Here is a 44785-nt window from a genome sequence, read left to right as displayed (position 1 = left end):
CTCTATCCGCCTTCCGTTTACTTCGTGTCCCCTTAGGGTTGGGACATCTTCTGAGAGGGTCAGGTTTTTTTCGGATCGAATCTATGCTAGCCAGCAGTGCAAGCAGCTTCAAGATGGATCCCTCCAAACTTAATCAGGAGGGATCAAATCTGGCTGCTGTGATGGCTCGCTTGGAAAAGGATGAAAGCATCCGGGAAGAAATCCTGGATTTGATGGAACTCTTCGTGCCGGGTTTGAGTAGTATCAAGGCTGAGACTGCAAGATTGGATGGTAGTAGGGTACTGACTTTCATTGAAGAGCATTCCTCTCGTCCTTTCCCATCTCATTTGATTTCGGATGGGACCATTCACCTTTTAAGCTTGCTGGTGGCTATATTAGATCGGAAGAATCCGGGCATGACTCTGATAGAGGAACCCGAACGGGAGATTCACCCCCAGGTAGCTGGTGAAATGGTCGATGTTTTTCGGGAGGAAGCCAACAATAATGGACCGATCTGGCTGACCACCCACAACGAAATGGTGGTCCGCAAGTGCAAGCCCGGTGAGTTGTGGCTGGTGGATAAAAAAGAGGGGCGTACCCAGATCAAACAAGCGCCAGCTCGTGCTAGTGATTCACTCTCCATGGTGGATGGTTGGCTCTGCAATGTGTTCGGTGGTGGCCTCCCATGGTAAAAGTGGGATTCGTTGTGGAAGGAGCTTCGGAAAAGGTTTTTCTGGAATCTTCAAACTTCCGTAATTGGGCTTCCCAAAATGGCATTTTCGTTTGTGATCCGATCATCAATGCAGAGGGGAACGGCAACCTCTGTCAAAAAAATCTTTCTTCGTTCGTTGAGGATTGCCGAACCAAGGCAGAGCCAGAATTCGTGCTCATTCTGGCCGATTTGGAATGTGATCCATGTGTTGCAGCCACAAAAATGCGTGTTGGAAATGATGGTGATGCTGTTTGCCTCGCAAAAAAAGCCTTAGAATCCTGGTTTCTGGCTGATGCTAAAGCGATGGAAAAATGGTTGGGAAAATCATTTTCAATGGAATCACCTGAGGAGATGTCCGATCTTCCATGGAATCACCTAAAAAAAATCGCTGATCGTCTGAATACAGCTGGTCCGGGCAAGAGAAAGCTGACTTTTGCCAAAAGAATGATCAACTATTACGATTTTTCCATCGAACGCGCAGCCCGGCACCCCGCCTGCCCCAGCGCCACCTATTTTTTGGATACACTCAAGAGGCTGGCGCAATCTTCCGGAGAGATGGTTGGAGGATGATCGGGGCGTTTGAGGAGTATTCAAGATGGTAGGCGCTCCCGGAAAATTGTCTGGCCAGTCGGGGATCCTCACCTATCCAAAAACCTAGCCGTGGATGCCACCCACCCCCGGCAGGGGAATCATGGGTTTCCCTGCCGGGGGTGGATGTCGTGTCAAAAGATCATTCAGCCTTCATCGGATTTCGACTCTGATCCTCTTGCCATCAAAATGTTTCAAACGCATCATCTCCAGAACCGCTACCGAGATCCAGGTTGGCTCCGCCTTGGGATGACTGGCCTCCGGGGGCAGGCAGGGCAGCAGGCGCTTTTCTGGCAGGGATCTGCTTGGGTCTCTGTGCTGCGGAAGTTCCTTGGTTTTGGGAGGGGCTGGAACCTTCATTCCCAAGCTTGAAAAATCCGACGGCATCATGAAGCTTGTCCGCCTGCCCTGAAAGCTCTTCAGCTGTCGCCGCCATCTCTTCCGAGGCGCCGGCATTTTGCTGGATGACCCGGTCGAGCTGTTGCAGGGCTTGATTGATCTGGCCGGTACCGCTGTTTTGTTCTTGGCTGGCGGCAGCGATTTCCTGAACCAGTTCGGCGGTTTTTTGGATGTCCGGCACCAGGGCGACCAGATTGTTTCCGGCTTTTTCAGCCACCTGGACGCTGGAGGAAGCGAGCTGGGTGATCTCACCAGCAGCGCTTTGCGCCCGTTCGGCCAGTTTACGCACCTCGGCAGCCACCACAGCAAACCCTTTGCCGTGCTCACCAGCCCGGGCCGCTTCGATGGCGGCGTTCAGGGCCAACAGATTGGTCTGGCGGGCGATCTCCTCAATGATGGAAATTTTGGTGGCGATCTCCTTCATGGAGGTCACCGCCTCGGTGACCGAACTACCAGTCTCTTCGGCATCTATGGATGCTTTGGAGGAGATCGTTTGGGTCTGCTGGGCATTGCTGGTGTTTTGTTCAATGCCTGAGGACATCTCTTCCATGGCTGAGGAGGTCTCTTCCACCGAAGCAGCCTGTTCCGTTGCACCGTTGGAAAGCGTGTTGGCCGATTGGGACAACTCCGTGCTACCAGCCGCGACATTGTCCGAAGCCGTGCGAATTTCCAGAATGACACGGCGCAAGGAGAGAATCATTTGCTGCAGGCTGTTTAAAATTTGTCCCAGTTCGTCTTGTCGGTCTGTGGTGCACTGAACGGTCAGGTTGCCTTCCGCCATTTCCTTGATGTTGCCAATGCAGCCGTGCAGGGGCGCAATGATGTGCCGGGTGATGATGACGCCCAGCAGCAACGCAATCATAAGGATTCCACCCGTCAGGCTCATGGCCAGTGTTGAATCCGCGTCCACCTGTTTCTGGATTTGGGTTTGTGTCCGAACCATCATTCGTTCACTGTTTTGAATGATTTCCTCGATCATCGGTTCAATGGCATGCACTGTTTGGCGCATGGTTTCCGTCAACCGGGCGATGTTTTTGTCTTCACCCACCAAGGCGTGAAAGGCATCCTGGTAGCTGGTGAGGGAGGTGCGAATGCTCTTGCGGGTGGACTCTTCCAGTTTGGATGCAGCCACCTTTTTCAAAATTTTATCGATGGTGGCATCCAGCTTTTTCACATATTTGTCAGCACCACGTAAGAGATAGTCCTTTTCGTGTTTCCGAATCTCCAAAAAATCCCGCCAGATGGCCGGCACATAATATTTATACAGCTCCTTTTCCAGCTGTCCGGCTGTTTTGCTCAAGGCGGAAATCGTTGATTTGGAGGCCCCACGGTCGGTGGCATTTTCCTTTAGAAAAGTGGCGAAGGCGGTTTGGTAGGTGGTCAGGTTGGACTTGATTTGGTTTTTGTGGGCGGCACTCATGGCATTGCCATCCACGGTCGCCACGAACGTGCTGATCAGTTGGCGATGCTTTTCCACATACTTGCTTTTGCCACGCAGCCTGAAATCCTTCTCAGCCCGGCGCAATTGCAGTAGAAAAATATTCAGCTGGGTGACATCAAAATCGTTCAGCAATTGTCCCAGATTGTGGGCTTCTTTTCGAAAGGCCCCCTGGTATCCCAATTTTGGTCCCAGTCCCTTGATCTGCCAACTCTGGGCCATTTCCTTGAAAGCTTTCCCATAGTCAGCCATGGCGCCTTGAATCGCCTTGCTGTCTTTGATCAGGGCGTTGCCGTCATCACCCCCCATGGATTCACCGATCCGAATGATTTTATCGGCCTCGGATCGTACTTCCCCCACCAGTTTATCCACCTTGTCGATATATTTGGTTTTTTTGCGTAGGAGAAAATCTTTTTCGGCCCGACGGGATTGCAGCATCAGGTGGCCGATGGTCAGGGCGTGGCTTTTTGCAGGCTCTGCCTGGTCGAGAATGTTTTGGAAGTTGGATTGTGTCTGCCACAGGGTCGTTTGGTAGCGGGTTGCAACAGCCAGGAGCAGCAGGCAGATGATGCCAAAACTGAGAGCCAGTTTTGGGCCAATGTTCCAATGTTTCACGTTCATTTTTTCCCCTCAAATAATCGTCGAGTTAATTCAACGCTCTAAAAGGATTTGCCTGTTGCGTCCATAATAAAGTTCGTCTAACCACCCTGTTAGCAGGCAAATCGTTACAGAATTGGTGATACTTTTGTGAGCACCCATAAGAAGTGAATGATTCTTGTTTAGACGCTCGCGGGTCCAGTTTTTTCAAAGTGTCAATATTTTAATAGCACTTTGCCAGAAACTGCCATGAAAAACCAGTTGATTATACTCCTGACAATTTTGTGAAATGCTGAAACGTTTGCGGCAATATTGTGATTGGAATTTATTCTTGCTTCGGGCGGGTTGGTTGGCTTCGTGTTTACTTGTGGCCCATGATTGTCACCATGGACAATGGCTGTTGAAGTTTTTCAGCCTGGTGTGTGAAAAGGGGATGGATAGGATTATGTTGGCTGACGGTTTGGATAAAAAGTCAAATGAGGTTTGCAGGCTTTTCAGTCTTGTCGTCAACGTGGCCAGGGAGCGTTGTTTTTTGATGTAACGATGAGGATTGCTGGTAGAACGCCTCAGGACTCTCTCCTGCCAAACCGTGCAGTTAGCCCCCCTTGGGCTTGGCGCATCTCTCCATAATAGTGGTCGTTTATTCTCTCGACGATTTTTTTGGCCACAGCTTCATCGTAAACATGGGAGGTGGTGTTGCGATCTTTGAGCATGTTGAGCCAGACGGTCTCATCTTTAAGCCAGTAGGCAGCAAAAGCCTTTTTCAAGGCCTCTCTGGGGGTGTGGGTCTCGATGCCTTCCTGTGCCAGGATTCGTTTGAGACTTTTCCAGAAAATCTCCCAGGCAAATTCAAAACGCTGAATGACCGCATCCACCCTGAGGGGGTTTTCCTCGGGTTCCGCCAGTGCCTCACCCAGTCGATTCAAGGCCCGCTCAAGATTTGCAAGGGAGGTCTTGACCTTGATGTCAGGGGCGTTCATACAAAACCACTCCCTCGTTTTGAACGTTTTCCAGAAGTTTTGGCTGGGCTCCCTCCAGTCTTACCAAGTCGATTTCAAGCAGGGTGGGGGCTTGGTCGGTTAGATGCCAGATGTCGCTCCATTGGCTTTCTGAAGCATTCGGGCAGGCCACCGCCAGATCGATGTCAGCTCGCTCATCATGATCCCCCCTGGCCCGGGAGCCAAATAGAATCACCCGCTCCACATGGGGGAGGGCGGCAAGTTGCTGGATGATTGCCTCAAGGGCTTGGGGAATGGCCATGATGGGGATGATAGCCTGTTTTGAATGAAAAGCAGGGGCTTTTTTGTGGCTGGAGGCAGTAGGGGGGGGAGGGTCAGGGCTTGCCGAAATAAAACAAAAACTCCACGTTGCCCGCCGGGCCTTTGATGGGAGAGGGGGTCAGGCCCTGTTCCTGAAGGTTCATCTCGGTGGCGCATTGGTGGATTTTTTCAATAGCCTGCTGGTGCAGGAGAGGATCTTCCACGAGTCCCCCCTGGCTGACCTGTTCTTTTTTTACTTCGAATTGGGGCTTGATGAGGGCGATACCCCGGCCATGGGGTTTCAGGAGCTTGGCCACCACCGGCAGCACCCGGGTCAGGGAAATAAAACTGAGATCCATGGTGACCAGATCCACCGGCTGCTGGATCTTTTCCAGAGTGAGGTGGCGAATGTTGGTGCGGTCGAGCAGCTGCACCCGTGGATCCTGAACCAGCTTCCAGGCCAGCTGTCCATACCCCACATCCACCGCAGTGACCTGAGCGGCCCCCCGATCCAGCAATACTTCGACAAACCCCCCCGTGGAAGCCCCGGCATCCAGACAGCGCCAACCGGTGGGGTCGATTTTGAAGGTATCAAGGGCTTGGAGAAGCTTGAAGGCACCCCGTGAGACCCAGGGGCACTTCTGCTCTTTTAAACGAATGGGGGTCTCCAGGGAGATGGGGTGACCGGGTTTATCGATACGCCCTTCAGCCACCAGCACCTGACCGGTCATGATCAGGCTTCGGGCCTCTTTGATATCGGCCACCAGCCCCCGATCCAAAAGAGCTTGATCGAGACGTTGGCGCTTGGGAGGGGGCAAGGGAAGATCTGGGGATGAAGGTTATTGGGGGGGGGCAACTTTGGCCAGGAGTTCCCGAATACGGCGGGCGATCTCCTCGCTGCTGATGCCTACCTCAGCCCGCAGCTCCCCCTGGCTGCCATGGGGGATGAAACGATCCGGCAAGCCCCAGGTGCGCACGGTTTGGCCTTTGTCCAGAAGGCCGTCCTGGGCGTAAAATTCCAGCACACCGGCACCAAAACCGCCCCGTATGGTATTTTCCTCCAGGGTGATCACCACCGGGCATTTGGCAGCTTCCCGCAGCAGGCGTTCATCCAGGGGTTTGATGAAACGGCCATCGTAGACTGCAACGGAGAGGCCTTCATCCTGTAATTTTTCAGCGGCTTGTAGCGCCTGATGGACCGGATGACCAACGGCGACCAGGGCGACTTGTTGGCCTTTTTTCAGGCAGCGCCCTTGGGCTGTGGGGATGATGTCGGCAGGTTCTTCTTGGAGTCCCAGAGCGCTCCCCCGGGGATAGCGGATGGCGACCGGTTTGCCCATGGCAACGGCTGTCGCCAGCATCCGTCGCAGCTCATTTTCGTCCGCTGGGGCCATGAGGGTGATGTTGGGGATGGCCCTCAGGAACGAGAGATCGAAGGTGCCCGCATGGGTAGGACCGTCAGCCCCCACCAGGCCTGCCCGATCCAGGGCAAACACCACCGGGAGATTTTGCAGAGCCACATCGTGAATGATCTGGTCGTAGGCCCGTTGCACGAAGGTGGAGTAGATCGCCACCACCGGTACGAATCCTTCACAAGCCAAGCCTGCGGCAAAGGTGACCGCATGTTGCTCAGCGATGCCGACATCATAAAACCGATGGGGAAAACGTTCCTGAAAGGCGTCGAGTCCGGTCCCTTCGGGCATGGCGGCGGTAATGGCGATAATCTTGGGGTTTTCCTGGGCCAGGGCCACCAGAGAGGAGGAGAAGACTTTGGTGTAGCTGGGAAGAGCGCCGTTGGCGCTCTGGATGCGTCCGGTTTGACGATCAAAGGGGGAGACCCCGTGATAGGTGCAGGGGTTGGCCTCGGCGGGGAGAAATCCCTTCCCCTTTTTGGTGACCACATGGAGCAGCACCGGCCCTTTGAGATTGCGAATGTTCTTCAGGGTGGGCAGCAGCTGGCCAAAGTCGTGACCATCCACCGGTCCCAGATAGTTGAATCCCAGCTCTTCGAAAAGAGTGCCCGGGGTCAACATGCCCTTCATGTGCTCTTCGGCCTTGCGGGCGGCATCAAGCAGGGGGGGGGAGATTTTTTCCAGCACGCGCCCCGTTCCCCCCTTGAGGCGGGTATAAACCCGACCGCTCAAGATGCGGGAAAGATAGCTGGAGAGGGCGCCCACGTTGGGGGAGATGGACATTTCGTTGTCGTTCAAAACGACAATCAGATTGCAATCGTAGCGTCCAGCGTTGTTCAGCGCCTCAAAAGCCATGCCAGCGGAGAGCGCTCCATCACCGATGACGGCAATTCCCCGGTGGGGGAGTCCTTTGTGGCGGTGGCCCAACGCCGCGCCCAACGCCGCCGAAATGGAGGTGGAGGAGTGGCCCATGCCAAAGGGATCGAAGGGACTCTCCTTGCGGCTGGTGAAGCCGGACAACCCGTGGCGCTTGCGCAGGGTGTGCATGCGCTCTCGACGACCGGTTAATATTTTATGGGGGTAGGATTGATGACCCACATCCCAAAAAAGGCGATCTTCCGGGGTGTTGAAGACATGGTGAAGGGCAATGGTCAGCTCCACCACCCCCAGGCTCGCCCCCAGATGGCCGCCGGTCTGGGCGACGGTGTCGATGGTAAACTCCCGCACCTCCCGGGCCAATTGGATCAAGTCCTCCTCGGGGAGTGCCCGGAGGTCCTTCGGTTCGTTGATGGTGTCCAGCAGAGAGGCCATGGCGGAATATCTAATGGGTTCGGGAAACGATGAAACGGGCCAGCTCGCGCAAAGGATCGGCGGCGGCAGAAAATGGCTGTAATTGGCTGAGGGCTTCATCCACCAAAAACTGTGCCTCCTCCCGGGCCTGGGGGAGACCTAGAAGGTGGGGATAGGTCGCCTTGGAGCGGGCTCGGTCGGATCCGGCGCTTTTGCCCATGACGGCGCTGTCACCCACTTCATCCAGGATGTCGTCCATCACCTGAAAGGCCAGCCCTATCGCTTCGCCGTATCGCTTCAGGCGTTTAACCTGCTCCCGGTCGCCACCCCCCAGTTTTCCCCCGGCCAAGCAGGCCGCGCGAATGAGGGCGCCGGTTTTGTGGATGTGGACGTTTTGTAGCTCCACCAGGGTGACTTCCCGGTTTTCGGCCTCAATATCCAGCATTTGTCCCCCCACCATACCAAAAATACCGGCATCCCGGGCCAGTTGGGCGATCATGGTGAGTTGATCGCCGGGGTCGATATCCTTCATGGGGGAGGCAGCCAGCTCAAAGGCCAGGGTCAAAAGGGCATCACCGGCCAGAATCGCCGTCGCTTCGTCAAACGCCTTGTGACAGGTAGGCCTGCCTCGGCGCAGGTCGTCGTCGTCCATGGCGGGCAGATCGTCGTGGATCAGGGAGTAGGTGTGGATGCACTCCAGGGCACAGGCAAAGGGGAGAAGATTGGCGACAGGCCCCTCCACCGCCTCGCAGGCGGCCAATACCAGGATGGGGCGCAAGCGCTTGCCACCGGCCATCAGGCTGTGGCGAATGGCGGCGTTGAGGCGGGCAGGCGGTTTGTTCACACTGGGCACATGACTATCCAGGGCTTTTTCCACCAAAGAGCGCCGTTCGCTGAGATATTGGCTGAGATTCACGATATCAGGTGCCGTTACTGGCTTGACCAGGGGGGGTGGTCACGAGGGTTTCGATGCGTTTTTCCGCCTCTTCGAGTTTTTGTTGGCAGGCCTGGGCCAATCCAACCCCTTCTTCAAAGGCAGCCAAACCCTCTTCCAGGGGCAGATCTCCCCGTTCCAGGCGCTCCACCACCTCTTCCAGCCGGTGGATGGCCTGTTCAAAATCCAATGATGGCTTGGGCGCGCGTGACGGCATGGAGCTTTCCGGAGTTTTGTGTTTTTACAGACAAATTAAGGCGGGATAGGGGGGATTGATCAACCCAAAAAAGCCATCCCTTCCTGCCGTGTCGGTTTGAATGAAGAACCCCCCATCATATCCCGAGTGGGGGTAAAAAGAAACCACCCGGTTGCAAACCCCTCTCAAAAGAGCGTTTTGGCTCCCTTGGAAAAAGGCCTGGCAAGGGGGGCAAGCCCGTGATGAATTCTCCCCGGGGGGTGGCCACACCGGTAAAAAAAATCCTGGTGGGAGGAAATCCTTGGGGGTTGATGGTGTTGAACTATTCCCGAATACCCGGCAGGAGCAGGGGATCCACCCGGGCTTTGCGCACCAGTACGGCAAAGTGGAGGTGGGGGCCTGTTGCGCGCCCGGTCATGCCCACAGTGCCGATGGTGGAGCCTTTGGCCACCCACATGCCTTCGCTCACCGCGATGGAGTCCATATGGGAATAGAGGGAAATGACGCCGTCGCCATGGTCAACGATGACGGTATTGCCGGTAAAAAAATAGTCGTTCCCCACCAAAGCCACCTTGCCTGATGCAGTGGAGCGCACCGGGGTGCCTTTGGGGGCGGCGATATCAATGCCGGAGTGGGGTTTGCGGGGTTTGCCATTCAAAATGCGGCGGCTGCCGAACACCCCGGAGAGGCGTCCCTCCACGGGCTTGACGAAACCATCACCATAACCTGGCATGCCTCCCCGGCGTTTATAGGTGGCCCGGATCGCGGCGGTCTCTTTGCCCGCCCGGGTGAGATCGGGCTTGTTAAGGTCCACCTTTTTGCCTGGCAGGCCATCGATGCGTTCTTCCTTATACTGACGGCTGGGAAGCTGGATGGTCTGTTCCAGGGTGGTGCGTCTTCCCTGGGGTGGATCCACCGTGACCCGCAAGGTGAGAGGGCCGGGCTTGGCTTCCATGTCGACGGCGACCAATCCCACGCCTTCGTCGGTGATGGGAAAAAGTATGCCGCCAAGTGTCGCCTGAATCACGGAGTTGGCGGGAAAATTTTTAACGCGGAGCAGGGCGGCCGAACCGGGTTCCAGGGGTCCTGAGAGATGCATCTCCACCCCCTTGGCAGAGGCAGAAGTGGGCAGCCAGAGTGAAAACAGCCCCAGCAGCAGGGAGAGTGTTGAGATAAAAGATGCGCGGGAAAAGTGTCTCATGGGGCCTCTGTTACGTGGGTCACCCGGGCTTGGACGGATCCTTCGGCGAGGGTGATGGCAAGGGTGTCTCCAGGGGTGGTGGCAGCGGCTCGGTCAATCACCCGCCCCTCCTCATCCCGGACAATGGCGTATCCCCGCCCCAGAATGGCGTTGGGGGAGGCATTCTGAAGTCGGGTGGTCAAATGATCAAGCTGGGTACGTTTGTGGTTGAGCAGGTGGCCCAGGCTGGTATTCAACCTTTCCTGGTGAAGTTGGGTGCGGGCTGTCAGAGGTTGAAATGTCGGGCTGCGTCCCCAGAGGTGGAGCCGATGACGCATCCCTTCGAGGCGCTCCCCTTTATACTGGAGATGGCTGCGCATTTTGCGGACCAGGCGTTCGTGGTGTTCATCCAGGCGCATTCGGGTGTTTTCGATGGTGCGTCGGGGGTGGATCAGGCGTTTTTTCAGGCCTTGGAGTCCACTCTGTCGCTGGTGGAGTTGTTGGCCTGCGGCCTGGATGAGACGCTGTTTCAGGGTGGCGAGCCGCTCCAGGAGCACACTCCGTTCGGGCATAATCAGTTCAGCCGCTGCCGAGGGGGTGGAGGCTCGGGCGTCGGCTGCCAGGTCCGCCAGGGTGAGATCCACTTCGTGGCCCACAGCGCTCACCACCGGAATGGTGGAAGCGGCGATGGCCCGGGCGACGATTTCAGCATTGAAGCAGGCCAGATCTTGTGCAGAGCCCCCGCCACGGCCACAGATAATCACCTCAGCCCGTGCATCCCGATTCAGGCTTTCCAGGGCGTGGACAATTTCTGCCGGTGCCTCGCTTCCCTGCACCCGGGCATGGGCCAGAATCAACTGGAAGCCGGGAAAACGGCGGGTGAGAACCCGGGTGATGTCGTGGATGGCAGCGCCAGTGGAAGAGGTCACCACCCCGATGGTTTGAGGCAACATGGGGAGCGGGCGCTTGCGTTGTGCCTCAAAAAGCCCCTCCGCCTGCAATCGGTCGTGGAGTTCCATGAGCCGATCCCGTTCTCTGCCAGCCCCATCAATCTTCAGCCCTTCCACCACCAGTTGATACTCCCCCCTGGGGGGATAGCAGGTGATGCGACCGGTGATGAGTACGGCGTCCCCTTCCCGGGGAGGGACGGGCAGTCGCCGAAGGGTGGTACGCCAGATCACCCCCCGCAAGCGGGAGTTGCCGTCGATCAGACTGAAATAGCAGTGGCCTGAGGAGGGGGTTCTGGGTGAAGAGATTTCCCCCCGGACGCGGACGTAGGGGAAGCTCTCTTCCAGAAGAGTCTGAATGCGGTCGTTCAATTCGGCGACACTCAGCCACTCTTGCCAGGGGAGGGTGGTTTCTTGAGACATGCCAGCATGATCCCAATTTATGGCCGCCGCTGCAAGATCAGCCAAGGTAACATCGTGTCTCTATGCGTAAAAAACATAAAAACAAAAAAAATGAAGAAAATGAAAATAATGTTGGAAATCGTAAAAAATCTGATAATATCATAGGTAAATTCTATCATCATGAGACGAGTGGATGGACAAAAATACCGATCAAGAGACTTTCCTCACCACCCGGGAGGCTTCCAAAATTCTGGGGGTCGCTCTGCCTACCGTGCAGGGATGGGTCGAAAAAGGGATTTTGCGTGCCTGGAAAACCGCCGGGGGGCACCGCCGCATTGCCCGGAGTTCATTGGATAAAATGCTCCACGAGCGGCAAGTGGCCCTCGCCAAGGGGCCGGACTCCCAGGCCCACCCCGCCCCACCCACCCTGTTGGTGGTGGAAGATGACCCCGCCATGGTGGCCCTCTACCGCTCCCAGATACAGACCTGGTCTTTCGAGGTGGACCTGGTCACAGCCTCCAACGGTTTTGATGCCTTGATTCAGATCGGTCGCAAACAGCCGGGCATCATCATCAGTGATCTGGTCATGCCGGGAATGGACGGTTTTCGCATGATCTGGATTCTGAACGAAAAGCCTGAACTGGCCGATACCCGCATCGTGGTGGTTTCCGCTTTGGATAAACGAGAAATCCAACGGCAAGGCGGGTTGCCGGATAAGGTGACAGTATTTCGAAAACCGGCTCCCATGGATCAACTCAAGGCCATCGTTGGCGAGCGGAGTGTGGTTATGTAGTTTCAGAAATCGGTTCAATGTTCGGCCTGGTCTGGGAACCGGGAATTTGGGGGATGCGGAGAATCCACGGTAAAATTGTGGGGATGGGTTGCGGGCGGATTATTCCATGAGAAAACCGGCATTCCTGATCAGATATCCGGGGCTTCCAGCTTTTTTGCTGGTGCTCATTATTTTTCTCGCCATCAACAGCACCCTCATTGTCGCCGATCACCGGATCGAGGTGGGGAAAACTTTTCATCAACACATACAGCGGGAAATGCAACTCCTGGGTCTCATGATCCGGGATGCCGTGGTGCGTCGGGATTTGGTGGTGATAGAAGAGGCGGTTGTTGGCTGGGCTGAAGAACGTTCGGATATTATTGAGGCCAAAGTCACCTTCCCCAACGGTTTTGTCATCAGTCACTATTCCCGCCCCGCATTCGATTCTGAGCTTTTTGTGCATCAAGCCACCGTTGCATTGGAGGATAATCCCCTTTTTCGGCTGGATGTGAAGCACGATATGAGCCGGATCAACCAGGCGACTGCCAAAATGGGTTGGAAGTTGGGGGGGATTTCGGTGGTGCTGACGGCTCTTTTGGGAGGGGCGCTCTGGTGGGTGTTGCGCAAGACCGCCGTAGAGCCCCTGGAGCGGGTGGTGCGGGAAAAAGAGGCGGCCCAAAAAGCCCTTGTCGACAGCGAGGAGCGATTTCGTACCCTCTATGAGGGGATTCCCATCAGCTATCAATCCCTGGATGCCGATGGCCGGATCATTGAGGTGAATGAGGCTTGGCTGCGAACCTTGGGCTATGAGCGTCATGAGGTTTATAATCGCTGGTTTGGGGATTTTTTGCCGGAGAGTGATAAAGTTCTGTTCAATCAGTGCTTTCCCAGCTTCAAAGAGAAAGGATCCGTCAACGCCGCTGAATTTCAGATAGAGCGCAAGGATGGTCAACTGCGCACAGTCTCGTTCGAAGGTGCGGTCAGTCGGGATGCACAACAGCATTTTAAACAGACCCACTGTGTCTTTTTTGATATCACCGATGAATTGGAAACCCAGAAGGAGTTGAGATTGCGGGGGGCGGTGCTCAATGCCACCGCCAGCACCGTGATTATCACCGATGTAAACGGAGTCATCCAATGGGTCAATCCCGCCTTTACCCGATGTTCCGGCTATCTCCCCGAAGAGGTGCTGGGTAAAACCCCCGCATTATTGAATTCCGGCAAGCATGAAACCGCTTTTTTTACCCATCTTTGGAGAACGATTCTTTCCGGGGAGGTGTGGCGGGGGGAGTTGGTCAATAAACGTAAATGTGGCACCCTTTATCACGAAGAGACCATCATCACCCCGGTGCGGGACCACACCGGAATAATCACCCATTTTGCCGCCGTCAAGCAGGAGATTACCAAGCGTATCATTCGGGAGGAGGCGCTTAAGGAGAGTCGGGAGCACTATCGGCGGTTGGTGGAAACCTCCAAATTCATCCCCTGGGAATTCAGCTTCAAAGAGGGGCGGTTTATCTATATGGGGCCCCAGGTAACCGCCTTCCTGGGCTATCCCCCGGAATCGTGGCAGGGGTTGGATGATTGGGAAAATCGACTTCACCCGGAGGATCGGGAGGAGGCCAGCTCCTATTGTCAGATGGCGACAGCCCAGGGTGAGGATCACGATCTTGAATATCGGGTGATCACGGCGGATGGGCGTACCGTTTGGGTTCGGGATGTGGTGACCATTGTCCGGGGAGAGGAGGGGGTCACCGGCTTGCGGGGCTTTTTTGTCGATATCTGTCGCCGCAAGGAGTTGGAGGCGCAACTGCGGGAAGCCAAAGAGGCCGCTGAAAAGGCCAGCCAGGCCAAGAGCGCTTTTCTGGCAGCCATGAGTCACGATATCCGCACTCCCATGAATGCGATTCTCGGGATGGGGGAGATGCTCGCCCACAGCGGGTTGAACAAGGAGCAGGGCCACTATCTGGAGGTGTTGCACCACGCAGGGGAGGGGCTTCTCGCCCTGATCAACGATATTCTCGATCTTTCCAAGATCGAAGCGGGCCAGATGCAGATGGAAGAGGTGGGGTTTGATCTGGCTGAGTTGATATTGGGAACGGAAAAAATTCTCCTCACTCAAGCCAGAGACAAGGGTCTGGCCCTCGATTTTCACATTGAGCCGGGGGTTCATGATTGGGTCCGGGGGGATCCCCTGAGGCTGCGTCAGGTGCTGCTCAATCTATTGGGCAATGCCATCAAGTTTACCGATCAGGGCCGGATAGAGCTTACGGTGATGCCTGGAGCTGAGGATCAGGATCTGGTGCGTTTCCAGATCAGCGATACGGGTGTGGGCATTGCAGCTGAACGTCTGTCGGAAATCTTTCACCCTTTTTCCCAGGCTGAGGAGTCCACCAGTCGGCGTTTTGGGGGATCCGGCCTGGGGTTGGCGATCTGTACCCAGTTGGTGGCTCTCATGGGGGGGGAGATCGGGGTGAAGAGTGTCGAAGGCCAGGGAAGCCGTTTTCTCTTTACCGCCAAACTTCCCCGGGTGGAAAGCCTGGTCCAGGTGGAGCGGCGGATGCGGCATGAGCCTGATGAACCGGACGGGCTGGATGAGGCTGTTTTGGATATCCCTTCCTCAGTGAAGGTGCGGCGTGGGCATCAGGAGCGGGAGAGGCGCAAGGGGTTGTTCATTTTGCTGGCCGACGATGCCCAGGACAATCGGGATTTGATGGCGGCTTTTTTGCGGAAAACACCCCACCATCTCCAGATGGCGGAAAATGGCGATGAAGCGGTACGCTTTTTTCAGGCCCAATCCTTTGATCTGGTGTTGATGGATGTGCAGATGCCGATTATGGATGGTTATGAGGCCACCCGCCGGATTCGTGCCTGGGAAACCGCCCAAGGCATCTCTCCTACCCCCATCGTGGCGCTCACAGCCAACGCCATGAAAGAGGATCAGTGGAAGACCGTCGAGGCGGGGTGTGACATGCATCTGACTAAGCCGATTCGTCGAGGACGGTTGTTGGAGATGATCCACGGGTTTGGCCAGCAGGGGGCAGCATCCAAAGCGGTTGAAGAGGGAGTGGGTGGGGCTGAAGAGCGTGAGGGGGCTGAATGGTCTTCTGCGGGGTTGGAAACCACCAACGAAAGCTCCGAAAAGGTTCATGATGAATCGGTGGCTTCCCTTGACGAGCGCACCTCACCTCCCCCAGCCGGCCATTTCAACCCGATGGTTTTGGAGATGTTGCGCCAGGAGTTGGGCCAGGATATCGCCCCGGTGATAGAGATGTTTCTGGAGAGCCTGCCTGGGCGCTTGAAGAAAATGGCAACCGCCATGGCTGCGAGGGATTGGCCGCAGCTGGAAATCATCTCCCACCAGCTGACAGGTTCGTCGGAGGCCTTGGGTGGCGAGGGGTTGGGTGCGCTCTGTCGGGAGTTGGAGAGGGGAGCGATACATCATCGGCCGCCGGAGGACGACACCTTGTGGCCCCGATTGGAGAGAGAGGCTGAGGTGTTGGTCAAGGCGCTTTATGAGGATTTGAACCGTGCCAAGGCTGAAGAGGGTTGAACCTGAATCCGGCAGTTGCACATGCCCCACTATCGAATCCAGATTGAATTTTGCCAAAGCTTGGCGAGGTTGAATGGGGTTTGCTGGGACTGGTTGGATGGGGCACAGCCTGGGATCACTGTGAAATCTGGGGTTACCATCAGGTTGGAAGGCGGTTGTTTGAAACAAGAGCCCCTTTCAGGGTGTCTAAGGGAAGAGGGTGATTCGGGGGGCTTGCAGTAAGTCAGGGCGTTGGGGCTGGGGCCACTTCCATGCGTTCCACATCTGCCAGGGTGACCCGGCGGCCATCCAGGGTGAGGAAGGTGCGCAGATGGACATCCCCCTGCCGGGATCGATAGCTGGCGGCTATACCGGTTTGGGTGTTGACCACCCGGATAATCACCACCTGCCGCTCTTCCCGCCAGCCATCATAAACAAGCCAGGCGGTCACCAGCACCACTGCCGCCGCTGAACCAAATGCCGCCAGTTGAAAAGCGCGGCTTTTTTCCAGGCTGCCAGACTCCGGATCGGATGTGACAACGGGAGGCAAAACCTGCAGACGTTTGGGGTCATGGGCGTGGTTTCTGCCCAGGAAATAGACAGCGGCGATAACGATGGCTGGTATGAGAATTTTGAACAGCATGATTTCATTTGGAAAAGTTGAGAGTATCGACAAAGCACCGTACCATACACGCTACTGTGTTGGCCATGGCGAGAGGGAGATTGCACAATGAAAGCCAAGGATATCATGACCCGCGAGGTGGTAACGGCCTCTCCGGAGCTGTCGGTTCAGGCCCTGGCGAAGCTGTTGACCGAAAAAAAGATCAGCGGTGTGCCGGTGATGGATGGGGGAGAGCTGGTGGGCATTGTCACCGAGGGGGATCTGGTGGATCGGGTCAAAAGGGTCCACCTGCCAACTCTGGTGACCCTGTTCGATGCGGTGATTCCCATCGCCGGGGAGCGTCAATATGAAGAGGATCTTCGCAAGATGGCGGCTCTCACCGCCTCGGAAATCATGACCCTGGAGGTGGTGATGGTGGATGAGGAGACCGAAATGGAAGAGATCGCCACCATTATCCAGGACGAAGATTTTCCTTTGCTGCCGGTGATGCGAGGGGATGACCTGGTGGGGATTATCGGCAAGCGGGATATCATTCGAGCGATGGTGGTGGAGAATGGGGAGTGACAGAGCACCGGTTTCCCTGGTAAGTGGTTCGGAAGAAGAGACCGAACGGTGGGGGGGAGCCCTGGCCCGTGGGCTTGGTCCCGGCTGTGTGATTGCCCTCCATGGGGGATTGGGGGCGGGTAAAACCGCTTTTGCCCGGGGGGTGATTCGGGGGCTCGGTATCAATGAACCCTATATTACCAGCCCCACCTTTACCCTGGTTAACCCCTATGAAGGGGGGCGGCTGCCGGTTTATCATTTTGACCTCTATCGCCTGGAGGGTCCGGACGATCTCACCCTGATGGGGGCTGAGAGCTATCTGGAGGGAGGTGGAGTGGTGTTGATGGAGTGGCCGGAGCGGGCCGATGGCTGGCTGCCTGAAGATCGTCTGGTGGTGGAGATCGATTTTGGGGCTGGGGGGGATGAAGAGCGGAAGATTCACCTTCGGGCTTTGGGTGAGGTGAGTGCCGCTTTTCTTGAAGAGGTGCGTGGGGTTCATCTTTAGAGAAGGGGATGCGGTTTTTAGGGCAGGCATGAAACAAGAGACCGGTGGGTTAGTAGATCAAGGAGAGTCGATGAGTTCCAGTTCTGGTGGGGCAGAGGTTGCCCTGACACCTGAAGCGAATGCCTTTTTGGGGGAGATTTTCGGGGCCGATTTTAAGGTCGCTCGGGCCAGCGAAGATGCCTCTTTTCGCAGCTATTATCGGGTTCACTCCCAGCGGGGGCCGTTTATCTTTATGGATGCCCCGCCGGATAAGGAGGATTCCAGCCCGTTTGTAGATATTGCCCGTTTTTTGGCCACTCATGGGGTGCCGGTTCCCCGGATCCATGAGGCACGTTTGGGAGATGGCCACCTGTTGCTGGAGGATTTGGGGGATGTGACCTATCTCAAGGCATTGGCCGAGGGGGTTGATCCTGGCGTGCTCTACCAGGAAGCGGTCACCACCCTTTTGGATATCCAGGCCACCCCCAACGACAGCAGCTCCATTGCCCATCGCCGCACCTATGATCGGCCCATGTTGCGGCGGGAGTTGGCTCTTTTTACCGACTGGTATGTGGAAGGGATCCGCAAAACGCCTATCTCTTCCCCGGACCGGGATCGATTCGAAGAGATTTTTCAGCTTCTGTTGGATCAAGCCTTAAGCCAGCCTGAGGTGTTTGTCCATCGGGACTATCACTGTCGCAATCTCATGTGGCGGGGTGAGGGGGGCGCGGCCGCTGTGGGGGTGATCGACTTTCAGGATGCCGTGATGGGTCCGGTCACCTACGATCTGGCAAGCCTGCTGCGGGACTGCTATGTGGCCTGGGATGGCGATTTTCGCCGTCGGGTGATGACCCAGTGGTTGGCCGGAGCCGGGGCGCGGCTGGGGTATGAGCCCTCCTGGGAGCGGTTTGAGCGGGATTTTGACTGGATGGCGATCCAGCGAAACATGAAAGCCATCGGTATTTTTGGCCGTCTATCGTTGCGGGATGGCAAGCATGGCTATCTCAACGACATTCCCCGCACCATGGGCTATGTGCGAGAGACCCTGGAGCGCTACCCGGAGCTTTCCGATCTGGGGCATCTCCTGGATCGCTACGCCCCTTTGGAGGCGGCCTGATTATAGTTTGGGATGATTATAGTTTGGGAAGTGTATGAAACCCATGGAAGGGGAGGTGTGAGGCGCGATGAAGGCGATGATTTTGGCAGCTGGACGGGGAGAGCGGCTGCAACCCTTGACCGATCACACCCCCAAGCCTCTGGTGCCGGTGGCGGGAAAAGCGGTGATTGCCCACACCCTGGAGCGTCTGGCGGTTTTGGGTTTTCGGCAGGTGGTGATCAATGCCCATCACCTGGCGGATAAACTGATGGATCAGGTGGGAGATGGTTCTACCTGGGGGGTGGAGATCATCTGGAGTCGGGAAGAGGGGTTGATGAATACCGGCGGCGGGGTGCGTCAGGCGCTGCCTCTATTGGGTGAGGAGCCCTTTCTGGCGGTTAACGGCGATATTATGTGGGATCTCGATCTTCGTGGCCTGTTGGATCGTTTCGACCCGGAAAAAATGGATGCGCTTCTGGGGCTGGTGGCCAACCCCTTCCATCATGGGGGTGATTTTACCCTGATGGATGACCAGGGCACCCTGAAACGCACCCCGGGTGGAGCGGGCAGCCGCACCTATTCCGGGGTTCAGATCGTGCACCCCAAAGCGGTCGCCGCTTTCCCCCTGGAACCTTTTTCCCTCAACCGTCTCTACGATCAGGCCCTTGGGGCTGGGCGACTTTTTGGCTTGGCTCTGGAAGGGTGCTGGGCCGACATGGGGGCCCCGGATCGCCTTCTTGAAGCCCGGCGGATGTGGGGGGAGCCGGACCCCTCTTTGGGGTGATGTTTCTGATGGCAAGTCGGTTCCAAACGGGGCCAAAAGTGCGGAAGTGGTATGTATAATCCCAAAAAGGTGCGTTGCAATTGAGCGGTTGATGGGGTAGAAGAGATTTCTGGATTGTCATTAGGCAGAACTTTTACCAGATAAAAGAGGGAAAAAGGCATGGATTTCGACCTGGCCCGTACCAATATGGTCAAGTCCCAGCTGGCCCCCAACCGGGTCCGCGATCCCAACCTGCTGGGGAGCCTCATGGAGGTACCCCGGGAGGCGTTCGTGGCGGTGGGACAGCAGGATTTCGCCTACTCTGATATGGCGTTGCCCCTCTCCCAGGAAAGCTCGCGCAAACTCCTGAAACCCCTGCAAGCCGCTTGGATGATCGAGGCGCTGGAGATCAAAGCCGGGGATCGGGTGTTGGTGGCGGGAGCTGGCCGGGGATATGAGGTGGCCCTGCTTGCCAATATGGGTGTGAAGGTATACGCCTTGGAAGCCGATGCCGCCCTGGCGGATAAGGGCAAGGAACTTGCCAGTGGTGAGGATGTCCAATGGCACGTAGGGGATCCGGAGGAGGGTTTGCCGGACGAAGCCCCCTTCGATGCCATTCTCTACTGCGGGGCGCTCTCTGCCATGCCTGGCAAGGCGGTGGGGCAGTTGGGTCTTTCCGGCCGCCTGGTGGTGGTGATCGGTACCCCTGGCAGCCCCCTGATGCGGGCCATGCGGGTGCGGGGCATCTCTGGCGGTGATCGCGCCGAGCCACTTTTCGAGACCGTTGTCCACCCTCTGGTGGAGGCATCCAAAGCGGCTTTTGTGCTGTAGGTTTCCGTTCAGTCAGGTGATGAGGAGTCTCTTATCATGGCTATGAATCGCATTGAGTATGCCTCCAAAGGTTACTCCAGCATGGTGTCGGAGACTTCAGTCGGCTGGGTAATGGTTGCCTTCATGTTCGTGGGTGCCTTTTTCCTGATCGGCTATCTCATCCAGGAGCGTAATAAGAAGAAAAAACGCCGCCGTAAAAAACTCCAATTCAAAAACCAAAACCAAAAATAAACGACGTGAGCCTGATCGTACAAAAATTCGGGGGTACCTCGGTAGGCACCCTGGAGCGGATTCGCAACGTGGCTGCCCGGGCAATTGCCGAAAAGGAAGCGGGCAACCAGGTTGTGGTGGCCGTTTCAGCGATGTCCGGGGAGACCAATCGGCTGGTAGGCCTGGTAGATGGCTTGACCGAAACCCCGTCTGCCCGGGAATATGACGTGGTGGTGGCGGCTGGTGAGCAGGTCTCCATCGGCCTTTTGGCCATTGCCATTGAATCCATGGGCCATCCAGCCCGCTCCTACCTGGGGTGGCAGGTGCGGTTTCGCACCGACGACGCCCATGCCAAGGCCCGCATCCGCGAAATCGAGCAGTTTCGCATCCAGGGAGATCTGGAGGCGGGACGTATCGTGGTGGTGGCGGGCTTCCAAGGGGTCAACGATGCCGGTCACGTCACGACTTTGGGTCGTGGCGGCTCCGACACCTCGGCGGTAGCTCTGGCGGCTGCCCTCAAGGCGGATCGTTGCGACATCTATACCGATGTCGATGGGGTTTATACCACCGACCCACGCATGGTCAAACAGGCCCGCAAGCTGGATCGCATCTCCTACGACGAAATGTTGGAGATGGCCTCTCTGGGGGCCAAGGTCCTGCAAACCCGCTCGGTTGAACTGGCCAAAAAATATTCGGTGCCGCTCCGGGTTCTCTCCTCCATGGAAGAGGGAAGTGGAACCCTGCTTACGGGGGAAGACAAGGAAATGGAAAAAGTTGAGGTTTCCGCGATTGCCTTTAACAAGGACGAGGCCAAGATCACTGTCCTGGGTGTGCCTGACCGGCCCGGTGTTTCCGCCCAGCTTTTCGGAGCCCTGGCGGATGCCAACATCAACGTGGACATGATTATCCAGAATATCGCTCCCAGCGGCAAAGAGACCGACCTCACCTTTACGGTGCCCAAGGGGGACTATCGCCAAGCCCTGGAAGTGTTGGCAGAGCCCATCCGCGAGATGAAAGCCCGGGACGTTCGGGGCAATTCTGATATTGCCAAGGTTTCGGCCATCGGCGTCGGCATGCGTTCCCACACGGGTGTCGCCCGGAGGATGTTCACGGCCTTGGCTGAGGAGGGGATCAACATCGAAATGATCTCTACCTCGGAAATCAAAATTTCGGTGGTCATCAACGAAAAATATACCGAACTGGCTGTGCGTGCCCTCCACGAAGCCTTCCAGTTGGATAAGGAGATCGGCGACCGGATTGCGGGCTGACCGCATTTTCGCCTCTTGGGACACCTGAGGCGGAATTCCCCTCAGGTCGTCAGTCGCCATTGGTCTTCAAAAAGCCCATGACCCAGAGCGCTCACCCCATCACCCTCTATGACACCACCCTTCGGGATGGGTCTCAGGGTGAGGATATCCTCTTTTCTGTCGAAGATAAGCTCCGTATTGCCCAAAAGTTGGACGGTTTGGGGGTGGATTTTATCGAAGGGGGGTGGCCCGGGGCCAACCCCAAGGATGAGGCGTTTTTTCAGAAAGCTCGGGGTTTGACCCTGAACAAAAGCCGTCTGGTGGCTTTTGGCTCTACCCGCCGCGCCGGGGTCAAGGCCGAAGCAGATGTCGTTCTGGCTGGTCTCCTGAGAGCCCAAACCCAAGCCATCACCATTTTTGGCAAAAGTTGGGATCTCCACGCTACCCGGGCTTTGGGTATCTCTCTTGAAGAAAATCTGGAACTCATCTTTGACTCCATCGCCTTTTTAAAATCCCGGGTAGAGACGGTCTTTTTTGATGCCGAGCATTTTTTCGACGGCTACAAGGCCAACGCCCCCTATGCCCTTAAAGTATTGGATAGCGCCCGGGAGGCGGGGGCGGATGCCCTGATTTTGTGTGATACCAACGGCGGCTCCATGGTATCGGAGGTGGCCGAAATCACCGCCCTTGCGGTAGCCAGAGGGGGGAGTATCGGTATTCACTGCCATAACGATACCGCACTCGCCGTCGCCAACACTCTGGCAGCGGTGGAAGCGGGGGCGCTGCACGTTCAAGGCACCATCAATGGCATTGGCGAGCGTTGCGGTAATGCGGATCTCACCGCCGTCATCGCCAACTTGGCCATCAAAATGAAGCGACCCACCACCCTCACCGGGGATCAGGTGGGGCAGCTGAAAGCGGTGAGCGGATTTTTAAACGAAATTTCCAATCGCCAGCCTCGAAAAAATCAGCCCTTCGTAGGGCTTTCCGCCTTTGCCCACAAGGGGGGAATTCACGTCTCCGCCGTGCTCAAGGATCCCATCACCTATGAGCATATTGATCCCGAATCTGTTGGCAATCAGCGGCGGATTTTGGTTTCGGAGCAGGCTGGGCGCAGCAATCTTTTTTATAAGCTTCAGGAGTTTGGCCTTCAGGAAGTGAGCGCCAAGGATCCCCGGGTCAAAAAGCTTTTGGAGGAGATCAAGACCCTGGAGCATCGGGGGTATCAGTTCGACGGTGCGGAAGCCTCCTTTGAAATCCGTGCCCGCCGGGCTTTGGGTGAGATGCCTGATTATTTCAGCCTCAAGGGGTTCCGGGTGATTGATGAGCGCCGGGTTCGGGACGATGGCGAACGCTGGTTTGGGGCCGAGGCGGCGGTCAAGGTGGAGGTGGCTGGGAAGCAGGTACATCTGATCGACGAGGGAGCGGGGCCGGTGGATGCCCTCCATGGCGCTTTGAGTAAAGCCTTGGAGCGCACCTATCCCACCATCAACGACATGGAGTTGGTGGATTATAAGGTGCGCATCTTGAATGGTGGCGGGACTGGGGCTACGGTACGGGTTCAGATCGAGTGGCGGGATCAAAATCGGATCTGGGGAACGGTGGGGGTTTCGGACCACATCATCGCAGCCTCCTACGATGCCATGGTAGAGGCGGTGATCTATAAGCTATTCAAGGATGGCGCCTCCCCAGCCCAAAGTCTCTCCCAGGTTGACCACGGTTAAGGCTATACAGTTAAGGCCCGAATGGGGTGTTTAGGAATAGAAACACATAACGATCAGGTCGAAACCGCATTGGCTTGAATTTTTATGAGATGCGGTTTGAAATTGGACTGAGCGGAAAAAAACGGCAATACCACTGGAGAATCCACAACGATGAAGAAGATTGAGGCAATCATCAAACCGTTCAAACTCGATGATGTCAAAGAGGCCCTCTCCGAGATGGGCATTCAGGGCATCACGGTCTCCGAAGTGCGGGGCTTTGGCCGACAAAAGGGTCATACCGAACTCTATCGGGGAGCTGAATATGTTGTGGATTTTTTGCCAAAGCTCAAGGTAGAGGTGGTGCTGCCTGACGACATGGTGGACCGGGCGGCTGAAACCATCGAAACCGCTGCCCGTACCGGGCGTATCGGTGACGGCAAAATTTTTATCACCAATGTGGAGAGCGTTATTCGTATCCGCACCGGTGAGCGGGACGGCAACGCCCTCTAATCCGGTATAAGCCCAAGTCTGCTTTGGCTGCACTGCCTGGGATGGAAAAGCTGCATTTCACAAAGGCTCCCTTGTTTTTTTGCCGGTGTGAATGTGTGCTTCCTGGTATTTGGGCTATGGATCGAGGGCGGGTGACTCTCCCCCAAGCCCAGTCGCCGTGCGCCAAAATCACGGCAGTGGGACTCTCCTGCCAGAGTAGCGCGGAGGGATTGTCGATTTGGGGGCTATGGATAAATACTTCTACCTGCGGATTTTTCTGATCCGGTTACGACGGGTGGCTGTAAAGCCTTTGTTTGGGCGTGGGTGTTTTTTTGAGGGAGCCTGGACATCGAGGGAGTGGGCGGGGGAGTGGGAGTGGGCCGCTCTACTTACAGCCACGGCATCATCGTTTTTGAGGGTCTGGTTAAATGGCGGCCAAAAGAGAGTTGGGCAAGCTGTATAAAAAGGGCGAAAAAATATTTCGTCAGGGGGATACAGCCAACTGCATGTATGTGATCCAAAAGGGGCGGGTGGAAATCTTTTTGGAGTCCGCTGAGACCAACCACACCTTTATCACCCTGAAAAAAGGGGATATTTTTGGTGAGGTTTCCCTTTTTGCCGGAAAAAATCGCTTTGCCACAGCCCGGGCCACCAAAGATGCCCGGATTTTGAAGCTGGACGAAAAGACCTTTGTCGCCAAGCTTCACCAGGATCCCTCCCTGGCCTTTGGCATCATCCGCAAGATGGCCCAGCGCATCTACGATCAAGACCACGAAATCATGCGGGGTCTCCACGATATGGGGGAACCCTGCCAATTTACCGGTTTTGCCAGCTATATCGACTTGGCCATGATGTTGGAGAGCGAAGTAAGCCGGGCGACCCAGCTCTATCAATCCCTGGCGTTTGCCATCATCGATGTGGACGACTACAAGGCCACCAAGGAAAAATATGGCGAGAGTGCTGGAGAGGGGATTCTTCAGGTATTGGGTGATATTCTTCGGGAGCATTTGCGTCGCAGCGACGTGATCGCCCGTTATGGGGATGATCGCTTTGGGGTGCTGCTTTATGAGGCCGATGGCACGGCTGCCTCCCGGGTGATGGAAAATGTCCGCCGCGCCTTTGCCGCCTACAGCCACGGGGAGGGAGAGGCTCGCTTTAAAGCCACTTTTGGTTGCGGTATTGCCATCTTTCCCGAGCATCTCAAAGCCTCCAAACTGGGGCAGGCTGCCTACAAGGCCCTCATACGCAGTAAGGAAGAGGGTAAAAACCGGGTCATTTTGGCCGACCCCGGCCTCAAAAATGCAGACGAACCGAAAGGTAAGGCCCGTGAGGATGACCACACCATCCAGCGGCGGCATCGTAAATTTTCCATATTCCGCAAGAAAAACGCCGGTGTTTGAGTTTTTCTCAAGCCGGCGGGCTTGGGCTCTCCGATTTTTTTTCCCCCCTTTTTGCTTCTTCCCTCCCGGCCAGCTCTTTTTTTTCAAACGGGTCGTTGTATCGGTCTCCATCTCTTTTAGTCATTCCATCTGGTTGATTTTTCTCCCCTTGTTTTGGATGAGGGAAGGCGCCCCATGAGGGGAAATGAGGGCTTATGAACGCTGCTTCCTGGCTCATTCCCACGATCCTGGTGTTGGCCTATCTATTGGAGTTGGTGGCCAATCTGCTCAATCTTTCGGCATTGAAACAGCCCCCGGCTCCGGAGATTGCCGATCTGGAGGATAAGGATCAGCGGCAACGAAGCTGCGCCTATACCCGAGCTAAAACCCAATTGGAGATCTGGCAGTCAACCCTCTCTCTCATCGCTGTTCTTCTCTTTTGGTTTGCCGGTGGGTTTAATCTTTTGGATCAACTGGTGCGGGGGTTTGGCTGGGGGCTGGTGGCGACGGGGACCGCCTATATCGGTGGGTTGATGTTGCTTATGCAGTTGCTGGGGCTGCCTTTTGATCTCTATGGGACTTTTGTCATTGAGGGGCGATTTGGATTCAATAAGACCACCCCCGCCACCTTTGTCGGGGATTGGCTCAAGGGGTGGCTGTTGGCTCTGGTTTTGGGGGGGCCGTTGCTGGCCGTCATACTGCTGTTTTTCGAAAAGAGCGGTCCGTGGGCTTGGCTTTATTGTTGGGGGGCCGCCGGGTTATTTATGGTTTTTGTGCAATATATCGCCCCGACCTGGCTGCTGCCCCTTTTTAATCGTTTTACCCCGCTGCCGGAGGGCGAGCTGCGTGAGGCGATCATCGCCTATGCCAAGAGGGTGCGTTTTCCCCTGAGCAATCTCTTCGAGGTGGATGGCTCCCGGCGTTCCGGCAAGGGGAACGCCTTTTTCGTCGGTTTTGGCAAGCAAAAACGCATCGCCCTGTTCGACACCTTGATCGCCAACCATGGCGTGGAGGAGCTGGTCGCCATTTTGGCCCATGAGGTGGGTCACTATAAAATGGGGCACATTCCCAAGGGCACGCTTCTTTCGATCCTCCATCTGGGGGGGATGTTTTATCTGATGTCCCTTTTTCTTTCGGAGTCTGGCTGGTTGATGGCCTTGGGCTTGGAGCAGCCATCGGTTTATGGGGGGTTGGTGTTTTTTTCCCTGCTCTTTACTCCGGTAGAGTTGATAGTGACTCCGGCGATGAAGTGGATGACGCGCAAATTTGAATATGAAGCGGACCGATTTGCCGCCCGGAGCTTGGATGATCCCTCCCAATTGGTCAAATCCTTGAAAAAATTGTCGGGAAGTCATCTTTCCAATCTGACTCCGCACCCTTTTTACGTTATCCTGCACTACTCTCATCCCCCCCTTGCCCAGCGGATTGCCGCTTTGCAGCGGGTGATTGCAGGTCGAGAACAGGACGCCACCAGATAGGGAAGGCGTCATTTTTGGCAAATGATGGTCCAAGGGATAATGAACCAACTGAGCAAACAAGCCCAAAGGATGCTGGAACGCGGTCCGGAAAATTTTGCAAATATTCTGAAAGTCCTCCTGGAAAATTCCATGGAGGGGGTCTTTTTGATGGATCGCAGAGGCAATATCCGTCAGGTCAACCAAGCCTTTTCCCGGCTGACAGGTTATGCCGCCCACGATCTCCGGGGTAAAAATATTCGGCGCTACGTGCCTGAGTCCGAAGGAATGGAGGCCGTCGATGAGATTGTCGAAACCCTGTGGCAGGACGGTTTTTGGCAGGGAAGTGTGGCGCTGCTGAATAAAAACGGGCTCGTGATCGAAGCTTTTCTGCGAGTCAATGCCGTGCTGCCTCCCGCTGGTCCGGTGCAGTTTTATCTGGGGCAGTTGACTGGAACCATTCGTAGCGAATCCGGTCTGCTTCAGTCGGAGGATTCTTCCCAGGATCCTCTGACGGGACTGCCCAACCGAATGCTTTTTGAAGATCGCCTGCAACAATCCATCTCCCAATCCCGACGCCATGGCAACTGTGTCGGGGTGCTGTTTTTGGATCTGGACCGTTTTTCCATGGTCAACGACACCCTGGGACGGCGGATGGGGGATCATGTGCTCAAAGAGGTCTCCCGGAGACTTTCCAAAACCCTGCGCACCAGTGACAGTGTGGCACGCATCGGCTCCGACGAATTTGCTTTGCTACTCTCCGATATCGACGATGCTGAGGGAGCGGTGCGCAATGCCGGGGTGGTGGCGCGCAAAATTTACGAATCCATGGGTATTCCGGTGGTGATGGATGACGAAGAGGTAGAGGTTTCCGCCGCCATGGGTATCACCCTCTTTCCCCAGGATGGGGATTCAGCCCGGGTGTTGATGAAAAATGCCGATACCGCTCTGGCCCATGCCCGGCGTAAGGGGCGCAACAGCTATCAATTTTTTTCTGCCGAAATGACCGAAACGGCCCGTCGCCGTTTTGCCCTGGAAAACAATCTCCGTCACGCTCTGGAGCGGGATGAGCTTCGGATCTATTACCAGCCCCAGGTGGATCTGGTGAATGGTCGGGTGATTGGAGCCGAAGCTTTGATTCGCTGGCAGCATCCGGGGCGGGGGATGATCTCTCCGGCCGACTTTATTCCGGTGGCTGAAGAGAGCGGCCTGATTGTGCCCATCGGCGAATGGGTGTTGCGTAGCGCCTGTCAGCAGTTGGCCAAATGGTTGGCCATGGATCTGCCCTCTTTGCGGATTGGGGTCAACCTTTCTGCGGTTCAGTTTCAGCGGCAGGATCTGGCCCAGGTCGTCTCCAAGGTTTTGGAGGAGACAGGCATTCCGCCGGAGTGCCTGGATCTGGAAATCACCGAGAGCGCCATTATGGAGGATGTGCAAAAGGCGGTCACCATGCTCAATCGGATCAGCGATTTGGGGGTCAAGCTCTCCATCGATGATTTCGGCACGGGCTACTCCTCCTTGAGCCAACTGCGTCAGTTTCCTTTCAAAACCCTCAAGATAGATCGCTCATTCGTGCGCTTCATCCAGGATAATCCCGGGGATGCAGCCATTGTTCGAGCCATTATCGCCATGGCCCATGGTCTGGGTCAAAACGTGATTGTGGAAGGTTTGGAGACCGAGGCCCAGCTGACGATTCTTCGGGATCTGGATTGTAACGAGATGCAAGGGTTCCTGTTTAGCGCCCCGGTGCCGGTGGATGAGTTGACCCGGATGCTGAAAGAGGGTAAACGGCTTTTTGAATAGGATGTTGTCGGTATGAATCCATCTTCAATGAGATCATGACCGCATCAAACGAAGGGTGTTGAACTTCCCATGAACCATCCCCAACCCGTAAGTCCCAAGAAGGGGACTGTTATGGCCGAAATGGGCCTGCCACCGAAATTTGCCTGCGATATTTCCAAAGAAGAGATCAATCGGCTGCCGGTCAGGCGATGGGAAGGGGCGGTGCATTTGGTGCAGTCATCGGAGCAGATGGCTGCGGTGGCGCCTGCCTTGTGGCGGGAAAAAGTCCTGGGATTTGATACCGAGACCAAACCGGTTTTTAAAAAAGGGGTCACCCATAAGCCTTCCCTCATACAGTTGGCCACCTCTGAGGCGGTCTATCTGTTTCAGCTGAACCGAATGAAGGATTACAGTCAGCTGATTCAGCTTTTCGAGTCCTCTGAAATACTCAAGGTAGGGGTGGGGTTGGATGGGGATACCCGGGATCTGCAAGATGTTTTTGCGTTTGAACACAGCGCTTTTGTGGATATCGGTGAGACGGCCCGGGAGCGGGGACTGAATAAAACCGGCCTGCGCAATATGGCTGCCCGCTTTTTCAGCATTCGCATCTCCAAAAGAGCCCAATGTTCCAACTGGGCACGTTGGGATCTCAAGGATTACCAGATCACCTATGCCGCAACCGATGCCTGGATCAGTCGGGAAATCTATCTCCTGATGCATAAGCTCGGATTTTTTAATGAAGCACCTGAAAACGCCGACGCCCAAAAGTCCCACCCTTCCTGATTTGTGTCTTGGAAGGCTGGTTTGTTTTCGGCTTTTTTTATCTCCCTGGCTCTGTCTATGACTGGGCTGATGGGATGATTGAAAAAAAAATGAGCCCGCTTGTGGAAGCTCGGTCAGCCTGATGAATAATGAGGCTGCAAGGGGCTGAAACAGGGTGGTTCTGAAAAGATGGCAGGTAGCCGTCAGCCACTCCCCCCGGGCCTTTTGTCAGGCCTACCATGGCAACCATCCGGAGTCGGTCCATGGCACCATTTTCCAGAAAAATCCTTTCTATAATCCAACCCCGTTTTTTTATCAGCCAGGTCGATATGCCTCGCGGATTCCGGTTTTTGGCCTTTGCTCTGCTCTGCCTGCTCCCTTTCCAAGCGGCTTGGGGAGAGTATGGCCAGGTGGCCAAATCGCCCATGCCCCGCATTGAAGGGGAGATGCATGCGGGTATTGTCTGGCGCATCGCCACCGATTATCGCGGGCGTTATCTGGCCTCGGTGGGGGGGGATAAAACCCTGCGGATTTGGTCTCTCAGGGATGGACGGCTGCTCAAGGTGTTGCGGGTGCCTATCGGTCAGGGGGCGGAGGGCAAGCTCTTTGCGGTGGCGGTCTCCCCGGATGGCGCAAAGGTGGCTGTGGGAGGGTTGACCGGTTGGGCGTGGGAACAAAAAATATCCATTTATCTGTTTGATTTTAAAAGCGGTGAGATCACCCGGCGCATTCCCAATCTGCCGGGGGTGGTGAGCCATCTGGCTTTTTCCAGGAGTGGCAACTATCTGGCAGCGGTGACAGCCAAGGAGAGTGAGCTTCGGGTTTATCGGGCAGCGGATGGGGCCTTGCTGGCTCGGGACAAGAGCTATGGGGATTATGTCAACTGGGTCGATTTTGATCCTTCGGGCCGCCTGGTGACCGCCAGTGAGGATGGTTTTCTACGCCTCTATGATGCGAGCTATCGCCTGAGTGCCAAAAAAGATTTGGGCAAGGGCAAGCCCTATTCAGCCCAGTTTTCTCCGGATGGTCGGCGGATTTTGGTGGGGTTTCGCAATTTGGCCCGAATAATGGTTTTTTCCGGTAAGGATTTGAAGGCCTTACAGGTGCCGGACACCACGGGGGTCACCCGAAACCTGCGGGCGGTGGCGTGGTCCCGGGATGGCCGTTCCATTTTGGCGGCGGGGAGCCACTGGTCCAAGGGAATGCGAGCGGTGCGGCGTTGGAGTGAGCGGGGGGTGGGGGCCTTCGTGGACTTTCCAGCTTCCAAGTCCACCATCACCCACATTTTGGCTCTGCCCAACGGTAGGGTGGCCTACGCTTCGGCTGATCCGGCGGTGGGGCTTCTTGATGCCCAAGGGTTTCCTGTTTTCCATAATGGCCGGGCGACGGCGGCTTTTCAGAGAATCGGTCAGCGTTTGCTGATCTCTCCTGATGCGACCCAGGTTCAGTTTGGCTATGACCCGGGGGGTGGGAGCCCGGCCCATTTTTCGGTACGCCATCTTCAGCTGCAACAGGGCAAGGGCGGGGGTGGGGGCGAGACAAAGGCCAGCGGGTTGTCTGGAAATCAGAAGAACCAAGCCAAGGGCCAGAAGGGCTGGCTGGCGCCTTTGACCCAACATCCGAAGGTTGAGATCAAGGGGCTGGATAAGGGCAAGGTGGTTCACGTCAATGGTCGGGAGTTGGAGTTGAAGCGCAACGAGGTGGTGCACTCTGTTGCCATCGCTCCCAATGGCCGCTTTTTTCTGCTGGGCAGCTCTTTTTACCTGCGTCTATATGCCCGCAATGGCCGGGAAATGTGGAAATATGCCGCCCCTGGCCCCACCTGGGGGGTCAACCTCAGCCAAGATGGCAAGCTGGCGGTAGCGGCTTTTGGGGATGGCACCATCCGTTGGTTTCGGATCGGTCATCAAAAGGAGCTGCTGGCTTTTTTCCCCCACTACGATAAAAAACGCTGGGTGGTTTGGACTCCCCAAAAATATTTCGCCGCCTCCCCCGGGGCTGAGGAGCTGATCGGCTGGCATGTCAATCGGGGCCGGGGGAGAGCCGCCTATTTTCACCCCTCCTCAAGCTTTGGCAAAACCTACAACCGCCCGGATGTGATTAAAAAACTTCTTCGTTGAAAAATATAGACATACCAAACCAAAATCAGACACATGACAAAATCACAACGTGATTTTGTCGGGATTCCAAAGGGTCTGGACCCTTTGGCGGGTTTGGGCAGAGCCCAAGGTTTTAGGCCGTTGACCTTGTCTTTTCCCCCCCGAGGAGTTTGAGGGCGGAGCCCTCAAGGTCTTGGCCTTGTCTTTGGCTCTTGGAGGATTCTGTCCGATTTTGGTTTGGATTGACTATAAACAGGGGAAGAGGGGAGAAATAACTCAGGGTTCGGGAGAGACAGCGATGGTGCGCATGATGAGTTTTTCCAGGGGGCCTTCCACTTCGATGGGGGAAGGGGGGGTGGCCAGCCATTCCGGCTCTACCATCAGCTGAAACCAGTAGTGGTCCTGATCATTTTTTTTCTTTTTGTCTGCCTCGCGTTTGCCCCCCTCACCCCGAATATGTAACCCACCGGCATCGATGGTGAGATCCTGGAAGGTGAGGTGATCGTTTTGAAATATCAGATCGGTCTCTAAACGATTCCAGAAAAAGCTTTTTTTCTTTGATGACAGAGAAGTGCCATCCAATATGGGGCTCAAAAAGACCGCTCCATCCAATCCTTCCGCTCGACCCGGCTCCAGCCTGAGGCTGGCCTGACCGGAAAAAGGTCGTGTTGGAATCAGCTCCCGGTCCAATGCCCCCATCACGCTGCCCTGACCAAAGAGCAGCCCCTCCAATTTAAAACGATCCTGGAAGGGGAAGAGTGCCAAGCGTTCCAGAGAGGTGCCCGAGAGAGCGACAAGGGCGTTGTAAACCGGGTCGCTTTCCAGTTGATCCACCACGATGGTTGCTTCCAGCAATCCGCCACCCATTTCAGCCTGGACCTGCCGCAGGTGCAGGCGATCCTTTTCCAGTCTGAAGGGGAGAGTGACCTGTTGCAGGGTGAGGGGACCAAAACGATGGCGTTTGGCTGTTAATTTTCCTGAAGCCAAGAGGGGCTGCCCCTGTCCTCCTTCGATGCGCACCGCCACCTGGGTCAAGCCCTCCACATCCCAGGGGATGGCGACGGGGAAATAGTCGGCCAAGAGCGCCAGATCCCATTTGCCGCTGGCGTCAAAATTGGCCACAGGCCAGAGCGGACCCGCCAATTCAAGACGGTTGTCAGGAACGCTGGGGCGGGTGAAGGCGGTTTCGTAAAGGGTGATGCTGCCATGGGAAATGCCGAATTTGGCTTGGGCTGAAAGGGGAATTCCGGCTTTCTTTTGGATCGGGGAGGGGCCGGTGGCTGAGACGGGCCAGGCGATGGCCGGGCGGGTCAAATCCAGGTTGGCATCCACTACCACACTCTGGGGCCACTCCCCCTTGATGTGGGCCATGCCGTCCGGGCTGTTGCCCGAAAGGGGAAAGCTGTAGGGCAGGGGAAAACGGTCAAAGCCCACCGAATCCAAGGTGACCAGGGTCAGATCGAGCTGCCGGGTCTGATCCCAACCCATCTGTCCCTTGACGTCCAGGAGGGGGGATCCATCCAGATAGACAAACAGCTCCTGGATCTCCAGGGTCGGCACCGCATCCTTCAACTTCAGGAGCGATTTTTGCCGCACCGCGATATCCAAGGGGATCGGTTCGTTGGAGTGCGCCTGATCGGGTGGGATTTCTGACGGCGTTAAAACCAAGCGGTCCAGCTCCAGCCAGGAGCTGGTTTGCAATCCCTCCGTCAGGGAGCCGTGAAACATCGTTGAAAAATAGCTCCGGGCCGCCCGGGGGTCCATGGGGATATTCGGGATGGTGTCGGAAAGATGGGAAAGCCCCAGGGATTTGGCCTCCAGGCTCAACATCACCGGCATTTCCTTGGGATCCAGTGATTTGGGCAGCGGGCCGACCTGGCCGTTGACCGTAAAGGGAACCGATTGAAAACGGGCCGAGGCGGTGAGGGGGGAGGCCCCGTGGGGAGAAAGATCGTGAACCCGCATGGTCAGGTGATCAAAAATGAGGGTCTGACCGTCGGGGTGCTCCCAGTCGATAATGGTCAGGATGCCGTCCCGGATGGTCACCCCACCCACAGCCAGATCGGTCAATCCCAAGCCAAGCTCCCGGTTCATCTTGAGATTGCTCAGTTCTGCTGTTTCCTGGGCCCGTTTGATGAGCTTGGTTCCCCCCCGTTTGACGATATTGATTTGGGGCGCCACCAGGGTGATGGAGGAGATTTTTAGTTTTTTGTGGAAAAAGGTGGTGGGGCTGATGCCGAGAAAAGCTTGATTTACCTGCAAAACCGGCGGTTCTGAAGGATCCAGGGCGTGGACTTCAAATTCAGTCAGCTCCAGAGTGGTAAGCCCCCCCGTCGGAGCCCACTGGACCGATTTTAGAGAGATCTTATGGCTGGTCACCGCCTCCAAAATCTGGATGATCCGCCCGCGATGTTCCGAGAGATCCACAGTTCTCGCGACATAGAGAAAACCACCAATCAGCGCTGCCAGCAACAAGCCGGCAGCCATCGTAGCCCTGGGGCGGGTAGCCATCAGCCAAGCTTCTGCCTGAGGATTGAATTCACCAAGCCGGGGTTGGCCTTGCCCCGGGTGGCCTTCATCACCTGGCCTACGAAAAAGCCGATGAGCTTGGTCTTGCCCCCCCGATATAGCTCCACCTCTTTGGCGTTGGCTGCCAGCACCTTTTCCACCTCCTCTTCAATGGCTGAGGAGTCGGTGACCTGTTTGAGCCCCTTTTCTGAGACGATGATTTCGGGATCCTTGCCGGTTTCGAACAGGGTGGCAAACACCTGTTTGGCGATCTTGCCGGAGATGGTGTTGTTTTGGATGAGATAGATGAGCTTGCCCAGATGCGCAGCTGGCACCGGAGATTGGGTGATCTCCAGGCCCTCTTTGTTCAGCACTCCCAATAGTTCCACCGTAACCCAGTTGGCGGCGGCCTTGGGGTCGGCCTGGCCTTTTTCCGCCACAGTCCTGGCCACAGCTTCAAAATAATCCGCCAGCTCCAGGCTGTTGGTGAGTACCTCGGCGTCATAGTCGGAGAGGGCATACTCCTCGATAAAGCGCTCTTTTTTGGTCTCTGGAAGCTCTGGCATCGAGCTGGCAATGGTCTCGATGCGCTCTTCGGTCAGGTGCAGGGGGGGCAGATCCGGTTCGGGAAAATAGCGATAGTCGTGAGCCTCTTCCTTGCCTCGCATGGGGCGGCTGAGGTTGGCGTTGGCGTCCCAGAGCCGGGTTTGCTGAACGATGTGGCCGCCGGATTCAATGACATCGATGTGGCGTTCGGCTTCATATTCGATAGCCCGCATGACGTTGCGGATGGAGTTCATGTTTTTAAGCTCACAGCGGGTGCCAAACTTTTCCGCCCCCTTCAGGCGGACGGAAACGTTGGCATCACAGCGGAAGGAGCCCTGCTCCATATTGCCGTCGCTCACCCCCAGATAACGGACGATGGCCCGAAGCTTTTTCAGATATTCCCCCGCCTCTGCCGAAGAGCGCATGTCCGGCTCGGAGACGATCTCCATGAGTGGCGTGCCGGTACGGTTGAGATCCACCCAGGAGCCGCCGACGATGCCTTCATGGAGGGATTTTCCCGCATCCACTTCCATATGGATGCGGGTGATGCCGATCCGTTTGGCGCCCCGGGATTCGGTGTGTAGATCCAGGTGGCCATGTTCGACGATGGGCAGCTCAAACTGGGTGATTTGATAGCCTGCGGGCAGATCCGGATAAAAATAGTTTTTCCGGGAAAATTCGCTCACCGGGCGCACTTGGCCGTGGATGGCGATGCCGGTCTTGATGGCCATCTGCACGGCTTCCTGGTTGAGCACCGGCAGCACTCCGGGAAAGCCCGAGCAGACCGGGCAGATCTGGGTGTTGGCCCCTTGGCCGAACTGGGTGGAGCAGCCGCAAAAAATTTTCGAACGGGTCTGCATTTGGACGTGGACTTCCAGTCCAATGACCATCTCATATCGGGAATCAATCATCGTCCAGGGACCATTTTTTGTTGGGAATCGTTCATCGTGCAACCACCTGTCAATGTTGAGGCGCGTTCATGGGATGCTTTTGGAAGCGTGCTCATGGGGCGCTCAGAGGGGTTGGACGTTTCAGGTGAAAATCGGTGGCTTTTTGGAAGGCGTGGGCCGCTGTCAGAAGCCCCCCTTCGTCCAAAACCTGGCCGATCAGCTGCACCCCGATGGGCAGACCTTGCCGATCCAGGCCGCAGGGGATGGAAAGTCCCGGCAATCCCGCCAGATTGACGTTGATGGTAAAAATATCCGACAGATACATCTGCACGGGATCCTGGGTTTTTTCCCCCAGCTTGAAAGCTGTTCCCGGGGTGGTGGGGGTGAGGATCCAGTCCACTTTTTTGAAGGCAGCGGTAAAATCCCCGGCGATCAGGCGGCGCACCCGTTGGGCTTTGCGGTAGTAGGCGTCATAGTAGCCCGATGAGAGCACATAGGTACCCAGCATGATGCGCCGTTTGACCTCCTCACCAAACCCTTCGGCCCGGGTTCGGAAATAGAGATCCCTGAGATCCTTGGGGTCGTCGCAGCGGTGGCCGTAGCGAACACCATCGTAGCGGGCCAGGTTGGAAGAGGCTTCCGCCGGGGCAATGATATAATAGGTGGGGATGGCGTGTTGGGTGTGGGGCAGCTCAATGGGGATGGTTTCAACCCCCAGCCCGCGAAACACCTCAATCGCCTCTTCCACGGCCTTGCGGACATCCGGCTCCAAGCCGTCACCGAAATATTCTGCGGGAATGCCCAGGCGTTTGCCCCGAATATCCCCTTCGATCAGACTGGCATAATCGGGCACCGGGGTGTCGATGGAGGTGGCGTCCAGGGGATCGTGACCGGCGATGGCCTGGAGGAGCAGGGCGGCGTCGGCGGCACTTTTGGTCATGGGGCCAGCTTGATCCAGGGAGGAGGCAAAGGCCACCATGCCAAACCGGGAGACCCGGCCATAGGTGGGCTTGAGTCCCGTAATGCCTGTTAAAGCCGCTGGTTGCCGGATGGATCCACCGGTATCGGTGCCGGTTGCGGCCACACAAAAATCGGCGGCCACCGCTGCGGCTGATCCCCCGGAAGAGCCCCCGGGAATGCGCTCCAGATCCCAGGGATTGTGGGTGGGGCCAAAGTAGGAACTCTCGGTGGAGGAGCCCATGGCGAACTCGTCCATGTTGGTTTTGCCCAAAATAACGCCACCGGCCTCCTTGATGCGTCGGGTCACCGTGGCATCGTAGGGGGGCTTGAATTCTGCCAGCATGCGGGAGGAGCAGGTGGTGGCCAGATCTTGAGTGATGAAAAGATCCTTGTGGGCGATGGGAATGCCGGTCAGGGGGGTGGCATCTCCCCTTTGCAATCGCTCATCGGCAGCCTTGGCCGCAGCCAGGGCCCCTTGGGTATCCACCGTGACATAGGCGTTGATTTGGGATTCCAGGCGGGCGATGCGCTCCAGATGGTTTTGGGTCAGCTCCAAAGCGGAAATTTCACGCTTTTGAAGAAGCTGGGCAGCCTGGGTCAGGGTCAAAGAGCTAAGTTCCACGGGGCGGTCTTCCGTATTGTTCCGTTATCTGTTGGCGGGTGAGGCTGTTACACTTGATCCCAGAGAGATCCCGAAGTGGTTCAGGAATTCAGCTGGAGTGGTTCAGGGATCCGGATAGGGCTGTTTTGGCTATTCGATGATTTTGGGTACCCGGAAATGGCCGCTGTCCGCTTCCGGTGCATTGGCGAGCATGGCCTCTCTCTGGTCCCCATTGACCACTTGATCGGCCCGTTCGGGAATGCGCATTTCCACAGCGTGGGACATGGGTGGCACCTTATCCGTGTCCAGGCTGTTGAGTTGCTCCATCAGCCCCAAAATATTCGAAAGCTGCCCGGTGTAGGTGGCCACTTCCTGCTCTGAAATATCCAGGCGGGCAAGGGTTGCGACTTTTTTGACGACATCCGGCTCAATGGCCATTTGGCGGGGTTTCCTCGAGGCAAAAATGGGATTGAAATTTAAACCCATAAGCGTAACATGGGGTGATCCAGGGCAGCAACCGATAGCCAGGGCTTGGCAGATCATATTTTCAGGGTTTTCCTCTCTTACGAAGCCCTCTCCTGGCAACTCTTCCGGTTTTGGGGGGTGAGACTGTTCTGTTCGGTAGGCCGTTCCCTGGGAGAACCATTTTTTTCCGATTTACGCGAGCAGACTTTCTATCTTACAGGGAGAACGGTCATGGTCAGAGGCTATATGATTTTCAGCGGTACCGGTCCCATTCTGGTGGTTACCCGACTCTCTGACGGTATGCAGTCCGAGGCGGCGAGGGATCGACTGGCCAACAAGGGCATCCGCAAATTTATCGCCTTTGAGGTGTCAGCCGAGGTGGTCCAGGCCCGCTATGGGGAGCGGTATGAGGGGGCTGTCAGCCGTTTGCAGGGGGAGGATGACATCCGCATGGTGGATCTGGCTGGTCATCACGTTTTTGCCAACTTTGATTTTACCGAAATGGGTGAACCGGTCTTCGTCGGTGGCAGGATGGATGATTGATTCGAGCCATAGAGGGGGGGCGGCTTTTATCGGGTTGCTGCAATCTGAGAATGATTTTGGCAGCTGTCTTGGATTTCCACCGATCTCTCTTGCCCCCCCTGGCTGAACTTTGCCAAAACATTCCTGTTGCCCTCAGTTGGGGTGTTGTGCCGTCACCACCGTGCGGATACCGCCACGTACGTTAAAATCTCCCACCACGGTCATGGAGCGGGGTGAGACCGCCCCCACCAGATCGTCCAGAATTCGATTGATCACCGCTTCATGAAACGCCCCCTCTTCCCGAAAATGCCATAGGTAGAGTTTGAGGGATTTCAACTCCACACAGAGCTGATCCGGAATGTAGGAGATGCGGATTTCAGCAAAATCCGGCTGCCCGGTTTTGGGGCAAAGGCAGGTAAATTCGGGACAGGTCATCTCTACCCGGTAGTCCCGCTCCGGGTGGGGGTTGGCAAAGGTTTCCAGCATGGTTGGGTCTGTTTTTGGCCGTCAGGGGTTGGTGAGAGTTTTCTGCGTGGGGGGAATTTAGGGTGATTATCCGATATTTGTCAATTCTGCGATTTGTTTGGGTGATTTTTTTTGGAGGAGGAATTGACTTACACCGATAATGGTGGATAATAAAAATTCTACCCATATTTTGGACGGGGTATGAAAGTTGCGTTATTGGACAGAGAAAAAAGTGGTCATCGGTATCAGTGGCGGGATAGCAGCCTATAAATCCCTCGACCTGATACGCCGATTCCGGGAAGAGGGGGGGCAGGTGTCGGTGGTGGCTACCGCCGGGGCGTTGCGTTTTATTACCCGACTCACCCTGGAAGCGCTGACGGATGGCCAGGTGTATGACGATCTTTTCCATCTCAACCCGGGATCCGGGATGGAACATATCCGCCTGCCCCAGGAAGCGGATCTGATTGTCCTGGCTCCGGCCACGGCAGATCTTTTGGCGCGGATGGCGGGGGGGCGCAGCGATGATCTGCTGACGGCGATGTTGCTGGCTCGGGAGGGCCCCATCCTGGCAGCACCCGCCATGAACCCGGTGATGTGGCACCATCCCGCTACCCGACGTAATATCCGGACCCTGACGGAAGATGGGGTCCATTTTGTCGGGCCGGAGCAGGGTACCCTGGCTTGTGGGGTGGAGGGGGAGGGGCGCTTGGCACCAGTGGAACAGATCCTGGCTGCTGCCCGGGGGGTGCTGACGCCGAAACTGTTGGCGGGCAAACGGATTTTGATTACAGCAGGGCCTACCCGGGAAGGGTGGGATCCGGTGCGCTATCTTTCCAATCACTCCAGTGGCCGGATGGGGTGGGGGGTGTGTCGGGCCGCTCTGGATGCCGGGGCTCGGGTGACCCTGGTCCATGGACCCGTTGAGCTTTCGCCGCCGTCAGGGGTAGAGGCCATACCGGTGATTTCAGCCAGAGAGATGCTGGGAGTGGTGGAAGAGGTTTGGCCCGGGTGTGATGGGGGGGTGTTGACCGCAGCCGTGGCTGATTTCAGGCCCGTGGAAATTCTGGAGGAAAAAATAAAAAAGGGCAAGAAAAGCAACGGAATAACCGTTGAGATGGTGCCCAACCCGGATATCCTGGCCACCCTGGTCAAACAGGAAGCCCATCGGCGGCAGGCAGAGCCTGGAACGCTTCGCAAACCCCTCATCGGTTTTGCGGCTGAAACAGGAAATTCCCTGGAGCGGGGACGGGAAAAGCTCGCGCGCAAGGGGTGTGATTTGCTGGTGGTTAACGATGTGCTGGAAGAAGGTAGCGGATTCAACACTGATACCAACCGAGTGACGCTGTTGCGTCCCAACGCCCCTGAGGAGCCCTGGCCTCTGCTCTCCAAGGATTTGGTGGGCACCCGGCTGATTCAGGCTCTGGCTGAGCTGTTTTGAAGCAGGCTTTGATTGTTTCGGTTAAGCTACACACAATTTTGGTTAAATAAATTTTACATGGTTTGTCAAAGTAGATCGGATTTTGAAAATGATCCGGATCGTGGCTTGAAACGAGGCTGGATTGTGGCTGGGGCAGGCGGGTCGGTTTGTTTGGTCTTCAAGCTGGACCGTTCAGGGGATGGGAGAGCGGGTTGGATGGAAAAAACGGTCGTCGTTCCTTTGGTAGTGCTGGCCCATGGTGTTGGGCTGCCTCTACCCCGTTATGTGACACCGGGGGCGGCAGGGATGGACCTGCCAGCGGCGGTGGCTGAGCCTGTGACTCTGATGCCGGGAAAACGGGCTTTGGTGCCTACCGGTCTCACCATGGCCCTGCCGACAGGCTACGAAGCCCAGGTGCGGCCCCGTTCCGGTTTGGCCCTGCGTCATGGGGTAACGGTTCTCAATGCGCCAGGCACGGTGGATTCGGATTATCGGGGGGAAGTGGGGGTGGTGCTGATCAATACCGGCGACGCCCCCTTTGAAATTACCCGGGGGGAGCGTATTGCCCAATTGATCATCGCTCCGGTTGTCCAGGCCCAGTGGCAGTTGACTGAGCAGCTACAAGAGAGTGAACGCAACACCGGGGGGTTTGGTCACACGGGTCGGTAAAGGTGGATCTGAGCAGATAAATCAAGGTCGGGAGGAGACTTTTTTTGCCGATTGAAGAACAAGGGCGAGGCTTTTTGAAGAACATGGGTGGGGCTTTGGGGGGCTGCCCGAAGAAATGCCGGGGGGAAGCTCTTGGTGCACGATTAAAAATAGAGAGACGATAACTAAAACAGGGTTGGGGAGGGGGTTGGCCCCACAAACTGTAAACGCTTGTCAGCTAAAGGGGATCTGTGGCGTGCTCAAGTTTTCGAAAAAATTATTGTATGCCATCGAGGCGGTGGTGGACATTGCCTACAATTCCGGTGGGGAGCCGGTACAATTTCGTGAGGTAACCAGTCGTCAGGGGGTGCCGCAGCGCTATCTGGAGCAGGTGATGCAACGCTTGGTCAAAGCGGGAATTCTCAAGGGAATTCGGGGGCCTAGAGGAGGCTATCTTTTGGGCCGGGAGCGTTCCAAAATCAGTGTCGGGGATATTGCCCGGGTGGTCATGGAGGTGGGGGAAGAGGGAGAATCGGGGCTGCCGGACGACATGGCCACAGGCCCCATCGGCAAACGGGTCATCCGCCCCCTGTGGGCGGAGTTTCAATCCCAGATTTTGGTGATGATGGATGGGGTGAGTGTCGAGGAGTTGACCACCCGGGCCTTTCGCAGCGGGGTGCCCAGCGAGGTCTACAACCGTATCACCTACTCCATTTGAAGCGGGTTTGACGATCATCCCGGCGGCTGAAAATGGATGTTCTTTTGATCGGAGCCGGAGGTTTGGGGAGTGCAGCTGCCCTGGCTCTTGCCGCAGCGGGTGTGGAGCGTTTGGGGCTGGCCGATGCCGATACGGTGGCTCTCTCCAACCTTCAGCGCCAGGTGCTCTACCAAAAAGCCGATATCGGTCTATCCAAGGTAGCCCAAAGTCAGCATCACCTCAGCCAGCGGCAACCGGGGCTCACCATCCGCACCCATCCCATACGTCTGGAGGGGGTGGCCGGTATTTCAGAGGTGGCTGAAGGGTATCGGGTCATCATCGATGGCTCAGATAATTTTGCCACCCGTTTTGCCGCCAACGACGCCGCCCTGGCTCTCAACCGCCCTTTGGTCCATGGGGCGGTGGTGCGATTTCAGGGGCAGGTGATGAGTGTGGTGCCAGGATCTTCACCCTGTCTGCGTTGCCTGTTTGGAGCTCCCCCACCGGTCGCCGGGGGCAGCTGTGTGGATGAGGGGGTTTTGGGCCCCATGGCTGGTGAACTGGGTTGGCTGATGGCGATGGAAGCAGTCAAACTCCTGAGGGGTGAAGGAAAACCGCTCCTGGGTCGCTTGTTGACCATCGATGGTTTGCGGGGCATACGTCGGGAGGTACCCTTTCGTAAGCATCCCCGTTGCCCGGCTTGCAGCTGACAACGTAAGAGAAGGGGATTGAACAGGCCCCAGAGTGATGATCAGACAAAAGTCGTCGGCAGATCAAATCGGTGTGCAGGAAAAAAATTGAACAGGTGTTGAATGTTGTTGTCGTAAAAAAGGGGGGTTTGCGGGAATCCTGTTGGGGGAAATCCGTAACCCATGGGGGCGATTGCTCGGAGACGGCTTTGGCTGCAGTTTCCGAAAAAAAGCCGGTTCAGATGGGTGGTGGAGGGCCTTGGGTCGATCTGACGGCCTGGCCCCGGGACCGGCGTGCATGAGGATGACAATTGGGAGGAATTCAGGACATGGGGCGCATTCTCAAAGACATCACCGAAGCTATCGGGGGAACTCCCCTGGTTCGGTTGAATCGCATGGCAACACACCTGGATGCGGAACTTTTGGCCAAGCTGGAATTTATGAATCCTCTGGCTTCGATCAAAGACCGCATTGGGCTTGCCATGATCGAAGCCGCTGAAAAAGCGGGACAGGTGGATCGGGATACCGTCATCATTGAACCCACCTCGGGCAATACCGGCATTGCACTGGCCTTTGTTTGTGCTGCTCGGGGCTATCGGTTGATTTTGACCATGCCGGAATCCATGAGTGAAGAGCGGCGTAAAATGTTTCAGATATTGGGGGCTGAACTGGTCCTGACGCCGGCCATGGAGGGGATGCGAGGTTCCATCAATAAGGCCTACGAACTCCTGGAGAAGGAAAAAAAGGGCTTCATTCCCAATCAGTTTGACAATCCAGCCAACCCTCTGGCCCATGCCCAAACCACCGCTGAAGAGATCTGGCAGGACACCGATGGCCAGGCGGATGTTTTGGTGGCCGGGGTGGGCACAGGCGGCTCCCTGACCGGGATTGCCCAGGTATTGAAAGAGCGCATTCCCGGTTTTCAGGTGGTGGCGGTGGAGCCGGAAAACTCTCCCGTGCTTTCCGGTGGTATGCCAGGCCCCCATCGTATTCAAGGAATCGGTGCGGGATTTGTTCCCGAGGTGTTTGATCGGGGTCTGGTGGATCTGGTGGTGCCGGTGGGGGATGAGCGGGCCATGGAGACGGCTCGTCGTTGTGCCCGGGAAGAGGGGATTCCCTGCGGTATTTCATCCGGTGCCGTGGTTGCGGCCTCTCTGGAGTTGGCTGAGCAACCGGCTTACCGGGGTAAACGGTTTGTTATGATCCTACCCAGCTTTGCTGAACGCTATCTTTCCACAGAGCTTTTCGATTTTCCGACCTCAGCCTGATTTTATGGACCTCTTTTTGATCACTCCGTGGGTCAACTCCGGGGTGGGAGAGAGTGTGTGCCCGGTTTGTGGGTCAATCAAAGGGGAAGCAAGGGCGCATGCGCGACCAATCCATCGATATCACCAATCTGACCTGCCCGATGACCTTTGTGCGGGTCAAGCTTCAGCTGGAACAGATGGGGCCTGGAGAGAGCCTGAAAATCCGCCTCAATGGGGGCGAGCCCCTGGAAAATGTCCCCCGCTCCCTCAAGGATCAAGGATTCGAAGTGAGCGGTCCCTGGCCCGATGGGGAGGCTTTCCAGCTTTTGGCCCGGGTTCCGGCAGGGGGGGAGTGACAATTATTGTCAGCCGCTGCCCTGATTGGTCACATGACAGGGAGGAGGGGCTGTAATACGCCGTTACAGTTCCATTGGAATGAGGGGGAAGACTTTTTTTGGTTTATTGTATCTTGTTGAAAACACTGCGCTAATACCCTTATTTGAAAAACATGTTTTGACTTGGTACGGGTAATGCTTAATAGTTACCCAACAGCGGTACTGAAGCAGCAAAGATCAAACGAGATCAAACAGTACCGGTGAAGTAGACGTTAAAGACAGGCAGGAGCTCCAGCGATTTAGGTTTATGCCACTATCGAATGGGCTCAAAACGCTCCACTAACGGAGCACCATTTCATCATTTGGAGGGGTATCATCATGGAACAGCAACGTAAAGACGAAAGCGGCTTCACTCTGATTGAACTCATGATCGTGATCGCCATCATCGGTATCCTGGCTGCCGTTGCCATCCCGGCCTACCAGGACTATGTGGTCCGCGCCAAAGTCGGTGAGGGCATGAATCTTTCCGCCGGTGCCAAGGCTGCCGTGTCGGAAACCTTCATCAGCTCCGGTGCGTTTCCCACCACCAACAGCACCGCCGGTATCGCGGATTCCACCTCGATCTCCGGTCAAGACGTGGGTACCGTCGCAGTGGGCGCTGCTGGTGTGATCACGGTGACCTTCAGCTCCACCGACAGCAACATCGGTTCGGCTACCATCACCCTGACCCCCACCAACGAAGGCGGCTCCATCTCCTGGTCTTGCGCCAGCTCCCTGGACAACCGCTATCTGCCTAACAACTGCCGCAGCTAATGCCCAGTTGATCTGAACCTCGGACCCCATGTGGCAACACATGGGGTCCGTTGCATTTTAAGCCGGTATTTTCGTGTTTTTATTCAGGTTAAGTCCGTATTTTTTTGATTTCATTCAGGAATTTTTTGTCGCGCAATTCTTTGTATAAGTGTTTTTTTTGTCCAGCTGGATAAACCGGGGGGTGGCCATGAAAGAACGCGGATTTACTCTGATTGAGCTGATGATTGTGATCGCCATCATCGGCATTTTGGCCGCTGTGGGGATTCCGGCCTATCAGGATTATGTGGTGCGTACCAAAGTGGGGGGTGGCATCGTGTTGGCTTCCTATCCCAAAAACAGCGTTGCCGAATATCACCAATTCCAGGGCCGCTTTCCTGATAGTATCAGCGAAACGGGACTCCCTGCCTCCACCTCCATCACCGGCATCTATGTCGCCTCCATCGATGTGGGTACCAGTGGCACGATTACCATCAACTATACCGGCTCTCCTCGTTTGACCGGGCAAACTGTCACTCTGACCCCCCAAAGCGACGATGGCAGCGTTACCTGGACCTGCTCCGGTTCTCTGTCAGACCGCTATCTGCCAGCCAGTTGCCGCTGATCCCCGGCTGTTTCACGGTTGGTTGCGTTTGAAGGCACGTCCCACTCCCCAGCCAGTTGGTTTGCGAAGGCGGCAGCGGGCTCTCCATCCCTGTTTTTGTTTCGGTCTATTCGGTTTCTATTCCCCTGTTGGGCCTTTCCGGCAATCAGCGTTGTAACCAGGGGATCTGCCAAATCTTTTGGCTTGGTGGCTTCCCCCTTGAACCTAAATCCGGCAGTTGGGCGTACGTACATGCCCCAGCCTCTTGATCCACCAGGCAAATCGGGAGAAAGTCTTGTGA

Annotated in this window: 42 protein-coding genes; 27 read left to right on the top strand and 15 right to left on the bottom strand. The window is 56.2% G+C overall.

Annotated elements, in window-relative coordinates; all coding sequences use genetic code 11:
• Positions 1-161: 161 nt before the first annotated feature.
• Together HQL52_11755 and HQL52_11750 are read left to right on the top strand one after the other, a co-directional pair.
• On the top strand, positions 162-671 hold the full coding sequence (locus HQL52_11755) for an ATP-binding protein (GenBank protein ID MBF0370120.1): 510 nt from the start codon (positions 162-164) through the stop codon (positions 669-671).
• Positions 665-1261, top strand: a complete 597-nt coding sequence (locus HQL52_11750) for a DUF4276 family protein (protein ID MBF0370119.1) — start codon at positions 665-667, stop codon at positions 1259-1261. The genes HQL52_11755 and HQL52_11750 overlap by 7 nt, the downstream gene beginning before the upstream one ends.
• A gap of 202 nt (positions 1262-1463) precedes the next feature.
• Here HQL52_11750 and HQL52_11745 read toward each other — a convergent pair whose 3' ends face one another.
• The 9 genes from HQL52_11745 to xseA all read right to left on the bottom strand — a co-directional run bounded on the left by HQL52_11745 (position 1464) and on the right by xseA (position 11354).
• Positions 1464-3425: a HAMP domain-containing protein gene (locus HQL52_11745; GenBank protein ID MBF0370118.1), complete on the bottom strand. Its 1962-nt coding sequence runs from the start codon at positions 3423-3425 to the stop codon at positions 1464-1466.
• Positions 3426-4279: 854 nt separating this feature from the next.
• Positions 4280-4693: a nucleotidyltransferase substrate binding protein gene (locus HQL52_11740; protein ID MBF0370117.1), complete on the bottom strand. Its 414-nt coding sequence runs from the start codon at positions 4691-4693 to the stop codon at positions 4280-4282.
• Positions 4680-4973, bottom strand: a complete 294-nt coding sequence (locus tag HQL52_11735) for a nucleotidyltransferase domain-containing protein (protein ID MBF0370116.1) — start codon at positions 4971-4973, stop codon at positions 4680-4682. The genes HQL52_11740 and HQL52_11735 overlap by 14 nt, the downstream gene beginning before the upstream one ends.
• Positions 4974-5046: 73 nt before the next feature.
• Complete coding sequence (locus HQL52_11730) at positions 5047-5790, bottom strand: TlyA family RNA methyltransferase (protein MBF0370115.1); 744 nt, start codon at positions 5788-5790, stop codon at positions 5047-5049.
• Between the two features lie 21 nt (positions 5791-5811).
• The gene (locus tag HQL52_11725) at positions 5812-7695 is read right to left on the bottom strand and encodes a 1-deoxy-D-xylulose-5-phosphate synthase (GenBank protein ID MBF0370114.1); all 1884 of its coding nucleotides are present in this window, start codon (positions 7693-7695) and stop codon (positions 5812-5814) included.
• A gap of 10 nt (positions 7696-7705) precedes the next feature.
• Positions 7706-8590 (bottom strand): polyprenyl synthetase family protein, encoded by an 885-nt coding sequence (locus HQL52_11720; protein MBF0370113.1) that lies wholly within the window; start codon positions 8588-8590, stop codon positions 7706-7708.
• 4 nt (positions 8591-8594) lie between these two features.
• Positions 8595-8825, bottom strand: coding sequence for an exodeoxyribonuclease VII small subunit (gene xseB / locus HQL52_11715; GenBank protein MBF0370112.1), 231 nt, complete (start codon positions 8823-8825; stop codon positions 8595-8597).
• Positions 8826-9126: 301 nt separating this feature from the next.
• Positions 9127-10005 carry a M23 family metallopeptidase gene (locus tag HQL52_11710; GenBank protein MBF0370111.1) on the bottom strand — a complete coding sequence of 293 codons (879 nt, stop codon included), beginning with the start codon at positions 10003-10005 and terminating at the stop codon, positions 9127-9129.
• Positions 10002-11354, bottom strand: a complete 1353-nt coding sequence (xseA, locus tag HQL52_11705) for an exodeoxyribonuclease VII large subunit (protein ID MBF0370110.1) — start codon at positions 11352-11354, stop codon at positions 10002-10004. Before xseA ends, HQL52_11710 begins: the two co-directional genes overlap by 4 nt.
• 172 nt (positions 11355-11526) lie before the next feature.
• Between xseA and HQL52_11700 the strand changes: the two genes are divergently transcribed.
• Positions 11527-12126 (top strand): response regulator, encoded by a 600-nt coding sequence (locus HQL52_11700; protein MBF0370109.1) that lies wholly within the window; start codon positions 11527-11529, stop codon positions 12124-12126.
• Positions 12127-12232: 106 nt separating this feature from the next.
• Entirely contained in the window at positions 12233-15658 is a 3426-nt protein-coding gene (locus HQL52_11695) for a PAS domain S-box protein (protein MBF0370108.1), read from the top strand.
• A 223-nt stretch (positions 15659-15881) separates the two neighbouring features.
• Here the strand turns inward: HQL52_11695 and HQL52_11690 are convergent, their stop codons facing one another.
• On the bottom strand, positions 15882-16280 hold the full coding sequence (locus HQL52_11690) for a hypothetical protein (GenBank protein ID MBF0370107.1): 399 nt from the start codon (positions 16278-16280) through the stop codon (positions 15882-15884).
• Positions 16281-16367: 87 nt separating this feature from the next.
• Here HQL52_11690 and HQL52_11685 point away from each other — a divergent pair, with 87 nt between their 5' ends.
• The 14 genes from HQL52_11685 (at position 16368) to HQL52_11620 (ending at position 31122) form a co-directional block, all read left to right on the top strand.
• A complete protein-coding gene (locus HQL52_11685; GenBank protein MBF0370106.1) occupies positions 16368-16823 on the top strand; it encodes a CBS domain-containing protein in 456 nt (151 codons plus the stop codon).
• Entirely contained in the window at positions 16813-17307 is a 495-nt protein-coding gene (tsaE, locus tag HQL52_11680; protein MBF0370105.1) for a tRNA (adenosine(37)-N6)-threonylcarbamoyltransferase complex ATPase subunit type 1 TsaE, read from the top strand. Before HQL52_11685 ends, tsaE begins: the two co-directional genes overlap by 11 nt.
• A gap of 70 nt (positions 17308-17377) precedes the next feature.
• On the top strand, positions 17378-18403 hold the full coding sequence (locus HQL52_11675) for a phosphotransferase (GenBank protein MBF0370104.1): 1026 nt from the start codon (positions 17378-17380) through the stop codon (positions 18401-18403).
• Between the two features lie 67 nt (positions 18404-18470).
• Positions 18471-19166 carry a nucleotidyltransferase family protein gene (locus HQL52_11670; protein ID MBF0370103.1) on the top strand — a complete coding sequence of 232 codons (696 nt, stop codon included), beginning with the start codon at positions 18471-18473 and terminating at the stop codon, positions 19164-19166.
• A gap of 159 nt (positions 19167-19325) precedes the next feature.
• Positions 19326-19976, top strand: coding sequence for a methyltransferase domain-containing protein (locus tag HQL52_11665; GenBank protein MBF0370102.1), 651 nt, complete (start codon positions 19326-19328; stop codon positions 19974-19976).
• A 36-nt stretch (positions 19977-20012) separates the two neighbouring features.
• The gene (locus HQL52_11660; protein MBF0370101.1) at positions 20013-20207 is read left to right on the top strand and encodes a hypothetical protein; all 195 of its coding nucleotides are present in this window, start codon (positions 20013-20015) and stop codon (positions 20205-20207) included.
• A gap of 5 nt (positions 20208-20212) precedes the next feature.
• On the top strand, positions 20213-21454 hold the full coding sequence (locus HQL52_11655) for an aspartate kinase (protein ID MBF0370100.1): 1242 nt from the start codon (positions 20213-20215) through the stop codon (positions 21452-21454).
• 77 nt (positions 21455-21531) lie between these two features.
• Entirely contained in the window at positions 21532-23157 is a 1626-nt protein-coding gene (locus HQL52_11650) for a citramalate synthase (protein ID MBF0370099.1), read from the top strand.
• 150 nt (positions 23158-23307) lie between these two features.
• Positions 23308-23646 (top strand): P-II family nitrogen regulator, encoded by a 339-nt coding sequence (locus tag HQL52_11645; GenBank protein ID MBF0370098.1) that lies wholly within the window; start codon positions 23308-23310, stop codon positions 23644-23646.
• A gap of 407 nt (positions 23647-24053) precedes the next feature.
• Positions 24054-25025, top strand: a complete 972-nt coding sequence (locus HQL52_11640; GenBank protein ID MBF0370097.1) for a GGDEF domain-containing protein — start codon at positions 24054-24056, stop codon at positions 25023-25025.
• A gap of 194 nt (positions 25026-25219) precedes the next feature.
• Entirely contained in the window at positions 25220-26482 is a 1263-nt protein-coding gene (locus HQL52_11635; protein ID MBF0370096.1) for a M48 family metallopeptidase, read from the top strand.
• Between the two features lie 69 nt (positions 26483-26551).
• Positions 26552-28261, top strand: a complete 1710-nt coding sequence (locus tag HQL52_11630; GenBank protein MBF0370095.1) for an EAL domain-containing protein — start codon at positions 26552-26554, stop codon at positions 28259-28261.
• 120 nt (positions 28262-28381) lie between these two features.
• On the top strand, positions 28382-29023 hold the full coding sequence (locus HQL52_11625; GenBank protein MBF0370094.1) for a 3'-5' exonuclease domain-containing protein 2: 642 nt from the start codon (positions 28382-28384) through the stop codon (positions 29021-29023).
• A gap of 308 nt (positions 29024-29331) precedes the next feature.
• Entirely contained in the window at positions 29332-31122 is a 1791-nt protein-coding gene (locus HQL52_11620; GenBank protein MBF0370093.1) for a WD40 repeat domain-containing protein, read from the top strand.
• Positions 31123-31377: 255 nt separating this feature from the next.
• Here HQL52_11620 and HQL52_11615 read toward each other — a convergent pair whose 3' ends face one another.
• The 4 genes from HQL52_11615 to gatC form a co-directional block, all read right to left on the bottom strand.
• A complete protein-coding gene (locus HQL52_11615) occupies positions 31378-33612 on the bottom strand; it encodes a hypothetical protein (protein ID MBF0370092.1) in 2235 nt (744 codons plus the stop codon).
• Positions 33612-35066 (bottom strand): Asp-tRNA(Asn)/Glu-tRNA(Gln) amidotransferase subunit GatB, encoded by a 1455-nt coding sequence (gene gatB, locus HQL52_11610; GenBank protein MBF0370091.1) that lies wholly within the window; start codon positions 35064-35066, stop codon positions 33612-33614. The genes HQL52_11615 and gatB overlap by 1 nt, the downstream gene beginning before the upstream one ends.
• A gap of 91 nt (positions 35067-35157) precedes the next feature.
• Entirely contained in the window at positions 35158-36627 is a 1470-nt protein-coding gene (gene gatA, locus HQL52_11605; GenBank protein MBF0370090.1) for an Asp-tRNA(Asn)/Glu-tRNA(Gln) amidotransferase subunit GatA, read from the bottom strand.
• 129 nt (positions 36628-36756) lie between these two features.
• On the bottom strand, positions 36757-37044 hold the full coding sequence (gene gatC, locus HQL52_11600; GenBank protein ID MBF0370089.1) for an Asp-tRNA(Asn)/Glu-tRNA(Gln) amidotransferase subunit GatC: 288 nt from the start codon (positions 37042-37044) through the stop codon (positions 36757-36759).
• 258 nt (positions 37045-37302) lie between these two features.
• Here gatC and HQL52_11595 point away from each other — a divergent pair, with 258 nt between their 5' ends.
• Complete coding sequence (locus HQL52_11595) at positions 37303-37614, top strand: hypothetical protein (protein MBF0370088.1); 312 nt, start codon at positions 37303-37305, stop codon at positions 37612-37614.
• A 132-nt stretch (positions 37615-37746) separates the two neighbouring features.
• On the opposite strand, the gene queF is transcribed toward HQL52_11595, so the two are convergent.
• Positions 37747-38079 (bottom strand): NADPH-dependent 7-cyano-7-deazaguanine reductase QueF, encoded by a 333-nt coding sequence (gene queF, locus HQL52_11590; protein MBF0370087.1) that lies wholly within the window; start codon positions 38077-38079, stop codon positions 37747-37749.
• Positions 38080-38266: 187 nt separating this feature from the next.
• Here queF and coaBC point away from each other — a divergent pair, with 187 nt between their 5' ends.
• From coaBC to HQL52_11550, 8 genes are all read left to right on the top strand, one after another.
• The gene (gene coaBC / locus HQL52_11585) at positions 38267-39496 is read left to right on the top strand and encodes a bifunctional phosphopantothenoylcysteine decarboxylase/phosphopantothenate--cysteine ligase CoaBC (GenBank protein MBF0370086.1); all 1230 of its coding nucleotides are present in this window, start codon (positions 38267-38269) and stop codon (positions 39494-39496) included.
• Between the two features lie 195 nt (positions 39497-39691).
• Complete coding sequence (dut, locus tag HQL52_11580; protein ID MBF0370085.1) at positions 39692-40144, top strand: dUTP diphosphatase; 453 nt, start codon at positions 39692-39694, stop codon at positions 40142-40144.
• A 235-nt stretch (positions 40145-40379) separates the two neighbouring features.
• The gene (locus tag HQL52_11575; GenBank protein ID MBF0370084.1) at positions 40380-40841 is read left to right on the top strand and encodes an Rrf2 family transcriptional regulator; all 462 of its coding nucleotides are present in this window, start codon (positions 40380-40382) and stop codon (positions 40839-40841) included.
• Between the two features lie 44 nt (positions 40842-40885).
• The gene (locus HQL52_11570) at positions 40886-41530 is read left to right on the top strand and encodes a HesA/MoeB/ThiF family protein (GenBank protein ID MBF0370083.1); all 645 of its coding nucleotides are present in this window, start codon (positions 40886-40888) and stop codon (positions 41528-41530) included.
• A gap of 308 nt (positions 41531-41838) precedes the next feature.
• On the top strand, positions 41839-42777 hold the full coding sequence (cysK, locus tag HQL52_11565; protein MBF0370082.1) for a cysteine synthase A: 939 nt from the start codon (positions 41839-41841) through the stop codon (positions 42775-42777).
• 98 nt (positions 42778-42875) lie between these two features.
• On the top strand, positions 42876-43112 hold the full coding sequence (locus HQL52_11560; protein MBF0370081.1) for a sulfurtransferase TusA family protein: 237 nt from the start codon (positions 42876-42878) through the stop codon (positions 43110-43112).
• A gap of 357 nt (positions 43113-43469) precedes the next feature.
• Positions 43470-43904: a pilin gene (locus tag HQL52_11555; protein ID MBF0370080.1), complete on the top strand. Its 435-nt coding sequence runs from the start codon at positions 43470-43472 to the stop codon at positions 43902-43904.
• A 187-nt stretch (positions 43905-44091) separates the two neighbouring features.
• Positions 44092-44505: a pilin gene (locus HQL52_11550; protein ID MBF0370079.1), complete on the top strand. Its 414-nt coding sequence runs from the start codon at positions 44092-44094 to the stop codon at positions 44503-44505.
• Positions 44506-44785 lie beyond the last annotated feature (280 nt).

This window comes from Magnetococcales bacterium (assembly GCA_015232395.1).
In the GTDB taxonomy this organism is placed as follows: domain Bacteria; phylum Pseudomonadota; class Magnetococcia; order Magnetococcales; family JADFZT01; genus JADFZT01.
Note: the sequence above shows the minus strand (reverse complement) of the source record. Positions and strands in the feature narration are given on the sequence as shown.

Coding starts and splice junctions, on each gene's coding strand:
- tsaE (MBF0370105.1), top strand. CDS start 16,813: ATGGGGAGTGACAGAGCACCGGTTTCCCTGGTAAGTGGTTCGGAAGAA.
- HQL52_11750 (MBF0370119.1), top strand. CDS start 665: ATGGTAAAAGTGGGATTCGTTGTGGAAGGAGCTTCGGAAAAGGTTTTT.
- HQL52_11695 (MBF0370108.1), top strand. CDS start 12,233: ATGAGAAAACCGGCATTCCTGATCAGATATCCGGGGCTTCCAGCTTTT.
- gatC (MBF0370089.1), bottom strand. CDS start 37,044: ATGGCCATTGAGCCGGATGTCGTCAAAAAAGTCGCAACCCTTGCCCGC.
- HQL52_11615 (MBF0370092.1), bottom strand. CDS start 33,612: ATGGCTACCCGCCCCAGGGCTACGATGGCTGCCGGCTTGTTGCTGGCA.
- HQL52_11550 (MBF0370079.1), top strand. CDS start 44,092: ATGAAAGAACGCGGATTTACTCTGATTGAGCTGATGATTGTGATCGCC.
- HQL52_11650 (MBF0370099.1), top strand. CDS start 21,532: ATGACCCAGAGCGCTCACCCCATCACCCTCTATGACACCACCCTTCGG.
- HQL52_11630 (MBF0370095.1), top strand. CDS start 26,552: ATGCTGGAACGCGGTCCGGAAAATTTTGCAAATATTCTGAAAGTCCTC.
- HQL52_11690 (MBF0370107.1), bottom strand. CDS start 16,280: ATGCTGTTCAAAATTCTCATACCAGCCATCGTTATCGCCGCTGTCTAT.
- HQL52_11665 (MBF0370102.1), top strand. CDS start 19,326: ATGGATTTCGACCTGGCCCGTACCAATATGGTCAAGTCCCAGCTGGCC.
- xseA (MBF0370110.1), bottom strand. CDS start 11,354: ATGTCTCAAGAAACCACCCTCCCCTGGCAAGAGTGGCTGAGTGTCGCC.
- HQL52_11645 (MBF0370098.1), top strand. CDS start 23,308: ATGAAGAAGATTGAGGCAATCATCAAACCGTTCAAACTCGATGATGTC.
- HQL52_11555 (MBF0370080.1), top strand. CDS start 43,470: ATGGAACAGCAACGTAAAGACGAAAGCGGCTTCACTCTGATTGAACTC.
- cysK (MBF0370082.1), top strand. CDS start 41,839: ATGGGGCGCATTCTCAAAGACATCACCGAAGCTATCGGGGGAACTCCC.
- HQL52_11560 (MBF0370081.1), top strand. CDS start 42,876: ATGCGCGACCAATCCATCGATATCACCAATCTGACCTGCCCGATGACC.
- HQL52_11725 (MBF0370114.1), bottom strand. CDS start 7,695: ATGGCCTCTCTGCTGGACACCATCAACGAACCGAAGGACCTCCGGGCA.
- HQL52_11700 (MBF0370109.1), top strand. CDS start 11,527: ATGGACAAAAATACCGATCAAGAGACTTTCCTCACCACCCGGGAGGCT.
- dut (MBF0370085.1), top strand. CDS start 39,692: ATGGAAAAAACGGTCGTCGTTCCTTTGGTAGTGCTGGCCCATGGTGTT.
- HQL52_11675 (MBF0370104.1), top strand. CDS start 17,378: ATGAGTTCCAGTTCTGGTGGGGCAGAGGTTGCCCTGACACCTGAAGCG.
- HQL52_11735 (MBF0370116.1), bottom strand. CDS start 4,973: ATGGCCATTCCCCAAGCCCTTGAGGCAATCATCCAGCAACTTGCCGCC.
- HQL52_11740 (MBF0370117.1), bottom strand. CDS start 4,693: ATGAACGCCCCTGACATCAAGGTCAAGACCTCCCTTGCAAATCTTGAG.
- HQL52_11745 (MBF0370118.1), bottom strand. CDS start 3,425: ATGGGGGGTGATGACGGCAACGCCCTGATCAAAGACAGCAAGGCGATT.
- HQL52_11685 (MBF0370106.1), top strand. CDS start 16,368: ATGAAAGCCAAGGATATCATGACCCGCGAGGTGGTAACGGCCTCTCCG.
- HQL52_11710 (MBF0370111.1), bottom strand. CDS start 10,005: ATGAGACACTTTTCCCGCGCATCTTTTATCTCAACACTCTCCCTGCTG.
- HQL52_11625 (MBF0370094.1), top strand. CDS start 28,382: ATGGGCCTGCCACCGAAATTTGCCTGCGATATTTCCAAAGAAGAGATC.
- HQL52_11640 (MBF0370097.1), top strand. CDS start 24,054: ATGGCGGCCAAAAGAGAGTTGGGCAAGCTGTATAAAAAGGGCGAAAAA.
- HQL52_11755 (MBF0370120.1), top strand. CDS start 162: ATGGCTCGCTTGGAAAAGGATGAAAGCATCCGGGAAGAAATCCTGGAT.
- HQL52_11620 (MBF0370093.1), top strand. CDS start 29,332: ATGCCTCGCGGATTCCGGTTTTTGGCCTTTGCTCTGCTCTGCCTGCTC.
- HQL52_11595 (MBF0370088.1), top strand. CDS start 37,303: ATGGTCAGAGGCTATATGATTTTCAGCGGTACCGGTCCCATTCTGGTG.
- HQL52_11635 (MBF0370096.1), top strand. CDS start 25,220: ATGAACGCTGCTTCCTGGCTCATTCCCACGATCCTGGTGTTGGCCTAT.
- HQL52_11660 (MBF0370101.1), top strand. CDS start 20,013: ATGGCTATGAATCGCATTGAGTATGCCTCCAAAGGTTACTCCAGCATG.
- gatB (MBF0370091.1), bottom strand. CDS start 35,066: ATGATTGATTCCCGATATGAGATGGTCATTGGACTGGAAGTCCACGTC.
- queF (MBF0370087.1), bottom strand. CDS start 38,079: ATGCTGGAAACCTTTGCCAACCCCCACCCGGAGCGGGACTACCGGGTA.
- HQL52_11670 (MBF0370103.1), top strand. CDS start 18,471: ATGAAGGCGATGATTTTGGCAGCTGGACGGGGAGAGCGGCTGCAACCC.
- xseB (MBF0370112.1), bottom strand. CDS start 8,825: ATGCCGTCACGCGCGCCCAAGCCATCATTGGATTTTGAACAGGCCATC.